Origin of the sequence: Pseudomonas protegens CHA0 (genome assembly GCF_000397205.1) — a bacterium.
GTDB classification, from domain to species: domain Bacteria; phylum Pseudomonadota; class Gammaproteobacteria; order Pseudomonadales; family Pseudomonadaceae; genus Aquipseudomonas; species Aquipseudomonas protegens.
In genome coordinates this window covers 6,674,069-6,730,404 of sequence record NC_021237.1, presented here as the reverse complement: position 1 = coordinate 6,730,404, position 56,336 = coordinate 6,674,069, and the positions used below count along the sequence as shown (strand labels likewise).

The following is a 56,336-nucleotide window of genomic DNA, read 5'->3' as shown; positions in this document are numbered from 1 at the left end:
GGCTTGCGGTCGACGATGATGGCATGGGCCTGCTGAGAGTTCTCTGCCTCCATGCAGTCATAGCCGGCCATTTCCAACGCAACGGCGATCATTTCGCGAATAGGCGCTTCGTCGTCAACGATCAGAATGCTTCTGCCAACCATGCTTGAACCTCTTGTCATTTAACTGTCTTGCGCCGCATTAGATAACGGAATTATTGCAGTCGTGTGACAGTATTTTAGGTCGCGGGGCGGGGTGCTGCTTCGTGGACTAAGCTTTGAGTCCGATTCCTGACAACCACAAAAGAAGGTTTCCATGACTCTGTTCAAGCAATCGTTGAAAGTCCTGCTGGTAGGCGCTGTCCTGGCCCTGCCGACATTCGCCATGGCCGCCGACCCGGCAATGAGCAAGGACGGCGTGCTGGTGGACCACAAGGGCATGACCCTCTACACCTTTGCCAAGGATGCCGACGGCAAGTCCATGTGCAATGACAAATGCGCTGCCAACTGGCCGCCGCTGATGGCCGAGGGCAGTGACAAGGCCATGGGCAAGTGGACGGTGATCAAGCGTGACGACGGCAAGATGCAGTGGGCCTATGACGGCAAGCCGCTGTACGGCTTCGTGATGGACAAGAAGGCCGGTGACATGACCGGCGAAGGCAAGATGGACGGCGCCTGGAAGGTCGCGAAATCCGACTGACCTCCCGCCGCCCTCCGGGCCATTGGCAGCTTGCGGCAGCGGCTACACCGATCTCTGTAGCCGCTGCCGAGCCATCGTGAAGCTGCGAAAAGGCCCATAGGGCCTTGCTTGACGGTCTAGCGCAACGCGTAGTCCAGCACCACCCCGACAAAGATCGCCAGGCCCGCCCAGTGGTTATGCAGGAAGGCCTTGAAGCACTTCATCCGGTCGCGATCGCGGGTGTACCAGAACTCCCAGGCGAAACACGCCGCCGCCACCGCCAGCCCCAGGTGGAACCAGCCCCCCAGATTGAACCGTGCCCCGGCCAGCAGCAGGCAGCCCAGGGACAAGCCCTGCAGGGTGAGAATGATCACCCGGTCGGCATCGCCGAACAGGATCGCCGTGGACTTGACCCCGATTTTCAGGTCATCGTCACGGTCGGTCATGGCGTAGTAAGTGTCGTAGCCTACGGTCCACAGCAGGTTGGCGATGTACAGCAGCCACGCGGTGGCCGGCAGTTCGCCGTTCTGCGCGGTGAAGGTCATCAGGATGCCCCAGGAATACGCCGCCCCCAGTACCACCTGCGGGTAATAGGTGTAGCGCTTCATGAAGGGGTAGCAGGCGGCCAGGGCCAGGGCGCCGAACGACAGCCAGACCGTGGTGGCGTTGGTGCACAGCACCAGCAGGAAGGCGGCGCCCATCAGCACCGCGAACAGTATCAGGGCCTCCTTGGCGCTGACTTTGCCGGTGGCCAGGGGCCGCTGGTCGGTGCGCTTGACCTGGCCGTCCACCTTGCGGTCGGCGAAGTCGTTGATGGCGCAGCCGCCGGCGCGGGTCAGCACCACCCCGAAGGTGAAGATCAGCACATGGCTCAGGGACGGCTGACCCTCGGCGGCGATCCACAGCGCCACCAGGGTTGGCCATAGCAGCAGATAGATGCCGATGGGCTTGTCCATGCGCGCCAGTTGCAGGAAGTCCCAGGCCCGCGGGTGCAGGCGATTGAGGGATTTGAGCAGGCTCAGGTACATCAGCAGGCCTCCGGTCGGGCGTCTATGGCGGTCCACAGGCTGGGCAGGAAGATTTCCGCCACCAGCAGGCTCAGGGCCCCGCGGTCAAAGCGTGAGCGACGGCCCCACAGGCCGTTGTCGGCAACGGCGGCGGGCAGCCAGTGCCGGGGGTAGCGGCAGACTTCGATGGGCTGGCGGGTAAAGGCCTGGTCGCAGAACAGCAACTCGCCCAGGGAGCGGCTGCCCAGTTCGTCGATATTCAGGCCGCCTTCGAGCAGGGCGCTGCGGGCGGCGACGCTACGGGCGAACACCCAGGCCTGGCCGTGCCCGCGCAAGTACACCTCGCGCACCCAGCCTTCGCTCTGTTCGGGCAGGCCCAGGGCGGCGCATTCGTCGTTGCGCAGGATTTGCCACTCTTGCACCAGCGGGGTGACGCTGAAGGCGTTGTGGGACAGCCGGGTCAGGCGCCGGGTCAGCGACCCTTCATCGAACAGCCAGTTGGCAACGGCTGCGCCGGGGAAGGGGGACAAACGGCTTTGCACCAGCCAGGTGGGGGCCGGGGCGGGGGGCATTGAGTGCGGCACAGTGGGTCAGTATTGGCAGCAAATGAGGCGGCGAGCTTAGCATGGCGATCGCCGGTTTTGATTGATCTAGGACGCCCGGCGGCACGAACGTGCTTGCATCTGCCGGTAGTGATCAGTAAAAAACCCCAGTGCCGGACGCTGATCAGCGTGGCCTTCTAGAGTCGATCCATCGACCGACCCACCGGCGAAGCCTGAACCCTTGAGGAAATGCATCAATGAAAAAGTGGCAATGTGTGGTCTGCGGCCTGATTTACAACGAAGCGGAAGGCTGGCCGGACGACGGTATTTTGCCGGGTACCCGTTGGGAAGATGTGCCGGCGGACTGGCTCTGCCCGGACTGCGGCGTGGGCAAGATGGATTTCGAAATGATCGAGATCGCTTGATCGACTTTTGTGGCTTGAACAACCAATAACAAGGAGCAGGGAATGAGCGCACCGGTAGTGATCGTGGGGACGGGCCTGGCGGGTTACAACCTGGCCCGGGAGTTTCGCAAGCTCGACAGCGAGACACCGCTGCTGTTGATCACTGCCGACGATGGCCGTTCCTACTCCAAGCCGATGCTGTCCACCGGCTTCGGCAAGAACAAGGACGCCGACGGCCTGAGCATGGCTGAGCCCGGCGCCATGGCCGAGCAGCTCAGGGCCGAGGTCCGCACCCACACCCGTATCAGCGGCATCGACCCGGGCCACAAGCGCCTGTGGATCGGCGAGGAAGCGGTGGCCTATCGCGACCTGATCCTGGCCTGGGGCGCGGAAACCGTGCGGGTGCCGGTGCAGGGCGACGCATCCGAGCTGATTTTCCCCATCAATGACCTGGAAGACTACGCGCGCTTTCGCAGCGCCGCGGCCGGCAAGCGTCGGGTGCTGCTGCTGGGCGCCGGGCTGATCGGCTGCGAGTTCGCCAATGACCTGATCCTCGGCGGCTACAGCGTGGACCTGGTGGCACCTTGCGAGCAGGTGATGCCGACCCTGTTGCACCCGGCCGCTGCGGCGGCGGTCCAGGCCGGGCTGGAGAGCCTGGGCGCGCGCTTCCACCTGGGCCCGGTGCTCAACCGCCTTCAGCGCAGCGCCGACGGTCTGGAAGCCCACCTGTCCGATGGCCAGGTGATCGCCTGCGACCTGGTGGTCTCGGCCATCGGCCTGCGCCCGCGCATCGACCTGGCGGCTGCCGCCGGGCTGGTGGTCAATCGCGGAGTGGTGGTGGACCGCGAGCTGAAAACCTCCCACGCCAATATCTACGCCCTGGGCGATTGCGCCGAGGTCGACGGTCTCAACCTGCTGTACGTGATGCCGCTGATGAGCTGCGCCCGGGCGCTGGCGCAGACCCTGGCGGGCAAGCCGACGGCGGTCAGCTACGGGCCGATGCCGATCACCGTCAAGACTCCGGTCTGCCCCCTGGTGGTGTCGCCGCCGCCCCGTGGCGCCGAAGGCGTATGGACTGCAGAAGGGCAGGGGGCCGACATCAAGGTCCTGTGCCGCAACGCCGAAGGCCAGTTGCTGGGCTACGCCCTGACCGGGGCCGCGGTGATGGAAAAACTGGCCCTGAACAAGGAACTTCCTGCGTTGCTGGCTTAAATACCGGTCGTTCTGTCGGAATAACCCGGTTCTTGCCCTCACAAAGGTCGCGGGGAGACTGGCGCCACTCTCAAGCGCGTGCCATCCTCACACCCGTCTGCCGCAGCGTAGAGCCTGCGGCGCCTTGGGCGCTGTTCCCGTGAACAGCACGGACATAACAACAAAAAACCGTCAAAGAGGCTTCACACTATGCGTAAACCAGAACTCGCCGCAGCCATTGCTGAAAAAGCGGACCTGACCAAAGAGCAGGCCAATCGCGTGCTCAACGCCATTCTTGAAGAGATCACCGGGGCTCTGCACCGCAAAGACAGCGTCACCCTGGTTGGTTTTGGCACCTTCCTGCAACGCCACCGTGGCGCCCGCACCGGCAAGAACCCGCAGACCGGCGAGCCGGTAAAGATCAAGGCCAGCAACACCGTGGCATTCAAACCGGGCAAGTCGCTGAAAGACAGCGTCAACCCATAAGCATTGAGCGGGCTCCCGGCAGCGGGAGCACGCAGGGGAAATAGGCACGCCGAGCGCATCGGGTGCCTATTTTTTTGCCTGCCGTTTGCCCGCAGATGTTCTTGCGAAGCCGCTTTGGCGTGGCTAGGATGCGCGATCGTTCGATTTTTGATCTAAGGCCAAGGATGACCCGCCCCACTGACAGCCCCCTTTCATGGGCCGCCCTGCTGCACGGCCTGGCAAGCCCCGGTTTAGTTGCCCTGGTCGTGGGCTGCCTGTTCAGCCTTGGCCTGTCATCGGCCGCTGCCGGCAACGACTCGCGACTGGAGCAGATCGGCTATCGCGAGGCCCTCAGCTGGTTCCACAGCCAGAAATACGACAGTTCCGGCGCCTGGCTCTGCGGCTATTCCCTGGCCCGCGAGGACTACAGCGTGGCGCCCAGGGCTCCGCGCCTGCTGGTGGAAGTGGACCAGCGCTTTCTTTACCTCAAGACCGCCGGCCAGCTGGTGGAACTCACCGGCGCCGCCCAGGGCCCGGAACGCAGCGAGTACCAGAACACCGGCGCTCATATCCGGGTCACCCTGAACATCCTCAAGCGCAACAATTTCAGCGAGTACCAGGAGTCTCACGACCGCCAGGTGCTGGCGCGCATCGAGATGAACGACCAGGTCGAAACCCTCACCCTCAAGGGGCAATCATGCGGTACCTGAACCTGGCAGGCCTGGGCCTGCTGATCGCCTGCGCGGCCACGCCCGCCCTGGCGGATGAATCGAACCCGGGCAAGGGTTGCTACGGCTACCTCACCGAACTGGTGCGCAGCAGCGATTTTCCCTACCGCGACTTCACCACCCCGGAGCACCTCAAGCTGCTGATCGACCGCGACGATGGCGACCAGCTGAGCCTGCAGCTGTTCTACGAAACCTCCGGCAGCGGGACCATCGGCTGGGTCCGCTACGACGTGCCGCAGCAGGCCCTGTGGAACGTCAGCATCGACCCCGAAGAGCCCCAGGCCCTCAAGTTCGATCAAGGCTTCGCCCGTGCCTACGCGTCCTGCCTGGAAGCGCGTTGAGGGGCCACGGCCGCTGCGCAGAGTTGCCGAGTGGTTCCTTGATTGTTGCCGGCCGTTGCCTGAATATTTGCCACTCTCCGAATCACCCTTTCAGCATGGAACGCCAAACTCTTGTCCACCTACCGCATTCAAGAAGCCGATCTCGATATTCCTGACGCCTGGCAGGACCAGAGCATCAATATCTTCAAGCTGCCAGCCGTTGGCGGTGCCCAGGAAGCCAGCTTCGTCATCAGCCGCGACCCGAGCCAGGGCGACGCCGCCTTTGCCGATTATGTCGCCGCGCAGCTGAAGGCTGCCGAGCAGCAACTGCCAGGTTTCAACCTGATCAAGCGCTGGGACTTCGACATGCAGGGCCATGCCGCCGTGCTGCTGGACTACAGCTGGAAACGCGAAGGGCGCGAGCTGATGCTGCGCCAGGTCTTCATCGAGCGTAAGCCGGCCGTGCTGATCACCACCCTGACCACCACGGTCAACGACCTGGTGCATCATGAGCCGGCCTGGAAACAGGCCATGCAGAGCCTCAAGCCGCAGCCTTCGAAAGCCTGATCGGTCAACCTGCCCTGAGGCGCATTGCCCGGTAGCCGAACTCTAGGAACCGCATGAAGTTCAACGATCTGTTCGTCAGTCGCGAGGAGATGTTCTCGATGGGCATCGAGGAATCCACCGGCCAGTACTACCTGACCTTTCCGGTGAGCCTTGGGGTGGTCGACTACGAGGAGTACTACGCCATCGAGCGCGCGACCTTCGAACAGTTCGAACAGGATCTGCAGGCCGCGCTGGCGTTCGTCAGCCGCGCCAGAAAGCGCGAGCTGGACGCGTTGCTGATCATCAAGCCGGGCAAGAATCGCGGCTCGGCGATTTGACCCTGCCTCCAGCAGGCGCTCAGTTCAGTGCTGCCAGTAGTTGCTTGTTGAACGACTCTTTCAGGTCCTGATGACCGGTGTAGCCCAGGGTCTGCTCGCTCATGATCTTCGCTAGCGTTTCGTCGTCCGGTTTGATTTTGTTGGTTTTCAAGGCGATGAAAATCAGTGGGACCGGATAGGAGTAATACTTTGGCCTGTCTATGACATCGCTCACCAGCGCGGGGCTGACGTTGAAGAGGTTGAACAGAATAGGCAGGTGAACATCCTGGAGCTGGCGCAGAATAACCTGGCAGGTATTTTCAATACCTTGCTCTGTCACGGGTAGTAGCGGGCAGGCAGCTTTTTCACTGACCGTCGACAAGCTGTAGATAAATTTCGGATTGGCCAGGTTGGACGGGTAGGGCGGGTTTATCTGGTCGATCTCGGCCTGCAGGGCCGAGTGTTCGACGAAGATGAGGATTTCGTAGGCGCGGGTGTTGGCCAGGTATTCGAAATGCAGGGTCGCCACGGCGCCCGATTCTTTCTGTGCAACCACCACTTTGTTCTTGGTGACTTTTACTCCGGGGTAACCCGAGAGCTCGCTCTTCAAAAAAAGCTGGAGCGCCTTTTCAAAGTTGCTGCGCAATTCCTTGGTGTCTGCTTTCATTTCTCGATTACTCGTTCAATAGCGAAGAAGCCAGAAGGTGGCCGAATGCTGTGCGCCATTGCCACCGAACTGGGTACCTCTGGCGGTTTTGGTCGCAACTTCGAACTGGCCCTGGGTAGCGCCCGACGGTTTGATCAGGCCACCGCCCAGACCACCGTTCGTATTGGCCGGATTGCTCATGTCGAACATTCCCGATCCCTGTTGGTTCTTGGTCAGTTTGCCGCTGCCATTTTTGACTTCGAACACGTGGTAGTTACCGGCTTTGTCCTTGGCGATGATATCTGCCCTGATGCGATAGGACTTCTGGGTGACAGGGTGTTTGACCTTCATGGTCAATTCTTCACCTACCACAGTGAAACCGTTCCTCTCGAGGTCCGCTTTGGCTTTTGTAGTGCCCCTTCTGCCGCTGTAGGCCGATTTGCAGATCCAGCCCAGCGGATCGATCCAACCGATTGGGTTGGGAGCGTACTGATAAAGGTTCAAGCCTCCGGCCAGGCCGATGGGGTCCGGCGTGGTGAAGCGCCCGATATCCGGGTCGTAGAAACGGAACGTGTTGAAGTGCAATCCAGTCTCGCGGTCCAGGTACTGGCCCTGGAACCTGAGATTCTGTTCCTCGATGTAGTAGGGCTCGCGTATTTCTTCGACAGTGTTGCCCCAGACCTGATAGCGGGCCTGCCAGACGCTATGGCCGTCAGGCTCGCAAAGCTGTTGAGGCAGGCCATTCAGGTCGTTGTGGTAGTAGCGGATCTTCTGCTGCGCGCCGAGGCCGTCGACCCGCGCCAGGGGCGCATGTCCCAGGTCTTCATAGACATAGAGGCTGGTCTGTTGATTACGCTGTTCCTGCAGCAGCCGCAGGCCATCCCAGACGAATCGCGTTTCACCCAGAAGGTTGCCCTGGCTGTCGTACTCGCTCTTGCTGATGCGGCGACCCAAGACGTCGTAGCGCATCCTGACCAGGGTTTCGCCGCTGGAGGTCTGATTGCGCACTTCGATCAACCGGTGTTCGGCGTCGTAGGCAAAACGTTGCACGCCTCGCCGACCACTGCGTTTTTCAATCATTCGCCCGAAGGCATCGTAGCGGTAGCGCTTGTCCTGGTAGGTCAGCAATTTGTTGTGCACCACCAGCCCGGCGCCCGCCTTCGGGCCATCAAGCAAATTGGCGGCGGCGTCATAGGCGAAGGTTTCTTTCTGGCCCTGCAGGCCGTCCTGGCTGGCAATGATTCGCCCGGTCGCGTCGTAATGGAACAGTTGCCGATGTTGCCCGGTGGCATGTCGCTCGGCCAGGCCCACCAGATTATCGCTATCGTCGTACTCCAGGTGTCGCTCCGGGGCTGTTGGCAAGGTGTTTGCCAGCAGGCTGGAATGCTGCAGGCGTGCGCGCAGGCGGCCACACCGGTCGTATTCGCTGCGAGTGCTGATCTGACCCTGGGTGCGCAGCACCTCACGGTGCAGGCGGTCACGTTGAAAGTCGCTGACTACCTGGCCATCGAGATTGATCTGGTGCAGATGGCCGCTGCCGTAATAGAGCCGGTTGAGCCAACGCTTGTCCGGTAGCTGGGTCTGAGTCAAATTGCCCAGTTCGTCGTATCGATGGATCAGGCTGCCGGCCACGGTGTGTTCTTCGAGTAATTGGCCCAGGGCGTCGTAGCTGAAACTCAGTGCCTGCTGGTTGCCGAGGTTGTCGGTAAAGCTGGCGGCGGTCAGTTGGTTCAAGGGGTCGTAGGTGTATTGGCTGCGGCCATCGTCTGTGATTTTGGCCAGCAGCCGCCCCACGGCATCGCGCTCGAACCGGTGGATGATCGGCGCGATAGGTTGCGCGGGCACGGCGCTCAGCCCGGTGCCATAAGGGGCGGGGTGGGACTGGAGTTCGACGACGTTGTTCAGCAGGTCATAGCCATAGCGTTTGGCACTGCCGTCGAGGTCCTGCTGTTCGCTCAAGCGGTTGCCGGCGTCCCAGGCAAAGCGATAGCTTTCGCCGTTCTCGTTGGTGAGCGCCAGCAGCCGTCCGTACGCGTCATAGTCGAACCGGACCTGTCGGCCGTGAGCGTCGATGCGCTGGCGTATCTGCCCGCGCCGGTTGTACTGGTAGAGCGTGGTGTAGCCGGAAGGGTCGGTGTAGCCCTGTAGCTGACCGTTGCTGCTGCGTTGAAAATGCTCGGCGCGCCCATCGGCCAGTTGACTGCTCAGCAACCGTCCCTGGCAGTCGTAATGGAACCGGGTGTGCTCGCCATGGGCATCGATGATGGCTTTCACGTTGCCGCGTCGATCGTATTCGAAGCGGGTTGGATAGCCCGAGCAGTCCAGGTGTTCAAGCAGTTGCCCGGACGAGTTCCAGCGCATCTTCCGGCTTCTTCCCGCGGCATCGATGATCTCCACCACCTGGCCGTGCGCGTCATGGCGGTACTGGGTCACCTGGCCCAGCGGGTCTACTTCGGCGATACAGTTGCCCCGGGGATCGTAGCGCAGGTGCCAGCTTTCTCCGGCGGGATCGGTCAGGGTCTGTGGCAGCGACCAGTGCTCCAGCCACAAGGTCGAATGGCTGTGCCCCAGAGGATCGGTCTCGGCTATCAGGTTGCCGGTTTCGTCGTAGCTATAGGCATAGCGCCCTCCCAAGGGGTCGGTGGCGCTGAGCAGTTGGCGCTCATCGTTCCACTCGAAGGCCCATGTCTGGTTGAGGTTGTCGGTGTACTCGACGATCTGCAACTGGCTGTTCCAGCGGCGGCGGCTGAGGCGTTGCAGGCTGTCGGTGACCTGGGTGATTCCCGCCTCCAGATCATAGTCGTACTGATAGCTATCGCCTTCGTCGGTCCAGTGACGGGTCACTCGCCACTGCTGGTCGGCAAATTGTGTCCATTGATAGAAGCAGCGCAGCCCGGTGGCCAATTGATGTTCGGTCATCCGGTGGCCGGCGTCATAAGCGAAGCGACGCTGTACCTGGCCTTCGCTATCGCGCACCTGTGCCAGGTCTCCTGCCGCATCGTAGTCGTAGCTGACCAGCACTTCCCGTTGCTGGTCGGGGTACAGCCGTTCGACCTGGGCAATCCGACCGGGCCAGAGCGTGCTGTAGCTCAGTTCGAGCTGCGCCTGTTCAAAGGTGTCACGCAGCAGCCAGAGGCGTCCGGACGAGTCGTACTCCAGGTGCAGACGGTTGTCGTTGCGGTCCCCCAGCTGGCTCAGGCGCAGCCGCGAGGAGTCGCCCGGCAGCGGCTCGAACAGACGGTAGATACCGTCGCTGCTTTCGATCAGCAACTGTCCGTTCTCGTTGCGTCGCACGCTCAAGCCTTCACCGGGGCTGAAGGCTCCTGCACCCAGGGCAATGGAGCCCATGTCGATGCGGCGTCCTTGCTCATCAATGTAGAGCAGGCGCTCGCCCCCTTCGGGGTGGGGCTCGATCTGGACGCTGATCTCGTAAGGCAAGCTCCAGCCGGCCCCGAGCAGGCCGTCACGACGTTCGTCGCGGCTGTTGTAGAAGCGTTGCCATTCGATGGGCATCAGCCCGGGCAGGGTGAAATCCAGATCGTCGTCGGCTCCGAGCACCTTGGCCCCGGTGGCTGCATGCACCGGGTGGGTCGAGGCGACGACGGCCTGGGTCAAAGCATTGGTGGCCTGGCTGACGACAAAGGAATTGACCCCGGCCATCAGCATGCACGGCAGGTTGCTGAGGAACTTGCCCTTGCCGCCCTTGAGCATCATCAGCACGGTCACCGCCAGGCCCACCCCCGGGGTCTTGCCGCTACGGATCTCGCGCACCACCACCGAGCCACCGCCGATGGTCACGTTCGGGGAGATAGGCCCGGCCGACACTACCTTGGCATCGCAGGTGCTGCGGTCGCCGCTGCGTACTGCCGGCTGGCCGTCGATGCTGACCTTTTCCGAGCCTTCAGCCAGATACTGCACCGGCATCGGCGGGTGCTTGGTGCAGGTCACCAGGTCCAGTTCCTTGGTCTGGGAGCCTGGCGCCGGGGAGGCCACGGTGGGCCGCCACATCTGTGAGAAAAACTCCTTGGCCATGTCGAGGAAACCGGGCCCTTCCTCGGGCGTTGCCGACGGGGTGTCGGTGGCCTCGCCTTCTTCGGCGCCGTCGCCGCTGATCTGTGTCGGCGGTGCGATGCCGGCCGCGCGGGCCGCCGGCTTGTTGTTGGTCAGGACCTTTTTCGAGCCGCTGGCGATGGTGGCCTGGATCGAGGGCGGGAACAGGGCGTTGGCGATGCCCTCGCATAAATTGCTCAGGCCCTTGTCGGCTCCGGTCTTGCTCATGACCACGCCGACGACGACGCCCACCACCAGCCCCAGCACACAGGCGCCGAGGCCGCCGGTGGCCACGGTGATGCCTGCCGCCGCGGCTACTGCCATGGTCGCCAGGGCGCCGATGGCAACGTTGGCCGCCACCTCCAGCACGCCGCCGAGAATGTCGGCCATCATCGAGGTGTGTTCCAGCCCGTCGCCCAGGCGGGCGGCCCACAGTGCGTCAGACATGGCCCTGCCTCAGCCCAGCACCAGGGTGTTCTTGATCTGCGCCCAATGGGCGGCTTCCGCGTCGCCGAGCTTCTGTGCCTTGACGTAGCTCATGGCGAGCATCTGTCGGGTGCCGGGCAGCACCAGGGCCAGCTGGAACTGGAACACCTGTTCTTTGCCCTTGTTGAACTGGCTGCGCAGCTCCAGGCCCTGGATGTCCTGGGCCGGGCCCAGCTGCACCGGTTGCGGAGCCTGGCAGCGCAGGTCCTGGACTTGCTGCTCCAGCCGCTGCAGCTGGCTGGCCAGGTTGCTCTCCAGGGTTTCGCCGTCCCCCAGCAGGCTGCGGCTGACGATCAGCGAAGTGCCCAGGGCCGGGAACTTGAGGATATTGATCGAGGCGTCCTGCAGTTCGCCGGCAGGCAGCTGGAACTGCAATTCATTGAGGCGATAGGTCATGACAAGGGCGTCCGTTCATTAGCCTTTGGGGGCGGAAAAGGGGGCTTTGGCCTTGGCGCTGATGGCGCCCTGCACACCCTGGCCCTCGGTGGTGGTGCCCGGGCCGCCGCCGTTGTTCAGGTGCAGCACGCCACCGGTATTGATCTGGGCATCGGCCGAGGCATGCACGCTGATGTTGACCCCGCACAGGTTGATCTGGCCGCTGGCGTTGAGCTCCAGGATGCTGGCCCCGCATACCAGGCGCAGGCGCTCGCCGACCTCGATCACATAGCTCTGGCCGACGCTGTCGAGCTTCTTCTCGCCGACCCGCAGCTCATCCACGTGCTGAACGATGCGCGTGCGCTTGTTGCCGATGGTCACGTACTCGTCGTGGCCGATGCTCTTGTTGCGGTTGTTGCCCACCGAATGGCTTTCGTTGACCTCGACCACGATGTCCTGGTTGCGCTCGGCGTGGATGTACAGCTGCTCCGCGCCCTTTTTGTCTTCCATGCGGATTTCATTGAAGTTGGCCGGGCTGCCGCCCTTGCTCGAACGGCTCTTCATGCCGCTCTGGGTGGCGTTGGCGGGCAGGTCGTAGGGCACGGTCTGTTCGGCGTTGTAGACCCGGCCGGTGATGATCGGGCGATCGGGATCGCCTTCCAGGAAGCTGACGATGACTTCCTGGCCGATGCGCGGGATCTGCATCGAGCCCCAGTTCTTCCCGGCCCAGGCCTGGGACACGCGAATCCAGCACGAGCTGTTTTCGTTGGACTGGTCGTGGCGGTCCCAGTGGAAGTGCACCTTGACCCGGCCGTACTGGTCGGTCCAGATCTCTTCCCCGGCCGGGCCCACCACTCGCGCGGTCTGCGGGCCCTGGACCATGGGCTTGTGGGTGGTGGCCAGGGGGCGGAAGCTCTGCTGGGCGTCGATGCAGGTCAGGTGGCTCTCGAACTGCGCCGAACCGCCGCCAGCGCCGCTCTCCAGGCTTTCCTGGACCAGGTAGTAGCGGATGCTGACGATCAGGTATTCGCGGTTCTGGTCCTGGCGGCTGAAGCCGGTGAGGCTGAACAGGTTGCCCACCCCCAACCCCCGGGCGTTGCCGCTGAGCTCGATGCGCTCATGCAGGCTTTGCAGGGCCTCGATACGGGTCTGGGCATAGTGCTCGCCGTCGCTGCTCTGCACGTAGGTGCCGGGGTAGTCGTAGAGCGGGTAGTCGCCGGCGCTGTGGGGCCGCGGCATGGCCGAGCGCACGTCGATCCGGGCGCTGGGGCGCTGGAAATCATAGTCGTTGAGCTCCAGCGAGCCGGGCTGCACCTCCTGGGCCAGGTGCCAGTCGAACATGTGGTCGCGCTCGCGCTGCTGCTCGTCTCGCGGGTAGTAGGGCACCGAGGCGTAGCCGGGCACGCTGCTGTGAGCGCCATAGGCGTCGGCCAGCACCACCACGTGGCGGTCCTTCTCGTGGCGGAAGAAGTAGTAGATACCTTCCTGTTCCATCAGCCGGCTGACGAAATCGAAGCTGGTCTCGCGGTACTGCACGCAGTACTCCCACTCCCGGTAGGGGCGGCTCAGGGCGTCTTCGAAATCGGAAAAGCCCAGGTCGCGGAACACCTGCTTGATGATCTGCGGGATGCTCAGGTTCTGGAAAATCCGGCAGTCGGAGGTGCGACTCAGCAGCCACAGCCAGGGGCGCAGCGTCACCTCGTAGCTGGCGAACTGGCCGGTGTCGATGTTCTGGCTGCAGCGCGCGACGATGCCGTGGAAGTACCGCTGGCCGCCGCCGTCCAGCTGTACGCTGAGGCCCATGGGCTTGCCCAGCAACTGGTTGAGGTCGATGTTGGCGTCACTGGAGGCCAGTTGCAGCTGGTAGTCGAACAGCCGCCCCAGCTCCTCGCCGCCGCCCAGGCTCTTGAGCAGCAGGACGTCCGGTCCCAGGGGGCAGTTGACCTGTGCCAGTCGTGTGGATTGCTGAAATAACATCGTCAGTCTCGTTGAATGCGTGGTGTGCCAGGTCAGCCCCCTGCAGGAGCGAGCGTGCTCGCGAAGGCGCCAGGTCCATCACCGTGGCGGTCGCTTCGCTGGCAAGCCGGCTCCTGCGCAGGGCGTGGGGTCAGGCCGGCTCGCTGAAGTCGTAGTGCAGTTCGTTGTCGCGCTGGCTGATGCGCACCCCGGCCAGGGCGCGGCCTTCGAGCATGCGGTTGAGGAACTCGCGGCTCATGTCCGGCAGCAGGCTGTTGGTCAGGATGGCGTCGATCATCCGCCCGCCGCTTTCGGTCTCGGTGCAGCGCGAGACGATCAGGTCGATGACCTCGTCGTCGAAATCGAAATCCACCTTGTGGGTGCTTTCCACGCGCTTCTTGATCCGCCCCAGTTGCAGGCGGGTGATGGCCTTGAGCATCTCGTCGCTCAGCGGGTAGTAGGGAATGGTCACCAGGCGCCCCAGCAGTGCCGGCGGGAAGATCTCCAGCAGTGGCTGGCGCAGGGCCTTGGCGATTTCCTCCGGCTCGGGCACCGCCTGCGGGTTCTTGCAGACGTTGGCGATCAGCTCGGTGCCGGCGTTGGTGGTGAGCAGGATCAGGGTGTTCTTGAAGTCGATCATGCGGCCTTCGCCGTCTTCCATGACGCCCTTGTCGAATACCTGGAAGAAGATCTCGTGCACGTCCGGGTGGGCCTTTTCCACTTCGTCCAGCAGCACCACGCTGTAGGGCTTGCGCCGTACCGCTTCGGTGAGCACGCCACCTTCGCCGTAGCCGACATAGCCCGGCGGGGCGCCCTTGAGGGTGGACACGGTGTGGGCTTCCTGGAACTCGCTCATGTTGATGGTGATGACGTTCTGCTCACCGCCATACATGGCTTCGGCCAGGGCCAGGGCGGTTTCGGTCTTGCCCACCCCGGAAGTGCCGGCCAGCATGAACACGCCAATCGGCTTGTTCGGGTTGTCGAGGCCTGCGCGGGAGGTCTGGATGCGCTTGGCGATCATCTGCAGGGCGTGGTCCTGGCCGATGATGCGTTTCTTCAGGTGCTGGTCCAGGTTGAGCACGGTTTCCAGCTCGTTGCGGGCCATGCGCCCCACTGGAATGCCGGTCCAGTCGGCGACCACCGAGGCCACGGCCTGGTAGTCCACGGTCGGCAGGATCAGCGGGGTCTCGCCTTGCAGGGTGCTGAGGCGCTGTTGCAGGTCCACCAGTTTTTCCCGCAGGCCGTGGCTGTCGTCGCCGACGTCGCTGTCCACCAGGCCGACGTTTTCCCGCAATTGGGCGCGGGTTGCCAGCAGTTCGTCCACCAGGGTCTTCTCTTGTGCCCAGCGACTTTCCAGCTCGGCCAGGCGCTCGCGCTCGGCAGTCAGGAGGTTCTCGCTGTTGACCTGGCGGTTGCCAATGGCAACGCCGATCGCCTGTTCCCGGGCGATGATCTGCAGCTCGGTTTCCAGGGCCTCGATGCGCCGGCGGCTATCGTCCACCTCGGCCGGCACGGCGTGCAGGCTGATGGCGACGCGGGCGCAAGCGGTATCCAGCAGGCTGACGGATTTATCCGGCAACTGGCGCGCGGGAATGTAGCGATGGGACAGTTTGACCGAGGCCTCCAGGGCTTCGTCGAGGATCTGCACCTGATGGTGCTGTTCCATGGTCGAGGCCACGCCGCGCATCATCAGCAGCGCCTTGTCTTCCGAAGGTTCGGCTACTTGCACCACCTGGAAGCGCCGGGTCAGGGCCGGGTCTTTCTCGATGTGCTTCTTGTACTCGGCCCAGGTGGTGGCGGCCACGGTGCGCAGGGTGCCACGGGCCAGAGCCGGCTTGAGCAGGTTGGCCGCGTCGCCGGTGCCGGCGGCGCCACCGGCGCCCACCAGGGTGTGGGCTTCGTCGATGAACAGGATGATCGGCTTGGGCGAGGCCTGGACGTCCTCGATGACCTGGCGCAGGCGCTGTTCGAACTCGCCCTTCATGCTGGCGCCGGCCTGCAGCAGGCCGACGTCGAGGCTGCGCAGTTCAACGTCCTTGAGCGCCGGCGGCACGTCGCCGACGACGATGCGCAGGGCGAAACCTTCCACCACCGCGGTCTTGCCCACCCCGGCTTCACCGGTGAGGATCGGGTTGTTCTGCCGGCGGCGCATGAGGATGTCCACCAGTTGGCGGATCTCTTCGTCACGGCCGACAATGGGGTCGAGCTTGCCGCTGCGGGCCTGTTCGGTGAGGTCGACGGTGAAGCGCTTGAGGGCTTCCTGCTTGCCCAGGGCGCTGGGGGCCATGGCGCCGCTGGCTTCGCCGGGCACCGCACCGGCACTGAAGCCGTCGCTGGCGCTCAGGGCGTTTTCCGGCGAGTCGCCGATGTATTCGTCAAAGCGCTCGCACAGGGTCTCGACCTTGATCTTGTCGAACTCGCGGGACAGCCCCAGCAACGCATGGCGCAGGCTCGGGGTCTTGAGGATGCCGATCACCAGGTAGCCGGTGCGCACCTGGCTTTCGCCGAACATCAGGCTGCCGTAGACCCAACCGCGCTCCACCGCCTCCTCGACGTGGGACGACAGGTCGGTGATCGAGGTCGAGCCCCGGGGCAGGCGGTCCAGGGCCTCGGTCAGGTCCTTGGCCAGGCGCGCCGGCTCCAGGTTGAACTGGCGGATGATGCGGTGCAGGTCCGAGTCCGTAAGTTGCAGCAACTGGTGAAACCAGTGGGCCAGTTCCACATAGGGGTTGCCCCGCAATTTGCAGAAGACCGTGGCGGCTTCGATGGCTTTGTAGGCAACGCTGTTGAGTTTGCCGAACAGCGCCGCGCGACTGATTTCACCCATGCTCTGTGCTCCTTGGTGTACGTGAGGTAGTGGCCAGGTCGGCGTAGTGCCGGGCCAGTATTAGATCCTTGGCATCGCTGCCGGGTTGGCCGAGCCAGGTGTTGAAACCCAGGCGCTGGCGGCCGTTGAGTTGCAGCTTGGGCACTTCGTCCTTGAGCAGGACCAGGTTCAGGTCCCAGTCCAGCTCGAAGCCCAGGTATTCGGCGGCCCAGGCCACCAGTTCCTGGAATTGCTGGCCGTCGGGCAGCATCCCCAGGTAGTCGTCCAGTTTCATCGGGCCGAGGCGGATGCGGAACTTGTGCTGGCGGTCCCAGACGTGGCTGCCCAGGCAGAAATCCACCCCCAGCTGATGGGATTGCACCCCGACCCGGCTGCGTTCGGGCAACTCCAGCCACTGGCCGACATATTCCTCGATCTGCACCGGCAGGCCGAAATACTCGCTGATGATCGCCCGCAAGCCGTCCGGGTAGCGGGTCTGGGCCGCCAGGTGGCCGCTGTAATGCAGCTTGGCGGTGTCGGCTATCAGACCCTGCTTGAGCAGGCTGGGCATGCCCCGGCCCGACAGCGCCGCCAGCCGCGCCGACCAGTAGTCGTCGTCCGGGCGATCGTGGCTCACCGTCGGTCGGGCTTCGGCCCAGGCCCGATAGAACAGGCTCAGCAGGCGGTGGTGGAACACATCGAGAAAGCGCTTGCTGGTGCTGTCGGCGTTGTTGCGCTGGCGCTCGCGCACGTATTCGGTGATGTGCAGCGGCAACGGCCCGTTGGGCCCGCCGAGGCCGAAGAAGAACTGCTCCAGGCGGGTCGCGGCGCCGTCGCTGCCGGGGGTGACCGAGGCCAGGGTGGCCGGGGCGAAGCTGCAGTCGGCCTGCTGTCCCAGGCGCAGCGGATCGTCCGCCAGGCGCACGGAGTGACCGAAGCGCGGCAGTTGCGGCGACAGGCATTCGATACGCCGCAGGGCCTGGAAGAAGTCGTACTCCCAAGGCTCGGCGTGCATCGCCGTCAGCGTATTCAAAGAGTCGGACGACGTCCGGGCTTGGCTTTCCATCGCATGATCTCGCCGCGTTCGGTGGTACGGATCACCGTCTCGGTAAAACTGTTGATCGACACATAACGTGCCAGGAAGCGCTCGAATACCGCGCCGAGCAGAAACACCCCGGTGCCGCGGAACGCGTTTTCATCGAACTCCAGGGTGATCTCCAGGCCCCGGCCGAAGACGATCGGCCCGGGCATCGGCAGGCGCCGGGTCACCGCCTTGCTGCTGACTTCCCGCAGGCCCTCGATCTGCAACTGCAGGGCCGCGTCGTTGCTGTCGCCGTACAACCGCAGCAGTTCGCGCAGGGCCGCCGCGCCCTGGCCCTGTTCGCTCAGGGACAGGTAGTTCAGCGATAGCTGGCTGATCAGGCGCCAGGCCTTGCCGTCGTGGGCATGGCTGGGGCGCGGCCGGCTCGGGCCCGCCAGGCAGCGGATGGCCTGTACCGGGGCGCTGTCGGCCAGGGTGAAGTCGGTCTTGCCGTTGCCGGTGTTCATGAACAGTGGCAGGTCGCGGTTGGTGCACAGCGCGCTGACCCCGAGCTGGCGCAGGTCGTGGCGATAGGGCGCCTGCTGGCTGTCCACCAGGCTGACGAAGGATTCGCTGCCGATGTAGGTGGAGCGCGGGCCGTTGCGACGCTGGTCGCTGGACAGCACCCGCGGCTCGCGCCGGACGATGTAGTAGGACTGGTCGCGGCCGTAGCGGGATGGATCGCGCACGGCGTAGAACGGCAGGAACGGCTGTTCCGGGCCGGTGCCGTGGCCGCTGATGGCGGTCAGCGAGTGGACCTCGAAATCCATCGGTCGGGTGCGGTCGGCGATCACATGGTGCTCGTTGACCCGGTCGGACAGGTGGATACGGTCCAGGCGCTTGGGAAACAGGTTGATCGCCGGGGTGCAGAAGGGCACGAACTGAGCGGTGCCGACGCTGCCTTCCAGGCTCTGGTCGAAGCGCTCGAAGAGCACGATCAGCTCCAGCTCCTGGCCGGCGCAGCGCTGGACCGCGCGCCCCAGCTGGGCGAATTCGACGAACAGGAAGCGGTTGGGCAGGGCGAAGTATTCCTGCAGCAGGCGGTAGCCCTGGAAGGCCTGGGGCACCACCGGCAGCGCCGCGTCGCGGTCGTCGAAACCGCGCGAGCGCAGGGCGTCCGGGGGCAGGCGCTCGACCCAGTCGCCGCCCGGGGCCCGGGCGAACACCGCGCAGACGTTGCCCAGCAGTTGTTCGTAGAGGCGGAACGGCTGTTCGTCATTGCCGTTCAGGTACAGCGGCAACTCGTCCAGGGCCAGGCTGTTGAACGGCAGTTCGGCGCCGGTGCGCAGGGTCAGGCGCAGCCCGGCCTTGGCCCTGGGCTCGCTGGCGGCCAGGCGCCCGAGCACTGCCGACGGGTTGCCGAAGTATTCGGCCTGGGCCACTTGCAGTGGCCACAGGGTCACCGAGTGCGCGGTGCGGTATTCGCAGCAGGTCTGGGTATCGCGGCCCAGGGCGGCGCGCAGGCTGGTGTCGCGCTCCAGGGTGAAGCCGCTGCTCAGGGAACCTTCGTCGGGATCGGCCTGCAACTGCACCACGGTCATCGACGGGGTCGGTGCCAGGTAGTGCGGGTAGGCGATCTCCAGCAGGTTGTGGGTGAAGGTCGGGTACTCGGCGTCGAGCTTGAGCTGCACCCGGGCAGTCAGGTAGGCGAAGCCCTCCAGCAGGCGCTCGACATAGGGGTCGGCGCAGTCCATGCCCGACAGGGTCAGGCGGCTGGCGATCTTCGGGAATTCCTTGGCGAACTCCGCGGCGCTTTCGCGCACGTGGTGCAGTTCCTGGTTGTACAGCTCCAGCAGGCGCGGGTTCATGAGCGCCTCCGGGAGTCGGCGTGCACTACTCGTACGTGGCCCGATTCCAGGTCCATGTCGGTTTGCAGCAGCAGGCGCAGGGGCATCGGCTGGGCCCAGAGGTCGCCTTCGATCTCGAAGCTCAGGGCGTTGTGGTTCATTTCCCCGGGCGCGGTGCGTGCGCGTACCCGCAGGGTGCTGCGCAGGATGCGCGGCTCAAAGGTGGCGATGGCCTGGTGGATCAGCGCCTCCAGGGCCGGGATATCGATGCTCGAAGCGCTGTACCCGGCCAGGGCCGGCAGGCCGTAGTTGACCACCGAAGTACCGGCGGGGGTGTGCAGGGTGGCGTCGGCTTCCAGCAGGGAAGTGGTGTTGAGCAGCCATGCCAGGTCGCGCAGTACCGAGGCCTTGAGCTGGCTCAGGGACAGCACGCGTTTGTCCGGGCTTTCTTTCAGGTTGCCGGGTTCATCGTCGGTCAGACGATCCAGCAGGGAGGGTTGCAAGCGATCGCGGGCGGCGATGTCGGTTACCAAGGGGTTCGCTCCAGGATCGGATTGCGCAGGCATGACGTCACGAAAAGGGGCATAACCAAAGACTCACGAGGACGCGGTCCTGGCCAACCGTCCTCGCGTTGCGCCAGGCGCAACGCGAGGGCCGGGCCGGTCGCCGCCACAGGGCAGCGACCGAAGCGGATCAGCGCTTGGTGTTGGAGCGGATGTTCCAGCCGTACTTGATCGGGCCGCCGTCCTTGGTGCCGTCGGCTTTCTGCGGCTGGTACTCGACCATCACCTGAGCGAAGTTCAGGGTGATGTTTTCGGTCAGGCGGTCATCGCTGCCCGAACCGCCGGTGCTCAGCGAAGTGATCAGCACTTCTTCCAGGTCGATGATCATGTACTCGACCTGGCTTTCGCCGCCGGCCTTGCGCACGGTCAGGCGCACCTTGTCGATGTGCTTGCCGCTGGAGCAATGCATCATCAGGTTCGGCGATGCCTTGTCCACGTACTTGGTCAGCGACAGGTCCTGGATGTTCACCTTGCCCGCGCCGCCGCCACCGCCAACGTGCATGTTGCCGGACTGGGACATGCCCCAGCTCCAGTTCAACACGTCGATTTCGTCCTTGTGGGCTTTGTCCATGGACTCGCCCTTGATGTCACCGATCTTGATGAAAATATCAACAGCCATGTTTTCTCCCTGTGTGGCACTTGCCACGATGTTGATTCAGCTTCTGTCGCCGCTGCGCGAGGCCCTGTGGACCTCGCGCGGCCTGTGGCTGCGGCCGCAGGTTTGAGTCGGTTATGGGTTAGGCGCCCTTGGCGGACGGCAGTTTGGATACCAGGCGCAACGACACGGTCAGCCCTTCGAGCTGGTAGTGCGGGCGCAGGAAGAACTTCGAGTTGTAGTAGCCGGGGTTGCCTTCGACTTCCTCGACCACCACTTCCGCCGCGGCCAGTGGGTGCTGGGCCTTGGTGGTTTCGGTGGAGTGCGCCGGATCACCGTCGACGTAGTTGAGGATCCAGTCCTGCAACCAGCGCTGCATCTCGTCCTTCTCTTTGAAGGAGCCGATCTTGTCGCGCACGATGCACTTCAAGTAGTGAGCGAAGCGGCAAGTGGCGAACAGGTACGGCAGGCGCGCGGCCAGGTTGGCGTTGGCGGTGGCGTCCGGGTCGTCGTATTCGGCCGGCTTCTGCAGCGACTGGGCGCCGATGAAGGCGGCGAAGTCGGTGTTCTTCTTGTGCAGCAGTGGCATGAAGCCGTTCTTCGCCAGTTCCGCTTCACGACGGTCGGAGATGGCGATCTCGGTCGGGCACTTCATGTCCACGCCACCGTCGTCGGTGGGGAAGGTGTGGGCCGGGAGGTTTTCCACCTCGCCGCCGGACTCCACGCCGCGGATCCGCGAGCACCAGCCGAAATGCTTGAACGAACGGTTGATGTTCACGGCCATGGCGTAGGCGGCGTTGGCCCAGGTGTACTTGGAGCTGTCGGCGCCGTCGGTGTTTTCCTCGAAGGCGAAGGCTTCCACCGGGTCGGTCTTGGCGCCGTATGGCAGGCGCGCCAGGAAGCGCGGCATGGTCAGGCCGATGTAGCGCGAGTCTTCCGATTCACGCAACGAGCGCCAGCCGGCGTATTCCGGGGTGGTGAAGATCTTGGTCAGGTCGCGCGGGTTCGACAGTTCCTGCCACGAGCCCATGCCCATCACGGTCGGCGAAGCCGCGGCGATGAACGGCGAGTGCATGGCGGCGCAAACCTTGGACAGCTCGCCCAGCAGCTCGACATCCGGTGGCGACTGGTCGAAGTAGTAGTCGCCCACCAGGCAGCCGTAAGGCTCGCCGCCGAACTGGCCGTATTCCTCTTCGTACATCTTCTTGAAGAGCGGGCTCTGGTCCCAGGCCGTGCCCTTGAATTTCTTCAGGGTCTTGTGCAGCTCCGGCTTGGAGATGTTGAGCACGCGGATCTTGAGCTGCTCGTCGGTCTCGGTGTTGTTCACCAGGTAGTGCAGGCCGCGCCAGGCGCTTTCCAGCTTCTGGAATTCCGGGTGATGGATCACCTGGTTGACCTGGGCGGTGAGCTTGGCGTCGATGGCGGCGATGATCGACTCGATCGACTTGATGGCGTCGTTGGACACCAGGTCGGTCTGCGCCAGGGCCTGTTCGGCCAGGGTCCGCACCGCGGTTTCCACGGCTTCGCGAGCACGCTCGGTCTTGGGCTTGAATTCCTGCAGCAGCAGCGATGCGAATTCGCTGGCCTGCTCGGTGGCGCCGGGTTGCGCCTGATTGTCACGCATCAATTCGGTCATGATCGTTGGTCCTGATTTACGCGTTCGGCTCGGAGTCAGCAGGCTTTGGCGCACTGGCCAGGGCCTGGAGCAACGCCGGATCCTTGATGGCTTTCATGATGATTTCTTCGGCGCCGGTCTTGCCGTCCATGTAGGTCAGCAGGTTGGCCAGCTGGGTGCGGGCTTCCAGCAACTGGTTCAACGAATCGACCTTGCGCGCCACGGCCGCCGGGCTGAAGTCGTCCATGCTCTCGAAGGTGATGTCCAGGCTCAGGTTGCCTTCGCCGGTCAGTTCGTTGGGCACGTGGAAGGCCACCCGAGGCTGCATGGCCTTGAGGCGCGAGTCGAAGTTATCGACGTCGATTTCCAGGAACTTGCGATCGGCCACGGCCGCCAGGGGCTCCACGGGCTTGCCGGCGAGGTCGGCCATCACGCCCATGACGAAGGGCAGCTGGACCTTTTTCTCGGCGCCGTAGAGTTCGACGTCGTACTCGATCTGCACCCGGGGCGCGCGGTTGCGCGCGATGAACTTTTGAGAACTTTGCTTCGCCACGTTGTGCTCCTGGTCGCTGCTGCGACGGTGTTGGCGTCGGTCGGTGGTTGCCGCTGACGATACTGCTCGGTTGTTCCGGGGTTAGTCGGATTCAGGGCCGCGCAGGTTTTCAAATTGGGACATGCCGTCGGGAATCAGATTGCGCACGATGGCCGCGAAGTCGGCGTTGACCAGGTTCTTGGCCCGGTTGAGCAGCACCGGCAACGGGCTCGAAGGCTCGTGGCGGCTGTAGTAGGCCAGCAGCCGGTCAAGGCTGCGCAGCACGTCTTCGCGGCTGCTGATCTCGCCGGAAATCCGTACCGGGGCTGGCGCTGCGGGCGCACCGGGCTCTTCGGTGGACGGCCCATCGGCGTGTTCCTCGACCGCGTTCTGCGCGCCTTGCGGGGCGTGCTGGCCCAGCACCTGCAGCGCCAGGCGCAGGGGTTGCTTGAGGGCCGTGAGGTCTACACCGCTGGCCGAGCCTACTTGTTCGCTGACCTGTTTCTCGATGCTTTCGGCCGCCGAGCGGGCTGCGTTCAAGGCGCTGCGAATCGCATCCAGGTGCTCGGGGTCGCTGTCTTGCAGGGCGCCGGCCAGGTGGTCGGAGCCCAGGCTCTCGCCGGAAAAGTGCTGCAGGCCGGCGGCGTTCAGCGCGGCTCGCAGGCTCACCGGGCCGAAGGTCCGGGAACGGGTCAGGATGGCTTCGCGGAGCAGGCCGATGGTGGTGTCGGACGCCAGGCCGGCCAGGGCGTTGATACGCACCGTGGGGTCGTTGTCGTCGTCGGCGTCCAGGCGCGGATGCAGGTCCGCCCAGTAATCCCGGAGCAGGCCGTCGATCAGTTCGAGGCTGGTGGCCAGGCCCGGCAGGCCTTCGAGGGCCAGGGTGCTCTGCAGGAGGAAGTGGGTGATGCGCAGGTCTTTGCTGCGCGCCAGCAGGTCCAGGCTCTGTTGCTGGATGCTGCGCCAGTCCGGCGGCTCGGCCGGCAGGATCGAGTCGCCCATGCTGCGCTCGGGCTGGCCCTGTGCGGCCCGCTCCAAGTGCAAGAAATCCGCGTCATATTCCAGGTCTTCGCCACAAGGCGAAGTTGCTGAAACCGCGGCGAGCAACATCGGTACATCCACCTGGTTTGATCTCCCTATCAGCCTGCAGGACAGTCAGGCAATTAATGCACTAGTTTGTTTGTGAACTCGCGCACATTTCTTGGTTTATATGGACTCGTTGATACTAGTGAGCCATCATCCGTGTTCAAGAAGTTGTGCATTTTTGGTGTAGTAGTTGTGCCTTGTCAAGGTAAGCTATTCGCCCCGCATGACAGTGTTATGTCGCCTTATAGCTCCTTGACCGGCGAGTCAGATCGGGGCGGTACGAAAAGCTTTTGTCATGCGTGTAGTTTAAGTTAAGCGATCATGCTGTGAACGGCGCTGTTTAAAGGATTTTTTGCGGACTTTTCATTTTTTCACGGAACTTTTTTCCCTTCGCCGGTTCGCACGCGGAAGTACAGCAAGGAGGCGCGATGTCGCTGTGTTTGACTATCACTAGTTATCACAAGATTACCCCTGGTCAATGCCCTGAAAAACTAATGGACCAGGGAATGATGGCAATTGGCCGCAGTTCCGATAATGACTGGGTACTTCCTGATCCCGAACGCTTAGTTTCCGCGCGGCACTGTGTCATCCAATACAAGGATGGCCGTTATTATTTGACCGATAACAGTACTAATGGTGTGGAGTTAGTCCGTGCCGGTATTCGTATGCGCCGGGGTAGCAGCGAGCCTCTGGAAGATGGCGAGGTTATTCGCATTGGCGATTATGAAATCAGTGCGCGCATCGATTTCAGTCTGAACCGCCCGGGGGCTGAACCCTTTTCCGGGGACAGCTCCAATAGTTTCGAGGCGCTGATGGGGCGTCAGGCGGCTTCGCCGACCCCCATCGAACCGATTTCCATGGCCCCGGTGGCGCACTTCCAGGGTGCCTCGGCCCAGGACACCTTTCCCGATCTGTTCGACTTTCTCGCCCCCAGCGCGACCCCGCCGGCCACCCAGCCGGACCACGTGCCGGCCGAGCAGCACGATTTTCGCCCGCCGACCCCCACCGCGGTGCCCCAGCCCGTGGCACCGCCTGAGCCATCGGCGCCCCAGGGCGGGGCGGTGATTCCGGAGGACTGGGACCTGTTCGGCTCGACGCCCGCAAGCCCTGCGCCAGTGCCCAGTGCGCCGCCCGTGGTTGCCCCGCCGGTGGTTGCTGCCGCGCCGATTGCCCACCAGGCCTCGTTCGCGGCAGAACCCGCGCAGCCGCAGCCGCAGCCGCAGCCGCAGCCGCAGCCGATCGCCCAGGCGCCCGTGGCACCGGTGGTTTCCGAAGTGGAGCTGGCTCCTGTTGTCACGCCCGCGCCGGCCCCGGTCGCCCCCCAGGGGGATCTGCTCCAGGCCTTCCTGCGCGGGGCCGGGCTCGATCAACTGCGTATCGAGCCGCAGCAGGCCCAGGCCCAGATGGAAAGCCTGGGTCGCAGCTACCGGTTGATGGTCGAGGGCCTGATCGATGTGTTGCGTGCCCGCAGCAGCCTCAAGGGCGAGTTCCGCATGCAGCAGACGATGATCCGCCCGGTGGAAAACAACCCGCTGAAGTTCGCCCCCAATGTGGACGAGGCGATGCTCCTGCTGCTGCGTCACAGCAACCAGGCATTCATGGCTCCGGATCAGGCCGTGCAGGACAGTTTCGATGACCTGCGGGCGCACCAGCTGGCGGTCATGGCCGGTGTGGAAGCGGCCATCAAGCACCTGCTGGGGCGCTTCGAGCCCACTGAACTGGAAGCTCGCATGGCTCGCCCCGGCGGCCTGGGCAACCTGTTCAGCGGCTCGCGCCAGGCGCAGAACTGGCAGCAGTTCACTGCACTCTACAAACAGATTTCCCAAGAGGCCCAGGACGATTTCCAGGACCTCTTCGGTCGTGAGTTCAGCCGCGCCTATGAAGAACACACCCACCGGCTGCGCCGTTCCTGAGCGCGCCTGGAACACCCGAAAAACACGGATACACGGACAGCTGATACGTCATTGAGGACGCAGGATGATTCAACGATTGCTGACATTGGTTGCCATGCTGGTACTGGCGGCCTGTGCCAAGGACACACCACCTCCCGGCGAACCGGCCAAGGAAGCGCCCGGCGCCACGACTGTGGAGCTGCATTTCCAGGCGGTCAGCGGGCTCAACCCCGGGCCTGATGGCCAGAGCACGCCGGTGCGGGTACGGATCTTCGAGCTGAAGAATCCGGCCACCTTCATGCGCGCCGACTACTTCGCCCTGGCGGAGCGGGCGCCGGCTACCCTCGGCCCGGACCTGATCGACCAGGATGAAGTGCTGGTCAAGCCCGGCGACCAGTTCACCCTCAAGCGCACCCTGGACCCGGCCACCCGTCAGGTCGGCCTGCTGGTGGGCTATCGCGAAGTGGACCAGGCCCTGTGGCGGGTCGGGGTCAACACCGCGCAGCGCCTGAGCAACCAATATCAGATCGTCCTCGACGTCCGCGCGGTCAGCGCCGAGCTCGTGGCATCCCCATCCAGCCCTGCCCAATAGGCAATCGGAGCAACCATGTCCTGGAACAATCGCGTGGTCTGGTCGGAAGGCATGTTCATTGGAACCCAGCACTTCCAGCAGCATGACCGTTACCTGGAAAACCTCATCGACGCCCGCAGCCGCCCGCTGTCGACGGGAGCCTGGGGGTTCTCCGAGCTGCGTATCGATCAGGGCCTGCTGGCCCAGGGCAAGCTGGCCATCGTCAGCGCCCGTGGCCTGCTGCCTGACGGCACGCCGTTCAACATTCCCCATGACGACCTGGCGCCCAGCCCGTTGTGCATCGACGACAACCTGCGTGACGGCCTGGTGTACCTGGCGCTGCCCCTCAAGCGCGCCGGCGCCCGGGACACCGTGGACGAGGGCGAAGAGCTGGGCGGTGCCCGCTACCTGAGCCAGGTGCGCGAGGTGCGTGACGACAACGCACCGTTCGAGAACCGCGCGCCGGTGGCCGTGGGCTCTCGGGCCCTGCGCCTGCTCACCGCCCAGGACGGCCTCAGCGACTACGCCGCCATTGGCGTGGTGCGGGTCAAGGAGAAACGCGCCGACCGTGCTCTGGTGCTGGACGACAGCTACATTCCGCCGGTGCTGGACGTGGCCGCGTCCAAGCCGTTGAGCGCCTTTCGCAGCGAGCTGCTGGGCCTGCTGCACCAGCGCGGCGAGGCCCTGGCCGGGCGCGTGGTGGCATCGGGCGCGGGGGGCGCTTCGGAAATCGCCGACTTCATGCTCCTGCAACTGGTGAACCGCGCCCAGCCCCTGGTCAACCACCTGAGCCAGATCAGCCCGCTGCACCCCGAGCGCCTGTTCAGCGAGCTGGTGAGCCTGGCCGGCGAGTTCTCGACCTTCACCCACAGCGCCCGGCGCCCTGAGCAATACCCGCAGTACCAGCACGATGAGCTGGCCATGAGTTTCGCCCCGGTGATGCAGGCCCTGCGTGAAGCGCTGTCGATGCTGATCGACAGCAAGGCAACGCCGATCCCCATCGTCGAGAAAGCCTACGGCGTACACGTGGCGATGCTGGCCGACCGCACCCTGCTGGAGAACGCCAGCTTCATCCTGGTGGTGCGTGCCGACGTGCCGGGCGAAACCCTGCGCGGGCGCTTTGCCCAGCAGAGCAAGGTGGGTTCGGTGGAGCACATCCGCGACCTGGTCAACCTGCAGCTGCCGGGCATCGGCCTGCTGCCGCTGCCGGTGGCGCCGCGGCAACTGCCGTACCACGCAGGCTCGACCTACTACGAGCTGGACCGTGGCAGCGAGCACTGGAAACAACTGGTTCACTCCGGCGGCTTCGCGTTCCACGTCGCGGGAGAATTCCCGGGCTTGAACCTGGCCTTCTGGGCCATTCGAGGATAAGTCGCGATGCATCCTTTCGACGATTCGCCAGGGCAGCCGTCCCCGCCCAACGACCGTACCCAATTCATGCCGCGCCCCGGTGGCCGTGCTCCCGAGCCCGGGCGCCCGGCTGCTGCGCCCGCGCCGTCGCTGGCCATGCCAGCGGCGCCGCTGCCGGCCGGCCAGGCCCGTGGCCTGAACCCCCTGGAAAGCGCCGCGGGCCCGCTGCTGGCCTTGCTCACAAGGTTGCGCAGCACCCTGGCGCACCCGGCGCCGGCCAGCCTGAGGGCGCAACTGCTGGCCTACCTGCGCCAGTTCGAGGAGCGCGCGGAAGCCGCCGGCGTGCCGCGCAACGACGTGCTGCTGGCGCGCTATGCGCTCTGTACTGCCCTGGATGAAGCCGTGCTGAGCACGCCCTGGGGCAGCACCAGCGACTGGGGCAAGCAGAGCCTACTGATCACCGTGCACAACGAGGCCTGGGGCGGCGAGAAGGTCTTCCAGCTGCTGGAGCACTGCCTGCAAAGCCCGCGCGAGCGCCTGTACCTGCTGGAGCTGTTGTACCTGTGCATGTGCCTGGGTTTCGAAGGCCGCTACCGGGTGATGATCGATGGCCGCAGCCAGCTCGAGGCCCTGCGCGAGCGCACCGCGGCCACCATCCGCAGCGCCCGTGGCGAGCACGAGCGCGAGCTGTCGCCACACTGGCGCGGGGTCAGCGTGGCTCGTGACCGGCTGGCCCAGTTCATGCCGCCTTGGGTCGGCATCGCCATCGGCGTGGCCCTGCTCCTGGCGCTGCTGTTCGGCCTGCGCCTGAAACTGGCGGCGGACGCCGAGCCGGTGTTCAAGAACATCCATGCCCTGGGCGAGATCCCGGTGCAGACCCTGGACCGCCCGGTGATCCAGCCGAAGATTGTCGAGCGTCCGCGCCTGGCGGGCTTCCTCGCCGAGGACATCAAGGCCGGGCGGGTGGCGGTGGAAGACGCCGTCGATCGTTCGGTGGTGACCATCCGTGGCGACGAGCTGTTCGCCTCGGCCAGCGCCAGCATCCTCGACGACTACCAGCCGCTGATGCTGCGCATCGCCGACGCGGTGCGCAAGGTCAAGGGCCAGGTGCGGATCACCGGCCACAGCGACAACCGACCGATCGCCACCTTGCGCTTCCCGTCCAACTGGAAGCTGTCCCAGGCCCGCGCCGAGTCGGTGTTGCAGATCCTCGCGGCGAAGACCGGGCAGCCGGAGCGCTTCAGCGCCGAAGGCCGCAGTGACACCGAGCCGCTGGCAACCAATGCCACCGCCGAAGGGCGGGCACGTAATCGTCGGGTAGAAATCAGCGTATTGGCGGAGGGGGTCGAGTGAAGGCGTTTTTCAGTTTTGTGATTCGCTGGGTGATCCCGCTGCTGGGGCTGATCGCCCTGAGCCTGATCATCTGGTTCATTGGCCCGTTGCTGGAGTTCCTGGTACCGGAAGGCCGGCGTTGGGCGCTGATCATTTTCATCTTCGCGCTGTGGATCGGCTACCGGGTGTTTTGCATCATCCAGACCCGTCGGCATGCGGCCAAGGTCTTGCAGAGCCTGGCCGCCGACACCCCGCCGGACCCGGACAGCGTGGCCACTGCCGAGGAACTGGCCGCCCTGCGCCAGCGCATGGACGAAGCCCTGGCGCTGCTGAAGAAGGCCAAGCTCGGCGGTGACGAGCGACGCAATCTCTACGAGCTGCCGTGGTACGTGATCATCGGTCCGCCGGGTTCCGGCAAGACCACCGCACTGGTCAATTCCGGCCTGCATTTCCCCCTGGCCGCCCAGTTGGGCGCCGGTGCCGTACGCGGCGTGGGCGGCACCCGCAACTGCGACTGGTGGTTCACCGACCAGGCCGTGCTGCTCGATACCGCCGGCCGCTACACCACTCAGGACAGCCATGCCACGGTGGACAAGGCAGCCTGGCTGGGCTTTCTCGACCTGCTGAAAACCCAGCGCTCGCGGCGGCCGATCGATGGCGCCTTCGTTGCCATCAGCCTCTCCGACCTGTTGCTCGGCAGCGAAGCGGAGCGCGCTGCCCACGCCGCAGCGATCCGCCTGCGGATCCAGGAGCTGTACACCCAGCTGGGAGTGCGCTTCCCGATCTACCTGATGCTCACCAAGCTCGATCTGGTGCCGGGTTTCATGGAGTTCTTCGACTCCCTGAGCAAGGAAGAGCGGGCCCAGGTCTGGGGCATGACCTTCGCCCTGGACGACGGCAAGAGCGGTGACAGCCCCCTGGCCCACCTGCCGGCGGAACTGGCGGCCCTGGAGCAGCGGCTCAACGAGCGCCTGGTGGAACGCCTGCAGCAGGAACGCGACCCGGCGCGGCGCGACCTGATCTACGGCTTCCCGCAGCAGTTCGCAGCGCTCAAGGAATCCTTGCAGAGCTTCCTGGAAGGGGTGTTCAAGCCCAATGCCTTCGAAGAGCGGGTACTGCTGCGCGGGGTGTACTTCACCAGCGGCACCCAGGAAGGCAGCCCGATCGACCGCCTGATCGGCGCCATGGCCCAGAGCATGAACCTGGACCGCCAGCACCTGGCGCGGCAGACCGGCACCGGGCGCAGCTACTTCATCGAGAAGCTGTTCAGTGCCGTGGCCTTTGCCGAGCGCGGGCTGGTGGGGGTCAACCCCAAGGTCGAGCGCCGGCGCAAATGGATCGCCCGTGGCGCCCTGGCTGGCACCGTAGCCCTGGTGCTGGTGGTCAGCACCTTGTGGATCATCAGCTACAGGGCCAACCAGGCCTACATTGCCCAGGTCGACCAGCGCGTCGGCCCGGTGCGCCAGGACGTGCAGAACCTCAGCCCGGCCCAGCGCGATGTGCTGGCGGTGCTGCCGCTGCTCAACGCCACCCGCCACCTGGCCGGCGACGCCCCGGGCTGGGCCGAAGGCCTGGGCCTGTACCAGGGCGACATGCTCGAAGCCGAGTCCGCCAGCGTCTATCGCAAGCTGTTGGTGGCGGTGTTCGCCCCACGGCTGATGACCCGCATCGAAGAGCAACTGCACAGCGGCGGCAACTCGGACTTCCTCTACGAGGGGCTCAAGGCCTACCTGATGCTGGCGGACAGCGAGCACTACGACCCGGACTTCATCAAGGCCTGGATCACCCTGGACTGGGATCACACCTTGGCCCGCGACCTGCCGCCGGACCAGCGTCAGGCCCTGACCGGGCACCTGCAGGCGCTGTTCGAAAAACACCCACCGAACGCGCGCCTGGACCAGCGCCTGATCGACGACCTGCGCCGCCAGCTGCAACAGCTGCCGGTGGCCCAGCGGGTGTATGACCGGGTCAAGCGCGCCAAGCTGCCGGACGGCGTGCCGGACTTTCGCCTCAGCGAGGCCGGTGGCCGTGACGCCGCGCTGGTGTTCACCCGCAAGAGCGGCAAGCCGTTGAGCGAGCCCCTGAGCGGGCTGTTCACCGCCAAGGGCTACCGCCAGGGCTTCCTCCTGGCCAGCCTCAACCAGGCAGGCACCCTGGCGGAAGAACAGTGGGTGCTGGGTCGCGATCAGGCCGACCAGCAGAACGTCGCCAGCCTTGCCGCCGACGTGCGCCGCCTGTACTTCCAGGATTACCTGCGCCAGTGGGACGCCTTGCTGGCGGACATCGACTTCGTGCCGATCACCAGCGTGGCCCAGGCCGCCGACGTGCTGCGGATTCTGTCCGGGCCCACTTCGCCGCTGAAGAAACTGTTGGTGGCCGTGGCCAAGGAAACCGACCTGCAACAGGAAGAACGCCTGCTGGCGGCCCAGGGCCAGAAGGTCGAGGGCGGTGTGGACCAGCTCAAGCAACGCCTGGGTACCCTGCTGGGCCAGGAACAGTCGGCCAACCCGGCTGCCGTGGCCAGCAGCGAAGACCCGGTGAGCGCGCACTTCGCCGAACTCAACAGCCTGGTGAGCAAGGGCGAGGGCGAGCCGGCGGCCATCGACGGCCTGCTGGCGGACATGAACGCCCTGTACGTGCAGGTCAGCGCCATGGTCGGGGCCAGCGGCGACGCGCTGCTGGGCGAGGCCAAGAACCAGGCCAGCGCCGCTGCGGCGCGGGTCAGCCTGACCGCCGAGCGCCAGCCTCCGGTGGTCCAGGGGCTGGTCAAGTCGGTGGTGGGCTCCACCACCAACACCATGATGGGCGGGGTGCGCAACCAGCTGAACGCGGCCTGGGTCAGCGAAGTGGTGAACGTCTATCGCCAGTCCCTGAGCGGCCGTTACCCGATGTCGCCGGGCAGCTCCCGGGACGCGACCCTGGAAGACTTCGGCCAGTTCTTCGGCACCGGCGGGGTGATGGACAACTACTTCCGCAAGTACCTGCAGCCCTACGTCAACACCTCGACCACCACCTGGAGCTGGCAGCCAGGCGCGGCGCAGAAGCTGGGGATTTCCCCTGGCGTGCTGCAGACCTTCCAGCGCGCTTCGAACATTCGCGACGCCTTCTTCCGCTCCAGTGGCGGTACCCAGCCGGCCGTGCGTTTCGAACTCAAACCGGTGGCGATGGACGCCGATATCAGCCAGTTCCTCCTCGACCTGGACGGCCAGCAACTGAGCTACGACCACGGCCCGAGCCGGCCGGTGGCCATGCAATGGCCCAACCCGGGGAGCATCGGCGTGGTGCGCCTGTCGATCATGCCGCCTTCGGCCACCGGGCGTTCCGGGATCACCCTGGATGGCCCCTGGGCCTGGTTCCGCCTGCTGGAGCAGTCGGACCTGACCGCCACCAATTCGCCGGACCGCTTCAACCTGCGGCTACGGGTGGACGGTGCGAGCATTTCCTACGAGCTGCGGGCCAGCAGCGCCTTCAACCCGTTCAAGAGCCGGGTGCTCAGTGGCTTCAGCCTGCCGGAGCGGCTATGACGGCGCCGGGCCTGTACGGCAAGTTGGCCAGCCGCGGCGATTTTGTCAGCCGTGGCCTGCCGCAGAGTTTCATCGGCCCCTGGGACAGTTGGCTGGCGGCGGGGCTGCTGGCCAGCCAGAACGCCCTGGGTGAGCAGTGGCTGAACGCCTACCTGATCAGCCCGTTGTGGCGCTTCGCCCTGGCCCCCGGGGTCTGCGGGCCCCAGGCGGCGGTCGGGGTGGTGATGCCGAGCATCGACCGGGTGGGGCGCTATTTCCCCCTGACCGTGGCTGCGCTGCTGGAGCCCGAGGCTGACCTGGCTTCGTTGGTCGGCGGCCCGGAGCAGTGGTTCGAACAGGTGGAAGAGCTGTTGCTGGCGACCCTGGAAGAGGGCGCCAGTTTCGAAGCCCTGGAAGAGGGCTTGCAGGCCCTGGGCGCGCCAAGCCCGGCCAGCCGGATCGAAGGCAGCCACTACGCCGGCCTGCAGCGGTTTTACGTCAGCGATCCACAGGCCCGGGGCGCGGTACTCGCGGCCCAGGCCTGCGCGGGATCGAGTGCCTGGTGGGGGCGCGGTTCGCAGTACATCAGCCCAATGCTGTTGCGCTGCCAGGGCTTGCCGCCGGCCAGTGAATTTGCGCAATTTTTGCTCGGACAAGAGGGTGCCGTCTAAATGCGTTCAGCGCCGCAACTGTCCTACCAGTCCGCCAGCTACAGCCATGTCGGCATGGTGCGGAAAATCAATGAAGACGCCTGGCTCGAAGCCCCGGAGACCGGCCTGTGGCTGGTGGCCGACGGTATGGGCGGGCACGCCGCCGGGGACTATGTCAGCAGCCTGATCGTCGACAGCCTGCGGGCGGTTCCGGCCGCCGACAGCCTGGACGACTATGTCGCCGCGCTGCGCAACGGCCTGGCCGCGGTCAACGCCGCGGTGCGCGAGGAAACCGCCAACCGTGGGGTGACCATGATGGGCAGCACTGTGGTGCTGCTGGCGGTACGCGGGGCCCGGGCCGTGTGCCTGTGGGCCGGCGATAGCCGCCTGTACCGGTTGCGGGACGAACAGCTGGAAGGCATTTCCCGGGACCACAGCTACGTCCAGGACCTGCAGGACAGCGGCCTGCTCAGCGAGGCCGAGGCGCGGGTGCACCCGCGGGCCAACATCGTGACCCGGGCGATTGGCGTCGAGGCCCAGCTGGAGCTGTCCCAGATTGACCTGCAGGTGCAGGACGGCGACACCTTCCTGCTGTGCAGCGACGGCCTGAACAAGACCGCCGAGGACTTTGAGCTGCGTGACGTGCTCAGCCACAGCGAGCCCAATGACGTGGTGCGCAGCCTGATCCACCTGGGCCTGACCCGGGGCGCTCCGGACAACATCACCGCCATCGTGATCAAGGCCGCAGGACACTGACCATGGACATTCTGATTCCCGGCTTTGACATCCAGGGCGAAATTGGCGAAGGCGCCATGGCCAGCGTGTACCTGGCGACCCAGCGTTCCCTGGAACGCAAGGTGGCACTCAAGGTGATGGCCGCGGCGCTGGCCGCCGACCCGAGCTTCTGCGAGCGCTTCCTGCGCGAGGGCAAGACCCTGGCGCGGCTGTCGCACCCGCACACCGTGACCATCCACGACATCGGCAATGTCGGCGAGCTGTACTACATGGCCATGGAGTACCTGCCCAACGGCACGCTGAAAGAGCGCATCGCCGCCGGGCTGACCCCGGAGCAGGGCCTGACCTATATCCGCCAGATCGCCTCGGCCCTGGGCTATGCCCATGCCCAGGGGCTGGTACACCGCGATGTGAAGCCGGCCAACATCCTGTTCCGCGCCGACGGCACCGCGGTGCTCTCGGACTTCGGCATCGCCAAGTCCCTGGACGACCGCACCCAGTTCACCCAGGCCGGTTTTGCCGTAGGCACCCCGAGCTACATGAGCCCCGAACAGGCTCGTGGCCAGGACATCGACGGCCGCGCCGACCTCTATGCCCTGGGGGTGGTGCTGTATGAAATCCTGGTGGGCGAGCTGCCTTACAACGGCACCGACGCGCTGTCCACAGCCCTGGCCCACCTGACCGAGCCGCTGCCGGAGCTGCCGCTGCACCACGGTCGCTACCAGCACATCCTGCGCAAGCTGCTGGCCAAGGACCCGGCCGAGCGCTACCCGGATGCCGCCGCCTTGCTGGCGGCCCTGGACAACCTGCCGGCCGCCACCGCCGAGGTGGAAGCGACGCTGATCCAGCCCTTGCCGCTGCCACCCCAGGCTGCGTCGCAGCCTGTACCTCAGGGCAACGACCTGGCCGGGCTGACCCCGGTGTCCATCGAGATCCCGCAGCAGGCGCCCCGACCGGCGCCGCGCCGCGAGCCGCCCGAGGAGCCGCCCGCGCCGCCGCGCACGGCCAATCTGCCGCCAGCCGGCAGCGGGCCTTCCGAACAGCGGCGCGGCCCAGTGCTGGCCCTGGCTGGGGTCGCCGTGGCGGTGGCCCTGGCAGTGGCGGGCGCCGGTTATTGGTGGCTGTCGGGCGACAGCCCGGCGCCAGAACCCAAGACCGCCTCGACAGCCGGCACCACGCCTGCGGTGGTGGCGCCCCCGGCCAGTCAGCCGGTGGCCGCGGATGTCGACGGCGGCCAGCGACCGCTGCTGATGCCGGGCAAGAAAACCTTGTTCCAGCGGGTGCTGAGCAAGCCAGGGGCGAGTTTCTCCAGCGAGCCTGGGGCTGCGCCGGGCCAGGCGGTGCCGGCGTTCTCGGTGCTCTACGTGTATCAGCGCAAGAACCTCGACGGCCGCTCCTGGCTGCGCCTGGGGGCCGCCAGTGACGGTCGCAGCGCCGGCTGGTTGCCGGCCGAACAGGTCAGCGACTGGAAGCAGAGCCTGGTGCTGAAATTCACCGAGCGTTCCGGTCGTGCACCGGTGATGTTCGTGCGTCAGGCCAGCGAGCTGGAGCGTTTGTTGGCGGACCCTGCGGCGGCCAAGAACCTGCTGCTCAAGGCACAGAAGAACCCCCAGGACGAACAGCAGGTGCTGGCCCTGGAACCCAACGCCAGCGCGGTGCCACAGGACCAGTTCTACCTGCTGCCGATCTTCGATTCCAAGGAGAGTTTCGACGACAACGGCCAGCCGGTGCAGTTGCTCAATGTGGCTTCCATCGACCCGGGCAACAGCCCGCAGAGCATCAGTGACAGTAGCGGCAAGCGCCTGCCGGCCAATACTCCTCCGGCGGCCGGCGATGCCTTCCGCACTGCGGTGGTGCTGGTGGTGGACACCTCGGTGTCGATGCAGCCCTACATCGACCAGGTGCGCGATGTGGTGCACGAGCTGCAAAGCAAGATCGCCCAGCGCGGCGAGCTGGACAGCGTCAGCTTCGGCCTGGTGGGCTTTCGCAACAACACCAGCAAGACCCCGGGCCTGGAGTACGTGACCAAGACCCTGGTGACCCTGGACCAGGGTCGCGATCCCCAGCGCTTCCAGGAGCTGGTGAGCCAGGTCAAGGCCACCAGTGTCTCCAGCCATTCGTTCAACGAAGACGCCTTTGCCGGCGTGATGCAGGCCGTGGAGGGCATGGACTGGAAGGGCTATGGCGGCCGCCTGATCCTGCTGGTCAGCGATGCCGGGGCGCTGCGCAAGAACGACCCTTACAGCCGCACCCAGATGAACGAGGCGGAAGTGCGCCAGGCAGCCCTGGGCAAGCAGATCAAGATCTACGCCCTGCACCTGCGTACCGATGCCGGCAAGAAGAACCACGCCCAGGCGGAAACCCAGTACCGGGTGCTGACCGCCGACGCCAACCCGAAGATCGGCGACCTGTACATTCCGGTGCCCGGTGGCGATGTGGGCAAGTTCGGCGAGCGGGTCGACGAGATCGGCACGGTGTTCGCCGACCTGGTGCATCAGGTGCGCAGCAACCAGAGCCAGGAAGTCCCGGTGCTGGCGGCGGCGCCGAGCATCACGCAGAAGTCGGCGGCCATCGGCTACGCCATGCACATGGATTTCCTCGGCCGCAAGTCCGCCAGCCAGGCGCCCCAGCTAGTCAGCGCCTGGACCGCCGACCGCGACCTGACCAACCCGGCGCTGCCGGCGTTCCAGGTCTGTGTGATGCTCACCAAGCTGCAACTCAACGACTTGCAGCAGTCGCTGAAACTGATCGTCGACGCGGCGCGCAAGACCCAGACCTCGCCCAAGGATTTCTTCCAGGAAATCGCCAGCGCCAGTGCCTACATGAGCCGCGACCCGTCGGCCCTGCGCAAGGGCGGCAACCTGGCCGACGGCGGCGTGCTGGGGGAATACCTGGAAGGCCTGCCGTACCGCAGCAAGTCGCTGAACATGACCCAGGACCTGTGGCTGTCCCTGAGCGTGGCCGAGCAGGAAGACTTCATCGACGAGCTGGATTCGAAGATCCGCCTCTACGAAACCTTCCATAACGATCTGGCCAACTGGGTGCGCTTCGGTGATGCCGAGCCGGGTGATGCCCTGTACCGCGTTCCGTTGTCGACCCTGCCGTGATGCTCAATCTGGCACAGGTGCACAAGAGCCGCGGCGAGGGTCGCCAACGCTACAGCCTGGTGATCCCCAGGCTGCAACTGCGTGCCGGTGATCAACTGGCGGTGGTCGGCCCCAGCGGTTGCGGCAAGAGCACGCTGCTGGACCTGCTGGCGCTGGTGCTGGCCCCGGATTCGGCGGCGCGCTTCGAGTTCTCCCCGGCCAGGGATGCCATCGACATTGCCGGGATCTGGCGCGGCGACGGCCACAGCGCGCTGGCGCAGTTGCGCAGCCGGCACCTGGGTTATGTGCTGCAGACCGGCGGCCTGCTGGGCTTTCTCGACGTGCGCGCGAATATCAGCCTGCCCCGGCAGTTGCTGGGGCTGGCGGACGAGGGCATTCCCCGGCGCCTGGCCGAGCGCCTGGAGATCGCCGACCAGCTGCACAAGAAACCCGCCGCGCTGTCGGTGGGCCAGCGCCAGCGGGTCAGCTGCGCCCGGGCCCTGGCCCACAACCCTCAGGTATTGCTGGCGGACGAGCCGACAGCGGCCCTGGACCCCTTGAACGCCCAGCGGGTGATGCAACTGCTGGTGCAGCAGTCGCGGGACCAGGGGGTGTGCTGTGTGATCGCCACCCACGACGAACCCCTGGCCCGGGCCAACGGCTTGCAGGTACGACGCATCGCCTGCCAGCGCGACGCCGATGGCGGAGTCACTGCCACGCTTGGGGAGGCCTGCTGATGCGCGCCTCACTGACCGCGGCACTGGCCTGGCAGGACTACCGGGCCGACAGCTGGCTGTCGGCCTGTTCGGTGCTGGCCCTGGTGGCGGTGATCGCCCCCTTGCTGGTGCTGTTCGGGCTCAAGTTCGGGCTGGTGAGCAGCCTCACCGAGCGCCTGGAAAAGGACCCGGCGGTGCGCGAGATCATTCCCCTGGGCGGCGGGCGCTTCAGCGCCGACTTCATCGCCCAGTTGGGGCAGCGTCCGGACGTGGCCTTTGCCTTGCCGCGTACCCGGCAGATCGCCGCCACCGCGGACCTGTCCCGGGGCACGGGGGATATCGGCCTGACCGTGGAAATGCTCCCCACCGCGGCCGGCGACCCCTTGCTCGGGCGCTTGCCGGCGCCCCGGGGCATGAGTGGCGTGCTGCTCAGCCGCACCGCCGCCGAGAAGCTTGGGGTGCAGCCGGGGGACTGGTTGCAGGCGACCTTTGGCCGGCAGGTGGCGGGGCGCAGCGAGGTACAGCGGACCCGGGTCCAAGTGGAGGGCGTTCTGCCGCTGGAGGCCTTTGCCCGGGACGCGCTGTTCGCCCCGCTGGCGCTGCTGGAAGCCGCCGAGGATTACCGCGACGGACGCGCTGTGGCGGCCCTGGGCTGGCTCGGCGATGCCCAGGCAACTGCCGGGCAGCGGGTTTACCCGGCGTTTCGCCTGTATGCCCGCGACCTGGGGGATGTCGAGCCATTGCGTCTGTATTTCGCCGAGCGCGGCCTGCTGGTGTCGACCCAGGCCCAGACCATAGCCCAGGTGCAGTCCTTGAGCCGCAACCTGGCCATCGTCTTCTGGGTGATCGCCGGGCTGGCCCTGGCGGGTGCCTTCGCGGCGATCTTCGCCGGGGCCCTGGCGGCGGTGGAGCGCAAGCGCCGGGAGCTGTCGGTGTTGCGCCTGCTGGGGTTTTCCACCGGTGCGCTGCTGCTGTTCGTGGTGGCCCAGGCGCTGTACAGCGCCGGTTTTGCCGCGCTGTTGAGCGGCGCCCTGTATGGCCTGGCCCAGGCCGGGCTGAATCATTTGTTCATGCAGGCGCCCGGCGAATACGCCAGCCACCTGCTGCCGGCCCATTACGGGCTGGCCCTGTTGGCGACGCTGGGCGTCAGTACCCTGGCCGCCGCGCTGGGCGGCTGGCGGGTGTCGCGCATAGAAGCCTGTGAAGGAATTCGCGATGTATAAGTTGATCAGCACCGTGCTGGCCATGACCCTGGCCGGGGCCGTGTGGGCCGAAGAACCGGCGAACAAGATGGACAACCCCAAGCCGTTGCCGGACGACGTTAGTCTGCCACTGCCCTGCGACGGCGAGATGGTGTTCCGCTACGTCTACGTGCTGGCCCAGGGCACCCTGGACGACCGTGAGGTGAACCTCGGCTACCCCTTCAGCGAGGGCGAGAGCGGTTACCAGCAGTCGTTCATTTCCGGCTATCGCCGGGACTACATCAACGGCCAGTTCACCCTCAAGGACCTGCCTGGCGCCTGGGGCAAGACCATTGGCCCGGCGCTGCCGAAAAGTGGCGCCGGGGTGCCCCTCAAGCCAATGCTGTATTTCATCGGCAAGTACGAGGTCACTGCCCGCCAGTACGCCCAGGTCATGGCCCAGGCCCAGTCCCTGGCCAGCGGTGATCCGGCCCCGGCCTGTGAGGCGCCGGAGGGCCTGCAGGGGCGCCTGCCCAAGGTCAAGCTGTCGCGTTTCGAGGCCGAGCGCTTTGCCGCGGTGTACAGCGCCTGGCTGATGAAGAACCACCGCGACCTGCTGCCGGTCAGCGGCCGTGGCAGTTCCTCGGAAGACGGTGGCCTGGGCTTTGTGCGCCTGCCCACCGAGGTGGAGTGGGAATACGCCGCCCGCGGCGGCCAGGCGGTCAGCCGCCAGGAGCTGGAAGGCCGCCTGTTCCCGCGGCGCGTGGAGGGCAGCGAAGACGACGGCCCGCTGGCGGACTGGGCGGTGTTCAACCAGGTGGCCGGCGGCACCGGCCAGGCCGCGCGCCTGATGCCCATCGGCACCAAGCTGCCCAACCCCATCGGCATGTTCGACGTGATCGGCAACGCCGCCGAGATGGTCCAGGAGTCCTTCCAGCTGGTGCGCGCCGGGCGCCGCCAGGGCACCTACGGCGGTTTCGTAGTCAAGGGTGGCAACTACCTGGAAGGCGAAGGCACGCTGTTCACCGGGATGCGCCGCGAGTACCCGCTGTTTGGCGCCGACGGCACTGAGCAGAGCAACGAAACCACCGGTTTCCGGGTGGCCATCGGCGCGCTGTCGGCGCCCCGTTCGCGCTACAAGGAGCTGTTTGCCCAGTGGCAGAAGGAGGGCCGCCTGGCGTCCCTGACCGATGCCATCGACGACGCCCAGGACCCCACCAAGCGCCTGGACGCCATCATCGCCGCCAGCGTCGACCCGCGCCTGCAGGCGGAGCTGGGGCTGGTCAACGAAGAGCTCAAGCGCAACGTCTCGCTGATCGCCCAGCAGCGCGAGGAAGCGGCCGGCAACCTGATCCAGTCGTCGGCCCTGGTGGCCGAGACCATCAACAACTACAACATCCGCCTGACCAACCTGAAGAAGAGCCAGCAGCAGGCCATCGATGCCAAGGACGAGCCCAGCGCCAAGCTGTTCGCCGAAGCCATCGACAACGGCCGCAGCGCGCTGGACGGGGCGGTGGCGATCTACATCGACAACCTGGCCACGGGCACCCGTTACACCGACGCGGTGATCCAGGCGCAATTTCAACGAATCAAGGAAGAGCTCAATCGCAAGCCGGTGCTCGGCAAGAGCCTGGTGACGCGCGCTACGTTATTCGTTCGCCATGTCGGGAATTATCGCCAGCAACGGCGAGCCGACCCGGCGACGATTTTGAAGGAACTGCTCGCATCGACCGGTCAGAAGTCATGACCGGCCGCTGTCTGTCGAGCCTGGAGGATCTCGGACGACATTGCGTCGCGCCGAGTTGGTCAAACTTAATCGAGATCACGAACATGCTTTTTTCCCGCAACCCATTTGCTTCAACGTCCAAGCGTCACCTGCTGTTGGTTGCCGCCGGGTTCAGCACCGTATTGACCGGTTGCGCGACCTCTCCGGTGTCCAAGGTCGCCTCGACCACCAAGGTCGAGTACTACCCGAGCTGCTACGAGCCGGTGCAGCACCTGCGCGCCACGGATTCGGACATGACCAAGTCGGTGGTCACCGGTGCTGCCCTGGGCGCTGCCGGCGGCGCTTTGCTCGGTGCCCTGACCGGTGACGGCGACCACCGTGGCCGCAACGCCGCCATCGGTGCCGCAGGCGGTGCCCTGGCCGGTGGCGCAGCCGGTTACTACACCGAGCGCCAGAAGCAGATCGCCGACGACAACCAGCGCATCGCTTCCTACGCTGCCGACGTCAACAAGAGCGCGGCCGACATCGACCGCAGCACGGCCTATGCCCGCGCTTCCCAGACCTGCTACCAGCGCGCCTTCGACAGCCTGATCAGCTCCCGCAAGGCCAACACCATCAATGACGTGGAAGGGCGCAAGCGCCTGGCGGAAATCGTCAGCGGCCTGAAGGAGTCCAACGACCTGATCACCGCGGTGAACGGCCGTGCCAGCGAAGACCTGAGCAAGTACAACCAGGCCTACGAGCAGGATCTGCAGCAAGTGGGCGTGCAGCGTACCGACGTGGTGAAAGTCGCCACCGCCGATACCACCACGGTGACCACCGGTGGCAAGAGAAAACAGCCACAGAAGGTCAAGCAGCCCAAGCTGCCGACCGTGCCTCAGGAAGCGGTGAGCACCGAGAGGTCGATCCAGGATGCCAAGATCAAGCAGGCCGAGAGCAACAAGGTCGCGACCACCGGCCAGACCCAGGTCAACAGCATGTGCAAGAACCCGGACCTGGGTGACTGGGCACCGGTGCCTTGCCCTAACGTCTGAGTTGGCGATTGTCTGACAAGATGTCGCGATAAGCGTTGAACGCCAGCCGATCTCCGAGCAATCGAACAGATCGGCTGGCGCTCTTCGAGTTACAGGTTAAACTGCGCCGGCCATCCAATAATTCCACTGAGGCGCCGTGCATGAAATTCCGTTTTCTTCTCTGGGTGCTTGGCCTGTTGATGGGCAAAGCCAGCCGCAACAATCCTGCTTTCCAGCAACAGTTGGGTGACAAGGAGCTGGTGTTCCAGCTGCAGACGCTCGACGGCAAGGTTGCTCGGCATTTTTTCGTCAAGGACCAGCGCGTCACCAGCCGTTCGGGGTTCTATCCCGAGCCGGCATTCGCCATCGCCTTCAAGGATGCCGCCTACGGCTTCGCCACCCTGCAGGCGAAGAACAAGCAGTTGGCATTCATGACCGGTATTCAGGACAAGTCGATCCAGATCAAGGGCAACCCGGCCCTGGTGATCTGGTTCCAGGGGCTGACCAAGTACCTGAAACCGAAAAAGGCCAAGCCCAAGGCTTGACCGGGAAACTTCGCCGGCAAGCCGCCTCCTGCAGGAGTGGGCGGGCCGGCGAATGGACTCAGGCCTGGCTGAACTGCGAAGCCAGTTCCCGCAGCAGTACTTCGGCTTCCAGCACCTTGCTCACCACGTCGTCCGCCTTGTCCCGGGTCAGGCCCAGGCGTTCCAGCAGGGCGTCGGGGATATCCTCGTGGGGCCCGGAGCCGATGCCCCGGCTGCGCAGCAGGCGCACGGCCAGGCACACCAGGTTCGGGTACTCGGCATAGGCGCCGTCGTAGCTCGGGTCGTGCTGGAAGCGCAGGGCGGTGCACAGCTCTTCCGGCATGTCCCAGTAGCGCATCAGCCAGGCGCCGATCTGTTCGCGGCTGATACCCAGCAGGTGCTGTTCGACATAGCTGTGGCACAGGTGCGGGTTGACCTCCAAATGCCGGCAGATCAGCGAGAAGTGCGGCGGGAACACGTGGGCCAGCAGCAGGTAGCCGAAGTTGTGCAGCAGGCCGGCCAGGTAGGTCAGGCCGGCTTCCGGGCGCTGGGCACGGGGCATGGCGCGGGTCAGGCCCTCGATCACCGCGGCGGTGTAGATCGACTGCTGCCAGTAAGGCGTGGCGTGCTGCGGCTGGTCCTTGGGCAGGCTCAGGGTCTTGCCCAGGGCCAGGCCCAGTGCCAGGTTGATCACCAGGTCGAAGCCCAGCACGCGGACGATGGCGTCTTCCACCGAGCGGATCTTGCCGGGCGAGGCGTAGTAGGGCGAGGCGGCCCAGCTGACCACCTGGGCGGCCAGGGCCGGGTCGGTTTCCACCACACCGGTGATGTCGTCGATGGTGGCGTTGGGGTCGACCCGCAGCTTGATGATCTTCTGCGCGGTTTCCGCCAGGGGCGGGATCTCGATGGTGGCTTCCAGGCGCTGCTGGATGCGCCGCGCGGTGAAGGCCTGCATCGCCTGGGAGATCTCCTCGCGGTCATCGTCCGGGCGGTCGAGGTTGGGGCGAATGCTGCTCAGGGGCTCGCCGAAGTTGCCGGCGCTGGCTTTGCTGAGCATGCTCTTGAAGGCTTCGCTGGTGATCTCCAGCAGTACCCCGGGCTCGCCGGAGTTGATCAGCAGGCAGGGCTCGCGCAGCAGGCTTTCTTCGTACAGGCACGGTGAGCTGGTGAGCGCCGGCAGGCCGGGCAGCAGGCTCAGGCTGTGCTTGCCGAGCATGCGCTCCAGGCGTTCGGTGGAAACGGCGGTCAGGCGGCGGCCGGTGAGTTCGGCCAGGCGGTTGAGGTCCAGTAACTGGCTCTGCGGGAACAGCACCATCAGCGCGCCGACGGCGTCGTCCAGCAGTACCGCCTGGACCTTGCGCGCAGCCGGCAGGCCCGGCTGGTCGATCACTTCGTTGTAGCTGATGGCCAGCTTGCCGAGCAGCAACCGGATAACAGACGGAGCGTGTGGGGTTGCAATGTCGAGGGCAACTTCTGTCATGGTCTGGTATCCGTTTTTCTACAATTTGACGAGTATAACCAGCTTGGTTATGGCGAGGGTTCACTAACTGAGTGTTGGTTCACACTTGGCCGTATTGCTGTCCGTGGCGCAGCCAGCGCTCCAGCAACGGGCTGACATGGTCCGGCCAGCGCTCCAGCAGGGCCTGGGCGGCATCGCGTACCGCCGGCAGCAGGTCGGCGTCGCGCATCAGGTCGGCGACCTTGAATTGCAGGAGGCCGGTCTGCCGGGTGCCGAGCATTTCCCCGGGGCCGCGCAGCTCCAGGTCCTTTTCGGCGATGACGAAACCGTCGTTGGTTTCACGCATGATGCCCAGGCGCTGGCGACCGATCTGTGAAAGCGGTGGGTGGTAGAGCAGCACGCAGTGGCTGGCGGCGCTGCCGCGCCCGACCCGGCCGCGCAGCTGGTGCAACTGGGCCAGGCCCAGGCGTTCGGGGTTTTCGATGATCATCAGGCTGGCATTGGGTACGTCGACCCCGACCTCGATCACCGTGGTGGCCACCAGCAGTTGCAGGTTGCCGGCCTTGAACTCGGCCATCACCGCGGCTTTCTCGGGGGCCTTCATGCGGCCGTGGATCAGCCCTACGCGCAATTCGCCCAGGGCGCTGGAAAGGTCTTCGAAGGTGGTTTCCGCGGCCTGGCAGGTCAGTTCCTCGGACTCTTCGATCAGGGTGCAGACCCAGTAGGCCTGGCGCCCTTCCGCGCAGGCGGCGCGTACCCGCTCGATGACTTCGATGCGCCGGCTGTCGGTCACCAGCACGGTGTTCACCGGGGTGCGACCGGGAGGCAGTTCGTCGAGGATCGAGGTGTCCAGGTCGGCGTAGGCGCTCATGGCCAGCGTTCGTGGGATCGGCGTGGCGGTCATGATCAACTGGTGCGGGCACAGGCGGCCGCCCACGCCTTTCTGGCGCAGGGCCAGGCGCTGCTGCACGCCGAAGCGGTGCTGTTCGTCGATGATCACCAGGGCCAGGTTCTTGAACTGCACTTCGTCCTGGAACAGCGCGTGGGTGCCCACCACCATCGGTGCGCCACCGGCAATCTGTTCCAGGGCTGCGCTGCGGGCCTTGCCCTTGAGCTTGCCTGCCAGCCAGGCGACTTCCAGGCCCAGGGGCTCGAGCCAGCGCTTGAAGGTGATGAAGTGCTGCTCGGCGAGGATTTCCGTCGGCGCCATCAGTGCCACCTGGTAGCCGGCCTCCAGTGCTTGCAGGGCGGCCAGGGCGGCGACCACGGTCTTGCCGGCGCCCACGTCGCCCTGGATCAGTCGCAGCATGGGCTCGGGCTGGCTCAGGTCGTAGGCGATCTCGTTGCCCACGCGCTGTTGCGCGCCGGTGGGAGCGAAGCCCAGGTTCTTCAGGTACTTGACCGGCAGTTTCCTGGCCAATGGCAGCACCGGGGCGCGCTGGGAGCGCAGGCTGTCGCGCAGACGCTGCTGGGACAGCTGGTGGGTCAGCAATTCCTCGAACGCCAGGCGGTGCTGGGCCCAGTGGTGCCCCAGGGCCAGTTCGTCGACATCGGCGTCCGCCGGCGGGTGATGCAGGTAGCGGATCGCATCGTCCAGGGGCGCCAGCTGATAGTCCCGGGCCAGCTCTTCCGGCAGCCAGTCGGGCAGGCTGCGCGGGCCCAGCAGGGCCAGGCTCTGTTGGCACAGCAGGCGCAGGCGCTGCTGGGTCAGGCCTTCGGTCAGGGGGTAGATCGGTGTCAGGGTCTGGTCCACCGGCGGCGGCTCGTCGCCGCTGATGGCACGGTATTCCGGGTGGTAGATCTCCAGGCCCGAGGCGCCGGGCCGGGCTTCGCCATAGCAGCGCACACGGGTGCCGCGCTTCAGGCCGTCCTTCTGCGCATTGCTGAAATGGTAGAAGCGCAGGCTCAGGCCGCCGGTACCGTCCTGCAGGCGCACCAGCAGGCTGCGGCGCTTGCCCATGACCACATCGGCGCCACTGACGGTGCCTTCGATCACAGCATCCTGGCCAGGGCGCAGGGCGCCGATCGGCACCACGCGGGTGCGGTCCTGGTAGCGCAGGGGCAGGTGGAACAGCACGTCCTGAAGGTTTTCCAGGCCGACCTTGGCCAGCTTCTCGGCCATGGCTTCGCCGACGCCCTTGAGTGCCGTGACCGGCACTTTCGACAGCTCAGTCATTGCGAGCGCTTAACTCGCGGCGGGCGGCTTGGCCACCGAGCACAGGCGGATCGAGTCGGCGAGGATCTCGATGGCCTTGGGCCGCGGGAAGCTGGCGCGCCAGGCGATGGCCACGGTGCGGAACGGCACGGGCGGGGTCAGGGGGCGGACTTCGATCACCCCGGGGGCGTAGTGATGGCTGTCCACGGCCGACAGCGGCAGGATCGAGATGCCCAGGCCGGAGGCGACCATGTGGCGGATGGTTTCCAGGGAACTGGATTCCACGGTGGTGTGCTTGGCGCCGTCGTTGCCCTTGGTCAGGGTCGGGCAGGCCTCCAGGACCTGGTCGCGGAAGCAGTGGCCTTCGCCCAGCAGCAACAGGCTCTTGTCGTTGAGCAGGTTGGCGTCGATGGTTTCCTTCTTGGTCCAGGGGTGGCCGCTGGGCATCAGCACATAGAAGGGTTCGTCGTACAGCGGCAGGGTCAGGACATCGGCCTCGTTGAACGGCAGGGCGATGATGATCGCGTCGAGCTCGCCGTTGCGCAGTTTGTCGCGCAGTACGTGGGTGAAGTTCTCTTCTATATACAGCGGCATCTGCGGAGCGACCCGGTGCAACTGGGGAATCAGGTGCGGGAACAGGTAGGGGCCGACGGTGTAGATCGCCCCGACCTTGAGCGGTGCGGTCAGCTGGTTCTTGCCGGCCTGGGCCAGCTCACGGATGCCCTGGGCCTGCTCCAGGACCTTTTGCGCCTGGGCGACGATGGTCTCGCCCACCGGGGTCAGGCGCACGGCGCTCTTGCTGCGCTCGAAAATCAGCACGCCGAGTTCGTCTTCAAGCTTTTTCACGCCGACCGACAGGGTGGGCTGGCTGACATGGCAGCGCTCGGCGGCATGGCCGAAGTGCTGCTCTTGGGCGAGGGTAACGATGTAGCGCAATTCTGTAAGAGTCATAGCGGGCGTCCGTGAGGTTGCGGCCAAGCATAACGGCTGCAATCGATAGACGCACGTTATCAGACCGAGGGTGGAATGCGACACCCGCCAATGCCTGCTTCAGGCGGCACAAACGCGAAGGGCACCTTGAAGGTGCCCTTGCGGTGGATCAGCGGCGGCCGCGGCTGCGGTCGATCTCGTAGTTGTACGAGGCGGTGATTTCCACGCTGCCGTTGTTGAGCATGTCTGCCGGTGGCTTGGGCAGCGGCTGGGCACGACGGATCATGTCCAGGGTGGCCCGGTCCAGATCGGCATTGCCCGATCTGCCTACCAGCTCATAGGACAGCACCTTGCCTTCGGCATCGACGACGAAGCGCAGGGAGTTGGTGCCTTCCTTGCCTCGACGCTGAGCCTCGCTCGGATAGCGCTTGTACTTGGCCAGGTGCGCCTGCAATTCCCCCTGCCAGTTAGCCTTGGCGGCGGCCTGGGCCGGTGACGGGCCAGGGGTCGCAGGAGCGGGCTGCTTGGACGGAGCCGGTGTGACCGGGGCGTCACTGGGCTTTTCCTCGGAAGGCTTTTCCTTGGGCGGCTCAGGCTTGACCACCGGCTTTGGCGGTTGCGGCTTGGGCTTCTGCTTCACCGGCTTGGGTACCGAGATGGTCGGCTTCGGCGCTTCGGCCAGTTTCGGCAACGGCAGTTCTTCCACGGGGGCCGGCGGTTGTGGTGGGGTCACCACTTTCGGCGGCGCCGGTGGAGGCGGCACAGGGGCAGGTGCCAATTCCACCACCATGGCTTGGGGGGGGATGGGCATGGGCTGTGGCTTGGACCAGTTGAGGGCGAGCAGGATCGCCAACCCATGGACGCCCAACACCACCGCCAGGCTACCGCTGTAACGCGTCAGTCTTTGGCGCGTCGTGATCATTTCTTGGCTGCCGTCTCAAGTCCGACCAGGCCGACTTTCAGGTAGCCGGCCGCCCGCAGGGTGTCCATCACACTCATCAGGTCGCCGTAATCCACACCTTTGTCGGCCTGGAAGAAGATGGTCGTGTCTTTCTTGCCTTGGGTCCGGGCGTCGAGGATGGCGCCAAGGGTTTCAGCCTTGACTTCGTCTTCGCCGAGGAACAGGCGCTTGTCGGCCTTGACGCTGAGGAACACCGGTTTTTCCGGCCGCGGCGCCGGTTTGGCGCTGGAGGCGGGCAGGTCGACCTTGATGTCCACGGTGGCCAGCGGTGCGGCCACCATGAAGATGATCAGCAGCACCAGCATCACGTCGATGAACGGCGTGACGTTGATCTCGTGGTTTTCGGCCAGGTCGTCGCCTGCGCCTTCTTTCAAATGCAAGCCCATGGCTGATTACCCCACTTTCACCATGTGCGGTTGTGCGGAGCGCTCGTTCGGCTGGTGATCCAGGTCGCGGCTGACCAGCAGCAGGACCTCGGCCGAGGCGTCGGTGACCTGGGCCTTGTAGCCGGTGATGGAGCGAGCGAAGACGTTATAGATCACCACCGCGGGAATCGCGGCAACCAGGCCCAGGGCGGTGGCCAGCAGGGCTTCGGCGATACCCGGGGCAACCACGGCAAGGTTGGTGGTCTGGGTTTTGGCGATGCCGATGAAGCTGTTCATGATGCCCCACACGGTGCCGAACAGGCCGACGAACGGCGCGGTGGAACCGATGGTGGCCAGCACGCCGGTGCCGCTGCTCATGTTGCGGCCGCAGGCAGCTACCAGGCGCTCCAGGCGGAAGCTGACGCGCTCCTTGATGCCTTCCTTCTCGCGGCTGTTGGCCGAGAGGCGCATCTCTTCCAGGGCGTCGTGCACCAGCAGGTTGGCCAGGGTGCCCTCCTTGGTGGCGGTGGCGCTGGCTTCCTTGAGGGTGGTGGCCTTTTTCAGTGCGGCGATTTCAGTGCGCAGGCGGCGCTTGGCACCCATCAGCTCGAAGCCTTTGGCGATCCAGATGGTCCAGGTGATGATCGAGGCGATGGCCAGGCCGATCATCACCAGTTTCACGATGATGTCGGCGTTCTGGTACATGCCCCACGGCGACAGGTCATGGGCCATGCCCAGGGTGTTGTCGGCCTCCAGGACTTCAGGAGCGTCTTCGCCGATAGCGGGCTGGCCTTCGGCCTGGACTGGCTCGCCGGCCACTGGGGCTGCGGCTGGAGCGGTCGGGTCGGTGGCCGTATGTTCAGCGGCTGGAGCGGTCGCGGCAGGGGCTGCGGCGGTGGCTGGGGCGTGCTGGTCGGCAAAGGCTGCGGTCGGTGCCAGCAGCAGGCTGCACAACAGCGCTGCAACCGCGCTCATGGCGCGCAGCGGGCTTGGGCGTTTGGTTGGCGAGACGGAGAGTTGGTTGCTTGTCATGCTGGCCGGACCTGAGAGGAGAAAAGGGTGAAATGTCCTTCTAGGCCTCGCAGGGCCGAGAACAAAATGGGCGGTTATTATTGCAAGTAATTCTTGTTAACAGAAGTAATAGAGTATCTTTTTTTCCTTGATTGCTAGCCGTTCGTCCAGTGCGAGGGCTAGTCTTGACCTTTCCCAAAGGAGTTTTCTGATGTCCTCCCCCTCTGTATTGATCGCCGGTTGCGGTGATGTCGGGAGTCGCCTGGCGACTCAACTGCTGGCCGAGCAATGGCAGGTTTACGGCCTGCGTCGCAACGTATCGCGCTTGCCACAGGGGGTGGTGGGCATTGCAGGTGACCTGTTCAGCGAGCAATGCCCCGGGCAATGGCCGCAGAAGTCGCCGGACTATCTGGTGTATTGCGCGGCGGCCACCGAGCATGACGAAGCCGGATATCGCGCGGCTTATGTCGATGGTCTGCAGCATGTACTGGGCTGGCTCAAGCAGCGCGGCCAGGCGCCCAAGCGTTTGCTGTTTGTCTCCAGCAGCAGCGTTTATGAGCAGAAGGACGGTGAGTGGGTCGACGAGGCTTCCGTGGCCGAGGCCCAGGCCTACTCCGGACGCATGATGCTGGAAGCCGAGCAGGTGGCTCTGGGCAGCGGTATTCCCGCCACTGTGGTGCGCTTGACCGGCATCTATGGCCCGGGTCGCGAGTGGCTGCTGACCCAGGTGCGCCGGGGTTATCGCGTGGCGATCGAGCCGCCGTTGTACGGCAACCGTATTCACGCGGACGATGCCGCGGGCCTGCTGGCGTTCCTGATCAAGGCGGACCGCAGTGGCACGGCGCTGGATGATTGCTATATCGGCGTGGACGATGCGCCCGCGCCCCTGGCAGAGGTCGTCGACTGGCTGCGCGATTACCTGGGCGTCACCGAATGGGCGGACGATGCCAGCGTGCGTCGTACCGGCAGCAAGCGTTGCAGCAATGCCCGGGCCAGGGCGCTGGGCTGGGTGCCGCGCTATCCGAGTTATCGCGAAGGTTATGCAGCGATTCTGACGACGCAGGGCTAAGCTGCCCGAGCAGCTTGGGGTCGCGGTCGAAGGCTGCGACCGGCTTCCCGAGGGCGTCGCTGCCGACAGGCCGAAGGTCCTGTGGACCTTGTCGCAGCCTGCGGCAGCGGCTACAGGGTAGTTACTGCTTTTCCAGCAACCACTGCTGGCTGCCCGGCGTCAGCGAGGGCACTTCATCCGCCAGGGCGGTATTCACCGCCTGGAAGATCTCCAGCTGTTGATCCTTGCGCACGAAGATCCAGGAGTTGCCCTGGCCGTTGAGCTGCAGCCAGATGCTATCGTTGCCGCCGCTCATCGAGGCGCAGTCGCCAGCCAGGCACAAGGCGTAGCGATCGGCGCCCGGCAGGCCCTGGACGGCGCCGTTTGCCTGGAACTGCACCTCGTTGCCCAGGCCCGGTCCGTTGACGATCTTCCACTTGCCACCCAGATACGCCGAGTACAAGGCGCGCTCGAAGTTGGCGCCTAGCGGCGCGCCTTCGGGGGCGGGGTCTTTGGGGCGGTCGAAGACCTGCTCGGGCTCATTGTCGTTGGCCACTTGCAGCAGTTGCTTGCCGTTGCGCTTCAAGTCGGTGGCGGCGCTGCCATAGAACTCGACTTTTGCAGTGCTGGAACCGTCGCCGATGATCTTGCCTTCGACGGTTTCGAAACCGTTGGTGTAGCGGGCCTGGCCAGCCTTGGTATTGAGCTCCCATTCCAGGTTCGGGCCGTAGGCCTGGAGGGCTTCACGCAAAGGGCCGCCCTTGGAGGCTGCGTCGATCGCTACCTGATTGATCCAGATGCCGCCCACATCGTTTTTGGCGGGGTCGCTGGCACAACCGCCGAGCAGTACGGCGAGCAGCGAAACAGCTAGCGCTTGGCGCATGACGAAATCCTTTCAGAACGAAAACGGCGCAGCCTTGAGGGCTGCGCCGCGGGTGTTACTCGATGACCAGAATGGCATCCATTTCAACCTGTGCACCCTTTGGCAGGGCGGCCACGCCAATGGCGGCGCGGGCTGGGTAAGGCTGTTGGAAATACTTGCCCATGATCTCGTTGACCTTGGCGAAGTGGCTCAGGTCGGTGAGGAAGATGTTCAGCTTGACGATGTCCTTGAACGAACCGCCAGCGGCCTCGGCTACCGACTTGAGGTTTTCGAACACCTGGACGGTCTGGGCTTCGAAGCCTTCCACCAGCTCCATGGTCTTGGGGTCCAGAGGGATCTGGCCGGACATGTAGACGGTGTTGCCAGCCTTGATCGCCTGGGAGTAGGTGCCGATGGCAGCAGGTGCCTTGTCGCTGGTGATAACAGTCTTGGTCATGAATGACTCCTTGTAATGGACGGGCTACGCACGCATGCGGGTGATGCGGATGACCCCGGTCAGGGCGCGCAGTTTCTTGATCACGCGGGCCAGGTGTACGCGGTCGTGCACGCTGACCACCAGTTGGACCACGCTGATGCGACCATCGCGTTCGTCCATGCTGATTTTCTCGATGTTGCCGTCGGCGGCGTTGACGCTGCTGGCCAGCAGCGCGATCAGGCCGCGTTGGTGTTCCAGTTCGACGCGCAGTTCGACATTGAATTCGCCGGTGACATCCTTGGCCCAGGAGAGCTGGATGCACTTTTCCGGGTTATGGCGGATTTCGCTGATATTGCGGCAGTTGTCCAGGTGCACCACCATCCCCTTGCCGGCGGACAGGTGGCCGACGATCGGATCGCCCGGGATCGGCGTGCAGCACTTGGCGTAGCTCAGCACCAGGCCTTCGGTGCCGCGGATTGCCAGCGGGCCTTCCGGGCTTGGCAGCTGTTCGCCTTCGCCCAGCAGGCGGCGCGCCACAACGTAGGCCATGCGGTTGCCCAGGCCGATGTCTTCCAGCAGGTCTTCGATCAGTTCCAGGCGGTATTCCTGGAGAATCGCCTGAATGCGTTCGGCCGGGACCTTTTCCAGGGAGCTGTCGAAGCCGTTGAGCACCTTGTTCAGCAAGCGTTCGCCGAGGCTGATGGACTCGGAGCGGCGCTGCAGCTTGAGAGCATGGCGGATATGAGTGCGGGCCTTGCCGGTGACCACGAAATTCAGCCAGGCCGGGTTCGGGCGCGCGCCCGGGGCGCTGACGATTTCCACTGTGGAACCGCTTTGCAGGGGTTCGGACAGCGGCGCCAGGCGACGATTGATCCGGCAGGCGATGCAGCTGTTGCCGACGTCGGTGTGAACCGCGTAGGCGAAGTCCACCGCGGTGGAGCCTTTGGGCAGCTCCATGATCCGGCCTTTGGGCGTGAACACGTAGACTTCGTCCGGGAACAGGTCGATCTTCACGCTCTCGATGAATTCCAGGGAGTTGCCGGCGCGTTGCTGCATTTCCAGCACGCCCTTGACCCATTGGCGGGCGCGGGCGTGAGTGCCTTTGGGTTGTTCGTCGCCACTGGATTTGTACAGCCAGTGGGCGGCGATGCCGTTATTGGCCATTTCTTCCATTTCCCGGGTACGAATCTGGATCTCGATCGGTACTCCGTGCATGCCGAACAGCGTGGTATGCAGCGACTGATAGCCGTTGGCCTTGGGAATGGCGATGTAGTCCTTGAAGCGTCCCGGTAGCGGCTTGTACAAATTATGTACAGCGCCGAGTACGCGATAGCAGGTGTCTACCTTGTCGACGATGATGCGGAACGCATAAACGTCCATGATCTCGTTGAAGGCTCGACGCTTGCCGCGCATCTTCTTGTAGATGCCGTACAGGTGCTTCTGGCGACCGCTGACCTCGCCCTGGATGCCGTCGATGGCCAGGCAGTGGCTGAGGGATTCCTCGATCTTGTTGACGATTTCCTTGCGGTTGCCCCGGGCGCGCTTGACCGCCTGGTAGATCCGCGCGGAACGCATCGGGTGCATCGCCTTGAAGCCCAGGTCTTCGAATTCGATGCGGATGGCGTGCATGCCCAGGCGGTTGGCGATGGGGGCGTAGATCTCCAGGGTTTCCTTGGCGATCCGCCGACGCTTTTCGCCGGAAAGTACTTCCAGGGTGCGCATGTTGTGCAGGCGGTCGGCCAGCTTGACCAGGATCACGCGAATGTCGCGGGCCATGGCCATGGCCATCTTCTGGAAGTTTTCCGCTTGGGCTTCGGCCTTGGTTTCGAAGTTCATCTGGGTCAGTTTGCTGACCCCATCCACCAATTCGGCCACGGTTTCGCCGAACTGCGCGCTGAGCGCTTCCTTGGCGATGCCGGTGTCTTCGATGACGTCATGCAGCATCGCGGCCATCAGGCTCTGATGGTCCATGTGCATGTCGGCAAGAATGTTCGCTACCGCGAGTGGGTGCGTGACGTACGCCTCGCCGCTGCGACGGCGTTGACCGTCATGGGCTTGTTCGGCGTAGAAATACGCTCGGCGGACCAGATTGACCTGGTCCGTGCCGAGATAGGTCGATAAGCGATCGGCGAGGGCGTCTATGCTCGGCATGATGTCTCCTGCCGTAAGCTGTGATCCCGCGCCGTGCTACGTCGACCAGGCATAGGCTCAGACGGCCTCGTTGGACTCGTCCTCGAAAGCAGCGAAAAGCGGCTCATCTTCAACGATTTCGGCTTCGGCGATGGCTGCGTAGTCGATCAGGCCTTCAGCGATTTCGCGCAGGGCGACAACGGTAGGTTTGTCGTTTTCCCATGCTACTTTCGGCTCTTTGCCGCCGGTGGCCAGTTGACGGGCACGCTTGGTAGAGAGCATGACCAGCTCAAAGCGGTTATCCACGTGTTCTAGGCAGTCTTCAACGGTTACGCGGGCCATGGTCTTCCTCGTAGCAAATGCAATATGCGCGCTGCCCGGATGGGCGAGCGGACTCGACAGTTTAAAAAATCACCAGCGTTAAGGGAAGCGCTGATTTTTTAACCAAGCCCTTCAACGCGCTGCAAGTGCCAATGTAAAGCGCTTGCAGCGGTTTTGGGAAGTGCTGTTTTAACCCAGGAGTTCAGCCAGCAATTTGCCGAAACGCTGCTGCTGGCGTTTCTGTTGCAGCTGATTGGCGCGGAAAATCGCCTTCAGGTCGCCCAGTGCGTGGGCGAAATCGTCGTTGATGATCAGATAGTCGTAGTCGACGTAGTGGCTCATTTCGCTGACGGCTTCGCGCATCCGCCCGTCGATGACCTCGTCACTGTCCTGCCCACGGTTGGTCAGGCGCTGGTGCAGGGCTTGCAAGGACGGTGGCAGGATGAAGATCGAACGGGCCTGGGGCATCAGCTTGCGTACTTGTTCCGCGCCTTGCCAGTCGATTTCCAGAATCAGATCGTGGCCTGCGTCCAGGGTTTGCTGCAGGTGGCTTTGCGAGGTTCCGTAGAGGTTGCCGAACACTTCGGCGCGCTCCAGGAAGTCCCCGTGCTCACCCATCTTCACGAACGTCTCGCGGGAGACGAAGTGATAGTTCACGCCGTCCACCTCACCGGGGCGCATGGCACGGGTGGTGTGGGAGACCGAGACGCGAATCTCCGGTTTGGCGTCGGTCAGGGCCTTGACCAGGCTGCTCTTGCCCGCGCCCGACGGCGCGGAAATGATGTACAGGGTGCCGGTGCTGTGGGTCATGTCAGTTGCCTTACTCAATATTCTGCACTTGTTCGCGCATCTGCTCGATCAACACCTTGAGGTTGACCGCAGCTTGGGTGCTGCGCGGGTCGAAGGCCTTGGAGCCCAGTGTGTTGGCTTCGCGGTTGAGTTCCTGCATCAGGAAGTCCAGGCGCCGCCCGGCCGCGCCGCCGGACTTAAGCACGCGACGTACTTCAATGATGTGGGTGCTCAGGCGGTCCAGTTCTTCGGCGACGTCGCTTTTCTGTGCCAGCAGCACCATCTCCTGTTCGAGACGGGTCGGATCCAGCTCGGCCTGCATGTCGGCGAAGCGGTCGAGGATCTTCTGGCGCTGGGTCGCGAGCATCTGCGGGACCAGTTCACGCAGGGTCGCCACGTCTTCCTCGATGGAGGACAGGCGTTCGTCGATCAGCCTGGCCAGTTCGGCGCCTTCCCGTTCGCGGCCGTTCTTCAGTTCCTTCAAGCCCTGGTTGAACAGGGCCAGGGCGTCACTGTTCAAGGCTTGCGGGTCAGTGGCGTCGGCCACCAGTACGCCCGGCCAGGCCAGGACTTCCAGCGGGTTGAGCGCGGCCGGCTGCTTGATCAGGCTGGCGACGGACTCGGCGGCGGCGACCAGTTGCGCGGCGCGCTCGCGATCCACCTGCAGCGGTTTGCCGGCGGTTTCCTCGATGAAGCGCAAGGTGCACTCGACCTTGCCGCGGGACAGGCCCTGGCGCAGGGCTTCGCGGACCGCGCCTTCAAGGTCGCGAAAGGCTTCCGGCAAACGCAGGTGCGGCTCCAGGTAGCGGCTGTTGACCGAGCGCAGTTCCCAGCTCAGGGTGCCCTGAGTGCCTGCCCGTTCTACCCGGGCGAAGGCGGTCATGCTGTGCACCATGGAGGTACCTCCGATTCAGCGCCGGCACCAACCGTGAGGGGGTTGGGCGGGCCTGATAAAGATGAATTGAAGCCGACAGGCTGCGAAGGCGCAGGATTGTAGCGCAGTGCGGTCGGAGCCCCCAAACCCTGGTGCTGCCAATGCATTGCAGCTCGTCGCAACAGGACTCATCCGCGGTGTAAATGCTCCTTTGACCTTTTTAGGCGTGCCCTGGCGCGGTTGCGGGCTTTATAATGCTCGGCAGTTTTCCGTCCCCGTACAGGTGTTCCCCTATGAAACGTCCAAGTGGTCGCGCCGCCGATCAGCTCCGCTCGATCCGCATCACCCGCAACTACACCAAACACGCCGAGGGATCTGTACTGGTCGAGTTCGGTGATACCAAAGTGATCTGCACGGTCAGCGTCGAGAACGGTGTGCCGCGCTTCCTCAAGGGCCAGGGCCAGGGTTGGCTGACTGCCGAGTACGGCATGCTGCCGCGGGCTACCGGCGAGCGTAACCAGCGCGAAGCCAGCCGTGGCAAGCAGGGCGGTCGGACCCTGGAGATCCAGCGCCTGATCGGCCGTTCGCTGCGCGCCGCACTGGACATGTCCAAGCTGGGCGACGTCACCCTGTATGTCGATTGCGACGTGATCCAGGCCGACGGCGGTACTCGTACCGCATCGATCACTGGCGCCATGGTGGCCCTGGTCGACGCCTTGAAAGTGATCAAGAAGCGCGGTGGCCTGAAAGGCGGCGATCCGCTGAAGCAGATGATCGCCGCGGTATCCGTTGGCATGTACCAGGGCGAACCGGTCCTGGACCTGGATTATCTGGAGGACTCGGCTGCCGAAACCGACCTCAACGTTGTGATGACCAGCACCGGTGGTTTCATCGAAGTGCAGGGCACTGCCGAAGGTGCGCCGTTCCAGCCGGCTGAACTGAATGCGATGCTGGCCCTGGC

The 56,336-nt window shown here is 64.9% G+C and carries 50 protein-coding genes (2 of these 50 running past the window's edge); 23 read left to right on the top strand and 27 right to left on the bottom strand.

Annotated features, from left to right (window positions below; all coding sequences use genetic code 11):
* Positions 1-143: the start of a phosphate regulon transcriptional regulator PhoB gene (gene phoB, locus PFLCHA0_RS30255; protein ID WP_003177195.1), read on the bottom strand. Its footprint begins 547 nt before the window's first position; only the first 143 of its 690 coding nucleotides appear in the window; its start codon is at positions 141-143; the stop codon falls past the left edge of the window.
* Positions 144-294: 151 nt separating this feature from the next.
* Between phoB and PFLCHA0_RS30250 the strand changes: the two genes are divergently transcribed.
* Positions 295-678 carry a COG4315 family predicted lipoprotein gene (locus PFLCHA0_RS30250; protein WP_011064274.1) on the top strand — a complete coding sequence of 128 codons (384 nt, stop codon included), beginning with the start codon at positions 295-297 and terminating at the stop codon, positions 676-678.
* Positions 679-794: 116 nt separating this feature from the next.
* On the opposite strand, the gene ubiA is transcribed toward PFLCHA0_RS30250, so the two are convergent.
* Both ubiA and PFLCHA0_RS30240 read right to left on the bottom strand, forming a co-directional pair.
* Positions 795-1,685 (bottom strand): 4-hydroxybenzoate octaprenyltransferase, encoded by an 891-nt coding sequence (ubiA, locus tag PFLCHA0_RS30245; RefSeq protein WP_011064273.1) that lies wholly within the window; start codon positions 1,683-1,685, stop codon positions 795-797.
* Positions 1,685-2,248 (bottom strand): chorismate--pyruvate lyase family protein, encoded by a 564-nt coding sequence (locus PFLCHA0_RS30240; protein ID WP_041752692.1) that lies wholly within the window; start codon positions 2,246-2,248, stop codon positions 1,685-1,687. Before PFLCHA0_RS30240 ends, ubiA begins: the two co-directional genes overlap by 1 nt.
* Before the next feature lie 215 nt (positions 2,249-2,463).
* On the opposite strand from PFLCHA0_RS30240, the gene PFLCHA0_RS30235 reads away from it, so the two are divergent.
* The 7 genes from PFLCHA0_RS30235 (at position 2,464) to PFLCHA0_RS30205 (ending at position 6,198) form a co-directional block, all read left to right on the top strand.
* Complete coding sequence (locus tag PFLCHA0_RS30235; RefSeq protein ID WP_011064271.1) at positions 2,464-2,631, top strand: rubredoxin; 168 nt, start codon at positions 2,464-2,466, stop codon at positions 2,629-2,631.
* A gap of 42 nt (positions 2,632-2,673) precedes the next feature.
* Entirely contained in the window at positions 2,674-3,822 is a 1,149-nt protein-coding gene (locus PFLCHA0_RS30230) for an NAD(P)/FAD-dependent oxidoreductase (RefSeq protein WP_015637492.1), read from the top strand.
* Positions 3,823-4,011: 189 nt separating this feature from the next.
* Complete coding sequence (locus PFLCHA0_RS30225) at positions 4,012-4,287, top strand: HU family DNA-binding protein (RefSeq protein ID WP_011064269.1); 276 nt, start codon at positions 4,012-4,014, stop codon at positions 4,285-4,287.
* A 164-nt stretch (positions 4,288-4,451) separates the two neighbouring features.
* Positions 4,452-4,976, top strand: a complete 525-nt coding sequence (locus PFLCHA0_RS30220) for a hypothetical protein (RefSeq protein ID WP_041752690.1) — start codon at positions 4,452-4,454, stop codon at positions 4,974-4,976.
* On the top strand, positions 4,964-5,335 hold the full coding sequence (locus PFLCHA0_RS30215; protein ID WP_015637490.1) for a hypothetical protein: 372 nt from the start codon (positions 4,964-4,966) through the stop codon (positions 5,333-5,335). Before PFLCHA0_RS30220 ends, PFLCHA0_RS30215 begins: the two co-directional genes overlap by 13 nt.
* A 111-nt stretch (positions 5,336-5,446) precedes the next feature.
* Positions 5,447-5,881, top strand: a complete 435-nt coding sequence (locus PFLCHA0_RS30210; protein WP_015637489.1) for a DcrB-related protein — start codon at positions 5,447-5,449, stop codon at positions 5,879-5,881.
* Between the two features lie 53 nt (positions 5,882-5,934).
* Positions 5,935-6,198: a hypothetical protein gene (locus PFLCHA0_RS30205; RefSeq protein WP_015637488.1), complete on the top strand. Its 264-nt coding sequence runs from the start codon at positions 5,935-5,937 to the stop codon at positions 6,196-6,198.
* A 19-nt stretch (positions 6,199-6,217) separates the two neighbouring features.
* Here PFLCHA0_RS30205 and PFLCHA0_RS30200 read toward each other — a convergent pair whose 3' ends face one another.
* The 12 genes from PFLCHA0_RS30200 to tssA form a co-directional block, all read right to left on the bottom strand.
* Positions 6,218-6,844 carry a hypothetical protein gene (locus PFLCHA0_RS30200; RefSeq protein WP_015637487.1) on the bottom strand — a complete coding sequence of 209 codons (627 nt, stop codon included), beginning with the start codon at positions 6,842-6,844 and terminating at the stop codon, positions 6,218-6,220.
* Between the two features lie 15 nt (positions 6,845-6,859).
* Positions 6,860-11,320 (bottom strand): RHS repeat-associated core domain-containing protein, encoded by a 4,461-nt coding sequence (locus PFLCHA0_RS30195; protein WP_015637486.1) that lies wholly within the window; start codon positions 11,318-11,320, stop codon positions 6,860-6,862.
* A 9-nt stretch (positions 11,321-11,329) separates the two neighbouring features.
* On the bottom strand, positions 11,330-11,755 hold the full coding sequence (locus PFLCHA0_RS30190) for a DcrB-related protein (RefSeq protein ID WP_011064263.1): 426 nt from the start codon (positions 11,753-11,755) through the stop codon (positions 11,330-11,332).
* Positions 11,756-11,773: 18 nt separating this feature from the next.
* Positions 11,774-13,711, bottom strand: coding sequence for a type VI secretion system Vgr family protein (locus tag PFLCHA0_RS30185; RefSeq protein ID WP_011064262.1), 1,938 nt, complete (start codon positions 13,709-13,711; stop codon positions 11,774-11,776).
* A 130-nt stretch (positions 13,712-13,841) separates the two neighbouring features.
* Positions 13,842-16,517: a type VI secretion system ATPase TssH gene (gene tssH, locus PFLCHA0_RS30180; protein WP_015637485.1), complete on the bottom strand. Its 2,676-nt coding sequence runs from the start codon at positions 16,515-16,517 to the stop codon at positions 13,842-13,844.
* Positions 16,510-17,562: a type VI secretion system baseplate subunit TssG gene (tssG, locus tag PFLCHA0_RS30175; RefSeq protein WP_011064260.1), complete on the bottom strand. Its 1,053-nt coding sequence runs from the start codon at positions 17,560-17,562 to the stop codon at positions 16,510-16,512. The genes tssH and tssG overlap by 8 nt, the downstream gene beginning before the upstream one ends.
* Entirely contained in the window at positions 17,526-19,385 is a 1,860-nt protein-coding gene (gene tssF, locus PFLCHA0_RS30170) for a type VI secretion system baseplate subunit TssF (protein ID WP_011064259.1), read from the bottom strand. Before tssF ends, tssG begins: the two co-directional genes overlap by 37 nt.
* Positions 19,382-19,897, bottom strand: a complete 516-nt coding sequence (gene tssE / locus PFLCHA0_RS30165) for a type VI secretion system baseplate subunit TssE (RefSeq protein WP_011064258.1) — start codon at positions 19,895-19,897, stop codon at positions 19,382-19,384. Before tssE ends, tssF begins: the two co-directional genes overlap by 4 nt.
* Positions 19,898-20,057: 160 nt before the next feature.
* Positions 20,058-20,546 (bottom strand): Hcp family type VI secretion system effector, encoded by a 489-nt coding sequence (locus tag PFLCHA0_RS30160; RefSeq protein WP_011064257.1) that lies wholly within the window; start codon positions 20,544-20,546, stop codon positions 20,058-20,060.
* A 118-nt stretch (positions 20,547-20,664) separates the two neighbouring features.
* Positions 20,665-22,158, bottom strand: coding sequence for a type VI secretion system contractile sheath large subunit (tssC, locus tag PFLCHA0_RS30155; protein WP_011064256.1), 1,494 nt, complete (start codon positions 22,156-22,158; stop codon positions 20,665-20,667).
* 16 nt (positions 22,159-22,174) lie between these two features.
* Complete coding sequence (gene tssB / locus PFLCHA0_RS30150) at positions 22,175-22,690, bottom strand: type VI secretion system contractile sheath small subunit (RefSeq protein ID WP_011064255.1); 516 nt, start codon at positions 22,688-22,690, stop codon at positions 22,175-22,177.
* An 81-nt stretch (positions 22,691-22,771) separates the two neighbouring features.
* Positions 22,772-23,791, bottom strand: a complete 1,020-nt coding sequence (tssA, locus tag PFLCHA0_RS30145; RefSeq protein ID WP_041752688.1) for a type VI secretion system protein TssA — start codon at positions 23,789-23,791, stop codon at positions 22,772-22,774.
* Positions 23,792-24,183: 392 nt separating this feature from the next.
* Here tssA and tagH point away from each other — a divergent pair, with 392 nt between their 5' ends.
* The 13 genes from tagH to PFLCHA0_RS30080 all read left to right on the top strand — a co-directional run bounded on the left by tagH (position 24,184) and on the right by PFLCHA0_RS30080 (position 42,055).
* A complete protein-coding gene (gene tagH / locus PFLCHA0_RS30140; protein WP_011064253.1) occupies positions 24,184-25,668 on the top strand; it encodes a type VI secretion system-associated FHA domain protein TagH in 1,485 nt (494 codons plus the stop codon).
* A gap of 64 nt (positions 25,669-25,732) precedes the next feature.
* On the top strand, positions 25,733-26,239 hold the full coding sequence (gene tssJ, locus PFLCHA0_RS30135) for a type VI secretion system lipoprotein TssJ (RefSeq protein ID WP_011064252.1): 507 nt from the start codon (positions 25,733-25,735) through the stop codon (positions 26,237-26,239).
* Positions 26,240-26,254: 15 nt separating this feature from the next.
* Positions 26,255-27,589 carry a type VI secretion system baseplate subunit TssK gene (gene tssK / locus PFLCHA0_RS30130; RefSeq protein ID WP_011064251.1) on the top strand — a complete coding sequence of 445 codons (1,335 nt, stop codon included), beginning with the start codon at positions 26,255-26,257 and terminating at the stop codon, positions 27,587-27,589.
* Positions 27,590-27,595: 6 nt separating this feature from the next.
* Positions 27,596-28,921: a DotU family type VI secretion system protein gene (locus PFLCHA0_RS30125; protein ID WP_015637481.1), complete on the top strand. Its 1,326-nt coding sequence runs from the start codon at positions 27,596-27,598 to the stop codon at positions 28,919-28,921.
* The gene (gene tssM / locus PFLCHA0_RS30120) at positions 28,918-32,424 is read left to right on the top strand and encodes a type VI secretion system membrane subunit TssM (RefSeq protein WP_015637480.1); all 3,507 of its coding nucleotides are present in this window, start codon (positions 28,918-28,920) and stop codon (positions 32,422-32,424) included. Before PFLCHA0_RS30125 ends, tssM begins: the two co-directional genes overlap by 4 nt.
* Positions 32,421-33,074, top strand: coding sequence for a type VI secretion system-associated protein TagF (tagF, locus tag PFLCHA0_RS30115; RefSeq protein WP_011064248.1), 654 nt, complete (start codon positions 32,421-32,423; stop codon positions 33,072-33,074). The genes tssM and tagF overlap by 4 nt, the downstream gene beginning before the upstream one ends.
* A complete protein-coding gene (locus PFLCHA0_RS30110; RefSeq protein WP_011064247.1) occupies positions 33,075-33,809 on the top strand; it encodes a PP2C family protein-serine/threonine phosphatase in 735 nt (244 codons plus the stop codon).
* A 2-nt stretch (positions 33,810-33,811) separates the two neighbouring features.
* A complete protein-coding gene (locus PFLCHA0_RS30105) occupies positions 33,812-36,895 on the top strand; it encodes a serine/threonine-protein kinase (protein ID WP_015637479.1) in 3,084 nt (1,027 codons plus the stop codon).
* The gene (locus tag PFLCHA0_RS30100) at positions 36,895-37,611 is read left to right on the top strand and encodes an ABC transporter ATP-binding protein (protein WP_011064245.1); all 717 of its coding nucleotides are present in this window, start codon (positions 36,895-36,897) and stop codon (positions 37,609-37,611) included. Before PFLCHA0_RS30105 ends, PFLCHA0_RS30100 begins: the two co-directional genes overlap by 1 nt.
* The gene (locus tag PFLCHA0_RS30095; protein ID WP_015637478.1) at positions 37,611-38,813 is read left to right on the top strand and encodes an ABC transporter permease; all 1,203 of its coding nucleotides are present in this window, start codon (positions 37,611-37,613) and stop codon (positions 38,811-38,813) included. Before PFLCHA0_RS30100 ends, PFLCHA0_RS30095 begins: the two co-directional genes overlap by 1 nt.
* Before the next feature lie 22 nt (positions 38,814-38,835).
* A complete protein-coding gene (locus PFLCHA0_RS30090) occupies positions 38,836-40,518 on the top strand; it encodes a formylglycine-generating enzyme family protein (protein ID WP_230493612.1) in 1,683 nt (560 codons plus the stop codon).
* 83 nt (positions 40,519-40,601) lie between these two features.
* Entirely contained in the window at positions 40,602-41,531 is a 930-nt protein-coding gene (gene tagQ, locus PFLCHA0_RS30085; RefSeq protein ID WP_011064242.1) for a type VI secretion system-associated lipoprotein TagQ, read from the top strand.
* A 140-nt stretch (positions 41,532-41,671) separates the two neighbouring features.
* A complete protein-coding gene (locus tag PFLCHA0_RS30080) occupies positions 41,672-42,055 on the top strand; it encodes a hypothetical protein (protein ID WP_015637475.1) in 384 nt (127 codons plus the stop codon).
* 58 nt (positions 42,056-42,113) lie between these two features.
* Here PFLCHA0_RS30080 and PFLCHA0_RS30075 read toward each other — a convergent pair whose 3' ends face one another.
* The 6 genes from PFLCHA0_RS30075 to exbB form a co-directional block, all read right to left on the bottom strand.
* On the bottom strand, positions 42,114-43,514 hold the full coding sequence (locus PFLCHA0_RS30075; RefSeq protein ID WP_011064240.1) for an aminoacyl-tRNA deacylase and HDOD domain-containing protein: 1,401 nt from the start codon (positions 43,512-43,514) through the stop codon (positions 42,114-42,116).
* 79 nt (positions 43,515-43,593) lie between these two features.
* Complete coding sequence (recG, locus tag PFLCHA0_RS30070) at positions 43,594-45,669, bottom strand: ATP-dependent DNA helicase RecG (protein WP_015637474.1); 2,076 nt, start codon at positions 45,667-45,669, stop codon at positions 43,594-43,596.
* 9 nt (positions 45,670-45,678) lie between these two features.
* Positions 45,679-46,599 (bottom strand): hydrogen peroxide-inducible genes activator, encoded by a 921-nt coding sequence (locus tag PFLCHA0_RS30065; protein WP_011064238.1) that lies wholly within the window; start codon positions 46,597-46,599, stop codon positions 45,679-45,681.
* 148 nt (positions 46,600-46,747) lie between these two features.
* Positions 46,748-47,500: an energy transducer TonB family protein gene (locus PFLCHA0_RS30060; RefSeq protein WP_011064237.1), complete on the bottom strand. Its 753-nt coding sequence runs from the start codon at positions 47,498-47,500 to the stop codon at positions 46,748-46,750.
* Positions 47,497-47,925, bottom strand: coding sequence for a TonB system transport protein ExbD (gene exbD / locus PFLCHA0_RS30055; RefSeq protein WP_011064236.1), 429 nt, complete (start codon positions 47,923-47,925; stop codon positions 47,497-47,499). Before exbD ends, PFLCHA0_RS30060 begins: the two co-directional genes overlap by 4 nt.
* Positions 47,926-47,931: 6 nt before the next feature.
* Positions 47,932-48,936: a tonB-system energizer ExbB gene (gene exbB, locus PFLCHA0_RS30050; protein ID WP_015637473.1), complete on the bottom strand. Its 1,005-nt coding sequence runs from the start codon at positions 48,934-48,936 to the stop codon at positions 47,932-47,934.
* Between the two features lie 190 nt (positions 48,937-49,126).
* Between exbB and PFLCHA0_RS30045 the strand changes: the two genes are divergently transcribed.
* Positions 49,127-49,984, top strand: coding sequence for an SDR family oxidoreductase (locus PFLCHA0_RS30045; RefSeq protein ID WP_015637472.1), 858 nt, complete (start codon positions 49,127-49,129; stop codon positions 49,982-49,984).
* A gap of 121 nt (positions 49,985-50,105) precedes the next feature.
* On the opposite strand, the gene PFLCHA0_RS30040 is transcribed toward PFLCHA0_RS30045, so the two are convergent.
* The 6 genes from PFLCHA0_RS30040 to PFLCHA0_RS30015 form a co-directional block, all read right to left on the bottom strand.
* Complete coding sequence (locus PFLCHA0_RS30040) at positions 50,106-50,846, bottom strand: hypothetical protein (RefSeq protein ID WP_011064233.1); 741 nt, start codon at positions 50,844-50,846, stop codon at positions 50,106-50,108.
* Between the two features lie 55 nt (positions 50,847-50,901).
* Entirely contained in the window at positions 50,902-51,282 is a 381-nt protein-coding gene (locus PFLCHA0_RS30035) for a RidA family protein (protein WP_007921133.1), read from the bottom strand.
* Positions 51,283-51,306: 24 nt separating this feature from the next.
* Positions 51,307-53,412 carry a bifunctional GTP diphosphokinase/guanosine-3',5'-bis pyrophosphate 3'-pyrophosphohydrolase gene (spoT, locus tag PFLCHA0_RS30030; RefSeq protein ID WP_011064232.1) on the bottom strand — a complete coding sequence of 702 codons (2,106 nt, stop codon included), beginning with the start codon at positions 53,410-53,412 and terminating at the stop codon, positions 51,307-51,309.
* 57 nt (positions 53,413-53,469) lie between these two features.
* Positions 53,470-53,733: a DNA-directed RNA polymerase subunit omega gene (gene rpoZ, locus PFLCHA0_RS30025; RefSeq protein WP_007921129.1), complete on the bottom strand. Its 264-nt coding sequence runs from the start codon at positions 53,731-53,733 to the stop codon at positions 53,470-53,472.
* A 168-nt stretch (positions 53,734-53,901) separates the two neighbouring features.
* A complete protein-coding gene (gmk, locus tag PFLCHA0_RS30020) occupies positions 53,902-54,522 on the bottom strand; it encodes a guanylate kinase (protein ID WP_011064231.1) in 621 nt (206 codons plus the stop codon).
* A 10-nt stretch (positions 54,523-54,532) separates the two neighbouring features.
* Positions 54,533-55,396: a YicC/YloC family endoribonuclease gene (locus PFLCHA0_RS30015; RefSeq protein WP_015637471.1), complete on the bottom strand. Its 864-nt coding sequence runs from the start codon at positions 55,394-55,396 to the stop codon at positions 54,533-54,535.
* Between the two features lie 272 nt (positions 55,397-55,668).
* On the opposite strand from PFLCHA0_RS30015, the gene rph reads away from it, so the two are divergent.
* Positions 55,669-56,336, top strand: partial view of a ribonuclease PH gene (gene rph / locus PFLCHA0_RS30010; RefSeq protein ID WP_011064229.1) — the 5' portion only. 55 nt of this gene lie beyond the right edge of the window; 668 of the gene's 723 nt are visible here — the first part of the coding sequence; the start codon lies at positions 55,669-55,671; its stop codon lies beyond the right edge, outside the window.

What these genes read in the sequence shown, in the direction of transcription:
- PFLCHA0_RS30250 (WP_011064274.1), top strand. Translation starts at nt 295, where the DNA reads ATGACTCTGTTCAAGCAATCGTTGAAAGTCCTGCTGGTAGGCGCTGTC.
- ubiA (WP_011064273.1), bottom strand. Translation starts at nt 1,685, where the DNA reads ATGTACCTGAGCCTGCTCAAATCCCTCAATCGCCTGCACCCGCGGGCC.
- PFLCHA0_RS30235 (WP_011064271.1), top strand. Translation starts at nt 2,464, where the DNA reads ATGAAAAAGTGGCAATGTGTGGTCTGCGGCCTGATTTACAACGAAGCG.
- PFLCHA0_RS30230 (WP_015637492.1), top strand. Translation starts at nt 2,674, where the DNA reads ATGAGCGCACCGGTAGTGATCGTGGGGACGGGCCTGGCGGGTTACAAC.
- PFLCHA0_RS30225 (WP_011064269.1), top strand. Translation starts at nt 4,012, where the DNA reads ATGCGTAAACCAGAACTCGCCGCAGCCATTGCTGAAAAAGCGGACCTG.
- PFLCHA0_RS30220 (WP_041752690.1), top strand. Translation starts at nt 4,452, where the DNA reads ATGACCCGCCCCACTGACAGCCCCCTTTCATGGGCCGCCCTGCTGCAC.
- PFLCHA0_RS30215 (WP_015637490.1), top strand. Translation starts at nt 4,964, where the DNA reads ATGCGGTACCTGAACCTGGCAGGCCTGGGCCTGCTGATCGCCTGCGCG.
- PFLCHA0_RS30205 (WP_015637488.1), top strand. Translation starts at nt 5,935, where the DNA reads ATGAAGTTCAACGATCTGTTCGTCAGTCGCGAGGAGATGTTCTCGATG.
- PFLCHA0_RS30200 (WP_015637487.1), bottom strand. Translation starts at nt 6,844, where the DNA reads ATGAAAGCAGACACCAAGGAATTGCGCAGCAACTTTGAAAAGGCGCTC.
- PFLCHA0_RS30195 (WP_015637486.1), bottom strand. Translation starts at nt 11,320, where the DNA reads ATGTCTGACGCACTGTGGGCCGCCCGCCTGGGCGACGGGCTGGAACAC.
- PFLCHA0_RS30190 (WP_011064263.1), bottom strand. Translation starts at nt 11,755, where the DNA reads ATGACCTATCGCCTCAATGAATTGCAGTTCCAGCTGCCTGCCGGCGAA.
- PFLCHA0_RS30185 (WP_011064262.1), bottom strand. Translation starts at nt 13,711, where the DNA reads ATGTTATTTCAGCAATCCACACGACTGGCACAGGTCAACTGCCCCCTG.
- tssH (WP_015637485.1), bottom strand. Translation starts at nt 16,517, where the DNA reads ATGGGTGAAATCAGTCGCGCGGCGCTGTTCGGCAAACTCAACAGCGTT.
- tssG (WP_011064260.1), bottom strand. Translation starts at nt 17,562, where the DNA reads ATGGAAAGCCAAGCCCGGACGTCGTCCGACTCTTTGAATACGCTGACG.
- tssF (WP_011064259.1), bottom strand. Translation starts at nt 19,385, where the DNA reads ATGAACCCGCGCCTGCTGGAGCTGTACAACCAGGAACTGCACCACGTG.
- PFLCHA0_RS30160 (WP_011064257.1), bottom strand. Translation starts at nt 20,546, where the DNA reads ATGGCTGTTGATATTTTCATCAAGATCGGTGACATCAAGGGCGAGTCC.
- tssC (WP_011064256.1), bottom strand. Translation starts at nt 22,158, where the DNA reads ATGACCGAATTGATGCGTGACAATCAGGCGCAACCCGGCGCCACCGAG.
- tagH (WP_011064253.1), top strand. Translation starts at nt 24,184, where the DNA reads ATGTCGCTGTGTTTGACTATCACTAGTTATCACAAGATTACCCCTGGT.
- tssJ (WP_011064252.1), top strand. Translation starts at nt 25,733, where the DNA reads ATGATTCAACGATTGCTGACATTGGTTGCCATGCTGGTACTGGCGGCC.
- tssK (WP_011064251.1), top strand. Translation starts at nt 26,255, where the DNA reads ATGTCCTGGAACAATCGCGTGGTCTGGTCGGAAGGCATGTTCATTGGA.
- PFLCHA0_RS30125 (WP_015637481.1), top strand. Translation starts at nt 27,596, where the DNA reads ATGCATCCTTTCGACGATTCGCCAGGGCAGCCGTCCCCGCCCAACGAC.
- tagF (WP_011064248.1), top strand. Translation starts at nt 32,421, where the DNA reads ATGACGGCGCCGGGCCTGTACGGCAAGTTGGCCAGCCGCGGCGATTTT.
- PFLCHA0_RS30110 (WP_011064247.1), top strand. Translation starts at nt 33,075, where the DNA reads ATGCGTTCAGCGCCGCAACTGTCCTACCAGTCCGCCAGCTACAGCCAT.
- PFLCHA0_RS30105 (WP_015637479.1), top strand. Translation starts at nt 33,812, where the DNA reads ATGGACATTCTGATTCCCGGCTTTGACATCCAGGGCGAAATTGGCGAA.
- PFLCHA0_RS30100 (WP_011064245.1), top strand. Translation starts at nt 36,895, where the DNA reads ATGCTCAATCTGGCACAGGTGCACAAGAGCCGCGGCGAGGGTCGCCAA.
- PFLCHA0_RS30095 (WP_015637478.1), top strand. Translation starts at nt 37,611, where the DNA reads ATGCGCGCCTCACTGACCGCGGCACTGGCCTGGCAGGACTACCGGGCC.
- PFLCHA0_RS30090 (WP_230493612.1), top strand. Translation starts at nt 38,836, where the DNA reads ATGACCCTGGCCGGGGCCGTGTGGGCCGAAGAACCGGCGAACAAGATG.
- tagQ (WP_011064242.1), top strand. Translation starts at nt 40,602, where the DNA reads ATGCTTTTTTCCCGCAACCCATTTGCTTCAACGTCCAAGCGTCACCTG.
- PFLCHA0_RS30080 (WP_015637475.1), top strand. Translation starts at nt 41,672, where the DNA reads ATGAAATTCCGTTTTCTTCTCTGGGTGCTTGGCCTGTTGATGGGCAAA.
- PFLCHA0_RS30075 (WP_011064240.1), bottom strand. Translation starts at nt 43,514, where the DNA reads ATGACAGAAGTTGCCCTCGACATTGCAACCCCACACGCTCCGTCTGTT.
- recG (WP_015637474.1), bottom strand. Translation starts at nt 45,669, where the DNA reads ATGACTGAGCTGTCGAAAGTGCCGGTCACGGCACTCAAGGGCGTCGGC.
- PFLCHA0_RS30065 (WP_011064238.1), bottom strand. Translation starts at nt 46,599, where the DNA reads ATGACTCTTACAGAATTGCGCTACATCGTTACCCTCGCCCAAGAGCAG.
- PFLCHA0_RS30060 (WP_011064237.1), bottom strand. Translation starts at nt 47,500, where the DNA reads ATGATCACGACGCGCCAAAGACTGACGCGTTACAGCGGTAGCCTGGCG.
- exbD (WP_011064236.1), bottom strand. Translation starts at nt 47,925, where the DNA reads ATGGGCTTGCATTTGAAAGAAGGCGCAGGCGACGACCTGGCCGAAAAC.
- exbB (WP_015637473.1), bottom strand. Translation starts at nt 48,936, where the DNA reads ATGACAAGCAACCAACTCTCCGTCTCGCCAACCAAACGCCCAAGCCCG.
- PFLCHA0_RS30045 (WP_015637472.1), top strand. Translation starts at nt 49,127, where the DNA reads ATGTCCTCCCCCTCTGTATTGATCGCCGGTTGCGGTGATGTCGGGAGT.
- PFLCHA0_RS30040 (WP_011064233.1), bottom strand. Translation starts at nt 50,846, where the DNA reads ATGCGCCAAGCGCTAGCTGTTTCGCTGCTCGCCGTACTGCTCGGCGGT.
- PFLCHA0_RS30035 (WP_007921133.1), bottom strand. Translation starts at nt 51,282, where the DNA reads ATGACCAAGACTGTTATCACCAGCGACAAGGCACCTGCTGCCATCGGC.
- spoT (WP_011064232.1), bottom strand. Translation starts at nt 53,412, where the DNA reads ATGCCGAGCATAGACGCCCTCGCCGATCGCTTATCGACCTATCTCGGC.
- rpoZ (WP_007921129.1), bottom strand. Translation starts at nt 53,733, where the DNA reads ATGGCCCGCGTAACCGTTGAAGACTGCCTAGAACACGTGGATAACCGC.
- gmk (WP_011064231.1), bottom strand. Translation starts at nt 54,522, where the DNA reads ATGACCCACAGCACCGGCACCCTGTACATCATTTCCGCGCCGTCGGGC.
- PFLCHA0_RS30015 (WP_015637471.1), bottom strand. Translation starts at nt 55,396, where the DNA reads ATGGTGCACAGCATGACCGCCTTCGCCCGGGTAGAACGGGCAGGCACT.